55 protein-coding genes (2 of these 55 running past the window's edge) are annotated in these 56,929 nt (G+C 59.7%); 22 read left to right on the forward strand and 33 right to left on the reverse strand.

Annotated features, from left to right (window positions below):
- From KW846_RS06160 to KW846_RS06245, 18 genes are all read right to left on the reverse strand, one after another.
- Window positions 1-122: the 5' end (the start) of a class I SAM-dependent methyltransferase gene (locus KW846_RS06160; protein WP_218481629.1), read on the reverse strand. Its footprint begins 1,105 nt before the window's first position; only the first 122 of its 1,227 coding nucleotides appear in the window; it begins with the start codon at window positions 120-122; its stop codon lies off the left edge, out of view.
- Window positions 119-679, reverse strand: a complete 561-nt coding sequence (locus KW846_RS06165) for a dTDP-4-dehydrorhamnose 3,5-epimerase (RefSeq protein WP_218481630.1) — start codon at window positions 677-679, stop codon at window positions 119-121. The genes KW846_RS06160 and KW846_RS06165 overlap by 4 nt, the downstream gene beginning before the upstream one ends.
- Complete coding sequence (gene rfbG, locus KW846_RS06170) at window positions 676-1,758, reverse strand: CDP-glucose 4,6-dehydratase (RefSeq protein ID WP_218481631.1); 1,083 nt, start codon at window positions 1,756-1,758, stop codon at window positions 676-678. Before rfbG ends, KW846_RS06165 begins: the two co-directional genes overlap by 4 nt.
- Window positions 1,740-2,513, reverse strand: a complete 774-nt coding sequence (rfbF, locus tag KW846_RS06175) for a glucose-1-phosphate cytidylyltransferase (RefSeq protein WP_218481632.1) — start codon at window positions 2,511-2,513, stop codon at window positions 1,740-1,742. The genes rfbG and rfbF overlap by 19 nt, the downstream gene beginning before the upstream one ends.
- A 273-nt stretch (window positions 2,514-2,786) precedes the next feature.
- Window positions 2,787-6,374, reverse strand: coding sequence for a glycosyltransferase (locus KW846_RS06180; protein ID WP_218481633.1), 3,588 nt, complete (start codon window positions 6,372-6,374; stop codon window positions 2,787-2,789).
- A gap of 115 nt (window positions 6,375-6,489) precedes the next feature.
- A complete protein-coding gene (locus KW846_RS06185; RefSeq protein ID WP_218481634.1) occupies window positions 6,490-8,055 on the reverse strand; it encodes a flagellar hook-associated protein 3 in 1,566 nt (521 codons plus the stop codon).
- A 13-nt stretch (window positions 8,056-8,068) separates the two neighbouring features.
- Window positions 8,069-10,114 carry a flagellar hook-associated protein FlgK gene (flgK, locus tag KW846_RS06190; RefSeq protein ID WP_218481635.1) on the reverse strand — a complete coding sequence of 682 codons (2,046 nt, stop codon included), beginning with the start codon at window positions 10,112-10,114 and terminating at the stop codon, window positions 8,069-8,071.
- A 23-nt stretch (window positions 10,115-10,137) separates the two neighbouring features.
- Window positions 10,138-11,424 (reverse strand): flagellar assembly peptidoglycan hydrolase FlgJ, encoded by a 1,287-nt coding sequence (gene flgJ, locus KW846_RS06195; RefSeq protein ID WP_218481636.1) that lies wholly within the window; start codon window positions 11,422-11,424, stop codon window positions 10,138-10,140.
- Window positions 11,425-11,435: 11 nt separating this feature from the next.
- A complete protein-coding gene (locus KW846_RS06200) occupies window positions 11,436-12,545 on the reverse strand; it encodes a flagellar basal body P-ring protein FlgI (RefSeq protein ID WP_007975318.1) in 1,110 nt (369 codons plus the stop codon).
- Between the two features lie 18 nt (window positions 12,546-12,563).
- Entirely contained in the window at window positions 12,564-13,259 is a 696-nt protein-coding gene (gene flgH, locus KW846_RS06205) for a flagellar basal body L-ring protein FlgH (protein ID WP_218481637.1), read from the reverse strand.
- A 52-nt stretch (window positions 13,260-13,311) separates the two neighbouring features.
- On the reverse strand, window positions 13,312-14,097 hold the full coding sequence (gene flgG, locus KW846_RS06210) for a flagellar basal-body rod protein FlgG (RefSeq protein WP_007975316.1): 786 nt from the start codon (window positions 14,095-14,097) through the stop codon (window positions 13,312-13,314).
- A 45-nt stretch (window positions 14,098-14,142) separates the two neighbouring features.
- Entirely contained in the window at window positions 14,143-14,883 is a 741-nt protein-coding gene (locus KW846_RS06215; protein ID WP_015096283.1) for a flagellar basal body rod protein FlgF, read from the reverse strand.
- Between the two features lie 202 nt (window positions 14,884-15,085).
- Window positions 15,086-15,682, reverse strand: a complete 597-nt coding sequence (locus KW846_RS06220) for a cytochrome c3 family protein (RefSeq protein WP_218475391.1) — start codon at window positions 15,680-15,682, stop codon at window positions 15,086-15,088.
- A gap of 9 nt (window positions 15,683-15,691) precedes the next feature.
- Complete coding sequence (locus KW846_RS06225) at window positions 15,692-16,183, reverse strand: nitrate reductase cytochrome c-type subunit (RefSeq protein WP_218475394.1); 492 nt, start codon at window positions 16,181-16,183, stop codon at window positions 15,692-15,694.
- Window positions 16,184-16,194: 11 nt separating this feature from the next.
- The gene (gene napA / locus KW846_RS06230; RefSeq protein ID WP_218475396.1) at window positions 16,195-18,699 is read right to left on the reverse strand and encodes a nitrate reductase catalytic subunit NapA; all 2,505 of its coding nucleotides are present in this window, start codon (window positions 18,697-18,699) and stop codon (window positions 16,195-16,197) included.
- Window positions 18,690-18,956, reverse strand: a complete 267-nt coding sequence (locus tag KW846_RS06235) for a chaperone NapD (RefSeq protein WP_095058996.1) — start codon at window positions 18,954-18,956, stop codon at window positions 18,690-18,692. The genes napA and KW846_RS06235 overlap by 10 nt, the downstream gene beginning before the upstream one ends.
- A 37-nt stretch (window positions 18,957-18,993) precedes the next feature.
- Complete coding sequence (locus KW846_RS06240) at window positions 18,994-19,161, reverse strand: periplasmic nitrate reductase, NapE protein (RefSeq protein ID WP_218475398.1); 168 nt, start codon at window positions 19,159-19,161, stop codon at window positions 18,994-18,996.
- A 147-nt stretch (window positions 19,162-19,308) separates the two neighbouring features.
- Entirely contained in the window at window positions 19,309-20,868 is a 1,560-nt protein-coding gene (locus KW846_RS06245; protein ID WP_095945466.1) for a sigma-54-dependent transcriptional regulator, read from the reverse strand.
- 409 nt (window positions 20,869-21,277) lie between these two features.
- Here KW846_RS06245 and phhA point away from each other — a divergent pair, with 409 nt between their 5' ends.
- From phhA to KW846_RS06270, 6 genes are all read left to right on the forward strand, one after another.
- Complete coding sequence (phhA, locus tag KW846_RS06250; protein WP_007975312.1) at window positions 21,278-22,069, forward strand: phenylalanine 4-monooxygenase; 792 nt, start codon at window positions 21,278-21,280, stop codon at window positions 22,067-22,069.
- 105 nt (window positions 22,070-22,174) lie between these two features.
- Window positions 22,175-22,531, forward strand: coding sequence for a 4a-hydroxytetrahydrobiopterin dehydratase (locus KW846_RS06255; RefSeq protein WP_007975310.1), 357 nt, complete (start codon window positions 22,175-22,177; stop codon window positions 22,529-22,531).
- A complete protein-coding gene (locus tag KW846_RS06260; protein WP_218481638.1) occupies window positions 22,531-23,724 on the forward strand; it encodes an amino acid aminotransferase in 1,194 nt (397 codons plus the stop codon). Before KW846_RS06255 ends, KW846_RS06260 begins: the two co-directional genes overlap by 1 nt.
- A 259-nt stretch (window positions 23,725-23,983) precedes the next feature.
- Window positions 23,984-24,115, forward strand: coding sequence for a hypothetical protein (locus tag KW846_RS29960; RefSeq protein WP_007975308.1), 132 nt, complete (start codon window positions 23,984-23,986; stop codon window positions 24,113-24,115).
- A 74-nt stretch (window positions 24,116-24,189) separates the two neighbouring features.
- Window positions 24,190-24,387 (forward strand): hypothetical protein, encoded by a 198-nt coding sequence (locus KW846_RS06265; protein WP_007975307.1) that lies wholly within the window; start codon window positions 24,190-24,192, stop codon window positions 24,385-24,387.
- A 100-nt stretch (window positions 24,388-24,487) separates the two neighbouring features.
- Complete coding sequence (locus tag KW846_RS06270; RefSeq protein WP_007975306.1) at window positions 24,488-25,687, forward strand: MFS transporter; 1,200 nt, start codon at window positions 24,488-24,490, stop codon at window positions 25,685-25,687.
- Here KW846_RS06270 and arfB read toward each other — a convergent pair.
- The 7 genes from arfB to KW846_RS06305 form a co-directional block, all read right to left on the reverse strand.
- The gene (arfB, locus tag KW846_RS06275; RefSeq protein ID WP_007984117.1) at window positions 25,684-26,097 is read right to left on the reverse strand and encodes an alternative ribosome rescue aminoacyl-tRNA hydrolase ArfB; all 414 of its coding nucleotides are present in this window, start codon (window positions 26,095-26,097) and stop codon (window positions 25,684-25,686) included. The two genes, KW846_RS06270 and arfB, sit on opposite strands and share 4 nt — an antisense overlap.
- Before the next feature lie 215 nt (window positions 26,098-26,312).
- Entirely contained in the window at window positions 26,313-27,725 is a 1,413-nt protein-coding gene (locus KW846_RS06280; RefSeq protein WP_116580333.1) for an amino acid permease, read from the reverse strand.
- Window positions 27,726-28,595: 870 nt separating this feature from the next.
- Window positions 28,596-29,807 (reverse strand): 23S rRNA pseudouridine(2605) synthase RluB, encoded by a 1,212-nt coding sequence (rluB, locus tag KW846_RS06285; protein ID WP_218481639.1) that lies wholly within the window; start codon window positions 29,805-29,807, stop codon window positions 28,596-28,598.
- Window positions 29,808-30,039: 232 nt separating this feature from the next.
- Window positions 30,040-30,990, reverse strand: coding sequence for an SMC-Scp complex subunit ScpB (gene scpB, locus KW846_RS06290; RefSeq protein ID WP_218481640.1), 951 nt, complete (start codon window positions 30,988-30,990; stop codon window positions 30,040-30,042).
- Between the two features lie 11 nt (window positions 30,991-31,001).
- Window positions 31,002-31,760 carry a ScpA family protein gene (locus tag KW846_RS06295; protein ID WP_172435665.1) on the reverse strand — a complete coding sequence of 253 codons (759 nt, stop codon included), beginning with the start codon at window positions 31,758-31,760 and terminating at the stop codon, window positions 31,002-31,004.
- Between the two features lie 60 nt (window positions 31,761-31,820).
- Window positions 31,821-32,450, reverse strand: coding sequence for an L-threonylcarbamoyladenylate synthase (locus KW846_RS06300; RefSeq protein ID WP_033047950.1), 630 nt, complete (start codon window positions 32,448-32,450; stop codon window positions 31,821-31,823).
- Window positions 32,451-32,463: 13 nt separating this feature from the next.
- Window positions 32,464-33,327, reverse strand: a complete 864-nt coding sequence (locus tag KW846_RS06305; RefSeq protein WP_218481641.1) for a PHP domain-containing protein — start codon at window positions 33,325-33,327, stop codon at window positions 32,464-32,466.
- 87 nt (window positions 33,328-33,414) lie between these two features.
- Between KW846_RS06305 and KW846_RS06310 the strand changes: the two genes are divergently transcribed.
- From KW846_RS06310 to KW846_RS06335, 6 genes are all read left to right on the forward strand, one after another.
- Window positions 33,415-34,011, forward strand: a complete 597-nt coding sequence (locus KW846_RS06310) for a septation protein A (RefSeq protein ID WP_007975298.1) — start codon at window positions 33,415-33,417, stop codon at window positions 34,009-34,011.
- A gap of 1 nt (window position 34,012) precedes the next feature.
- The gene (locus KW846_RS06315; RefSeq protein ID WP_218481642.1) at window positions 34,013-34,312 is read left to right on the forward strand and encodes a YciI family protein; all 300 of its coding nucleotides are present in this window, start codon (window positions 34,013-34,015) and stop codon (window positions 34,310-34,312) included.
- Between the two features lie 111 nt (window positions 34,313-34,423).
- The gene (locus KW846_RS06320) at window positions 34,424-34,837 is read left to right on the forward strand and encodes a hypothetical protein (RefSeq protein ID WP_007975296.1); all 414 of its coding nucleotides are present in this window, start codon (window positions 34,424-34,426) and stop codon (window positions 34,835-34,837) included.
- Window positions 34,838-34,844: 7 nt separating this feature from the next.
- Window positions 34,845-35,522, forward strand: coding sequence for a response regulator transcription factor (locus KW846_RS06325; protein ID WP_007975295.1), 678 nt, complete (start codon window positions 34,845-34,847; stop codon window positions 35,520-35,522).
- A gap of 237 nt (window positions 35,523-35,759) precedes the next feature.
- On the forward strand, window positions 35,760-36,209 hold the full coding sequence (locus tag KW846_RS06330; protein WP_218481643.1) for a Spy/CpxP family protein refolding chaperone: 450 nt from the start codon (window positions 35,760-35,762) through the stop codon (window positions 36,207-36,209).
- 187 nt (window positions 36,210-36,396) lie between these two features.
- Complete coding sequence (locus KW846_RS06335; protein ID WP_218481644.1) at window positions 36,397-37,740, forward strand: HAMP domain-containing sensor histidine kinase; 1,344 nt, start codon at window positions 36,397-36,399, stop codon at window positions 37,738-37,740.
- An 80-nt stretch (window positions 37,741-37,820) separates the two neighbouring features.
- Here KW846_RS06335 and KW846_RS06340 read toward each other — a convergent pair whose 3' ends face one another.
- The gene (locus KW846_RS06340; protein ID WP_218481645.1) at window positions 37,821-38,387 is read right to left on the reverse strand and encodes an NAD(P)H nitroreductase; all 567 of its coding nucleotides are present in this window, start codon (window positions 38,385-38,387) and stop codon (window positions 37,821-37,823) included.
- 121 nt (window positions 38,388-38,508) lie between these two features.
- Between KW846_RS06340 and KW846_RS06345 the strand changes: the two genes are divergently transcribed.
- Complete coding sequence (locus KW846_RS06345; RefSeq protein ID WP_218481646.1) at window positions 38,509-39,963, forward strand: TrkH family potassium uptake protein; 1,455 nt, start codon at window positions 38,509-38,511, stop codon at window positions 39,961-39,963.
- Here KW846_RS06345 and KW846_RS06350 read toward each other — a convergent pair.
- Window positions 39,920-40,981, reverse strand: coding sequence for an AraC family transcriptional regulator (locus tag KW846_RS06350; protein ID WP_218481647.1), 1,062 nt, complete (start codon window positions 40,979-40,981; stop codon window positions 39,920-39,922). The two genes, KW846_RS06345 and KW846_RS06350, sit on opposite strands and share 44 nt — an antisense overlap.
- Before the next feature lie 160 nt (window positions 40,982-41,141).
- Between KW846_RS06350 and KW846_RS06355 the strand changes: the two genes are divergently transcribed.
- Both KW846_RS06355 and KW846_RS06360 read left to right on the forward strand, forming a co-directional pair.
- A complete protein-coding gene (locus KW846_RS06355; protein ID WP_116580323.1) occupies window positions 41,142-41,453 on the forward strand; it encodes a DUF962 domain-containing protein in 312 nt (103 codons plus the stop codon).
- 27 nt (window positions 41,454-41,480) lie between these two features.
- The gene (locus KW846_RS06360) at window positions 41,481-42,071 is read left to right on the forward strand and encodes an HD domain-containing protein (RefSeq protein WP_218481648.1); all 591 of its coding nucleotides are present in this window, start codon (window positions 41,481-41,483) and stop codon (window positions 42,069-42,071) included.
- Between the two features lie 162 nt (window positions 42,072-42,233).
- Here the strand turns inward: KW846_RS06360 and KW846_RS06365 are convergent, their stop codons facing one another.
- Window positions 42,234-43,049, reverse strand: coding sequence for a UDP-2,3-diacylglucosamine diphosphatase (locus KW846_RS06365; RefSeq protein WP_218481649.1), 816 nt, complete (start codon window positions 43,047-43,049; stop codon window positions 42,234-42,236).
- A gap of 134 nt (window positions 43,050-43,183) precedes the next feature.
- On the opposite strand from KW846_RS06365, the gene KW846_RS06370 reads away from it, so the two are divergent.
- Both KW846_RS06370 and KW846_RS06375 read left to right on the forward strand, forming a co-directional pair.
- The gene (locus tag KW846_RS06370; protein WP_218481650.1) at window positions 43,184-43,948 is read left to right on the forward strand and encodes an AraC family transcriptional regulator; all 765 of its coding nucleotides are present in this window, start codon (window positions 43,184-43,186) and stop codon (window positions 43,946-43,948) included.
- A 71-nt stretch (window positions 43,949-44,019) separates the two neighbouring features.
- The gene (locus KW846_RS06375) at window positions 44,020-44,913 is read left to right on the forward strand and encodes a DMT family transporter (protein ID WP_218481651.1); all 894 of its coding nucleotides are present in this window, start codon (window positions 44,020-44,022) and stop codon (window positions 44,911-44,913) included.
- Here KW846_RS06375 and KW846_RS06380 read toward each other — a convergent pair.
- The 4 genes from KW846_RS06380 to recQ all read right to left on the reverse strand — a co-directional run bounded on the left by KW846_RS06380 (window position 44,907) and on the right by recQ (window position 49,286).
- Window positions 44,907-45,194 carry a SelT/SelW/SelH family protein gene (locus KW846_RS06380; RefSeq protein ID WP_095963812.1) on the reverse strand — a complete coding sequence of 96 codons (288 nt, stop codon included), beginning with the start codon at window positions 45,192-45,194 and terminating at the stop codon, window positions 44,907-44,909. The genes KW846_RS06375 and KW846_RS06380 overlap by 7 nt on opposite strands.
- Before the next feature lie 33 nt (window positions 45,195-45,227).
- Entirely contained in the window at window positions 45,228-46,478 is a 1,251-nt protein-coding gene (locus KW846_RS06385; protein ID WP_218481652.1) for a hypothetical protein, read from the reverse strand.
- Between the two features lie 127 nt (window positions 46,479-46,605).
- On the reverse strand, window positions 46,606-47,040 hold the full coding sequence (locus tag KW846_RS06390) for a MarR family transcriptional regulator (protein WP_007975279.1): 435 nt from the start codon (window positions 47,038-47,040) through the stop codon (window positions 46,606-46,608).
- A 119-nt stretch (window positions 47,041-47,159) separates the two neighbouring features.
- Window positions 47,160-49,286 carry a DNA helicase RecQ gene (recQ, locus tag KW846_RS06395; protein WP_102699487.1) on the reverse strand — a complete coding sequence of 709 codons (2,127 nt, stop codon included), beginning with the start codon at window positions 49,284-49,286 and terminating at the stop codon, window positions 47,160-47,162.
- A 379-nt stretch (window positions 49,287-49,665) separates the two neighbouring features.
- On the opposite strand from recQ, the gene KW846_RS06400 reads away from it, so the two are divergent.
- The 5 genes from KW846_RS06400 to KW846_RS06420 all read left to right on the forward strand — a co-directional run bounded on the left by KW846_RS06400 (window position 49,666) and on the right by KW846_RS06420 (window position 55,401).
- A complete protein-coding gene (locus tag KW846_RS06400) occupies window positions 49,666-50,253 on the forward strand; it encodes a YecA family protein (RefSeq protein ID WP_007975277.1) in 588 nt (195 codons plus the stop codon).
- Window positions 50,254-50,263: 10 nt separating this feature from the next.
- Window positions 50,264-50,659: a YbaN family protein gene (locus tag KW846_RS06405; protein WP_007975274.1), complete on the forward strand. Its 396-nt coding sequence runs from the start codon at window positions 50,264-50,266 to the stop codon at window positions 50,657-50,659.
- A gap of 223 nt (window positions 50,660-50,882) precedes the next feature.
- Window positions 50,883-51,590, forward strand: a complete 708-nt coding sequence (gene lapG, locus KW846_RS06410) for a cysteine protease LapG (protein ID WP_007975273.1) — start codon at window positions 50,883-50,885, stop codon at window positions 51,588-51,590.
- 22 nt (window positions 51,591-51,612) lie between these two features.
- Complete coding sequence (gene lapD / locus KW846_RS06415) at window positions 51,613-53,553, forward strand: cyclic di-GMP receptor LapD (RefSeq protein WP_218481653.1); 1,941 nt, start codon at window positions 51,613-51,615, stop codon at window positions 53,551-53,553.
- Window positions 53,554-53,763: 210 nt separating this feature from the next.
- On the forward strand, window positions 53,764-55,401 hold the full coding sequence (locus tag KW846_RS06420; RefSeq protein ID WP_218481654.1) for a hypothetical protein: 1,638 nt from the start codon (window positions 53,764-53,766) through the stop codon (window positions 55,399-55,401).
- A gap of 66 nt (window positions 55,402-55,467) precedes the next feature.
- Here the strand turns inward: KW846_RS06420 and KW846_RS06425 are convergent, their stop codons facing one another.
- A protein-coding gene (locus tag KW846_RS06425; protein WP_218481655.1) for a hypothetical protein crosses the window boundary here: on the reverse strand, window positions 55,468-56,929 show its 3' portion. Its footprint extends 26 nt past the window's final position; only the last 1,462 of its 1,488 coding nucleotides appear in the window; the start codon falls outside the window, past its right edge; its stop codon occupies window positions 55,468-55,470.

The following is a 56,929-nucleotide window of genomic DNA, read 5'->3' on the forward strand; positions in this document are numbered from 1 at the left end:
AACGGCACCCATTGCTCGGCTTGTTCCAGTTGATCGGCACGCACATAGGCGTTGGACGGTGGCGAGGTGCCCAGGTCGATCAGCGGCAGGGTCAGCGCAGTCGCGCAACCACGGCAGTTCATAGACGCACTCCGGCGAAATGTTCATCGAGCAAGGGATGGCTGGAGTCTCGTGCCGACAGATTATTGACAGACAGCGGCCAGGCGATTGCCAGCCGTGGATCGTGCACCGACAACCCGCCCTCATGCTCGGGGGTGTAATCGTGACTGTGCAGGTAAAGCAGTTCAGCATCGGCTGTCAGGGTCTGGAAGCCATGGGCGAACCCCGCCGAGATCAACAGGCTGCGACCGTCACCGGCCCGCAGATGCTCAGCGTGCCAGTGCAGGAAGGTTTCGGAGTCGGGACGCAGGTCCACCGCCACATCCCAGACTTCACCGCGCAGGCAGGTGATCAATTTGGCTTCCGGCGCGCTGGCATTCTGGTAATGCAGGCCACGCACGCTGCCGCGTTCGCGGGTGCAGGAGTGATTGATCTGGCGAATGTGAAACGTCTCGCCAAACGCACTCAGGCTGCCCTCGCAAAACAAGCGTGCAAAGTGACCGCGCTCATCCTCGAAGCGCTTGTGCTGCACGCTGAACAATCCACTCAGTGGCAGCGAATTCAACAGAAATTCACTCACAGCGCGCCTCGGTACAGGTTCAACTGGCCCAGCGTAAATGCGCGCATGTCATCGCCGTTCTGCCACGCCAGATGCCAATCCAGGGTCTGGGTCAGGCATTGTTGCAACGACCACCGTGGTTGCCAGCCCAGCAATTGCCGTGCGCGGCTGCTGTCCAGGCGCAACAGACCGGCCTCGTGCAACTCACTGGGTTCGATACGCAGCCCGCGCGATTGTGGCCAGCGACTGGCGAGTAGCTCGACCACTTCGCCAACGCTGCACATGTCCGCTTCACTGGGGCCAAAGTTCCAGGCGCCAGCGAATGTCGGACCCTGTTTGTACAAGCCGGTCGCCAATTGCAGATAACCGGCCAGTGGTTCCAGCGCGTGCTGCCACGGGCGAACAGCTTGTGGATAGCGCAAGGTCACCGGTTCGTCCGCCGACCAGGCCCTGAGCACATCAGGGATCAACCGCTCTGGAGCGAAGTCGCCACCGCCGAGCACGTTGCCAGCGCGGGCTGTGGCCAGGGCTAGACCATGCTCTGAATGTTTTTCCGCCGGGAAGAAAGACGCCGCATAAGACTGCGCCAGCAGCTCGCAGCAAGCCTTACTGCTGCTATAAGGATCGTGGCCACCTAACGGCTCGTTTTCACGGTATGGCCACAGCCACTCCTGATTGGCGTAGACCTTGTCGGTGGTCACCAGCACGCACGCGCGCACACCGCCGACCTGGCGGATCGCTTCGAGCAGGTTGAGGGTGCCCATGACGTTGCTGGAGTAAGTGCCCAACGGGTCGCGATAGCCTTCGCGCACCAGCGGCTGGGCCGCCAGGTGCAGGACAATTTCCGGCTGCGTTTCAGCGATCAGTTCCAGCAATGCGGCGAGGTCACGCAAGTCGCCGCGCTGGTCGTTGATGCCTTCGTGAACACGCGCCAATTCGAACAGACTCGGCTCGGTGGACGGATCAAGGGAAAACCCGCTGACCTCAGCTCCAAGACTTTGCAGCCACAACGTCAGCCAACTGCCCTTGAACCCGGTGTGGCCGGTGACCAGAACCCGCTTGCCACACCAGAATTGCGGACTCAGTCCCACTGCTTCCATGGGGCCTCCCCGCTCTGCCACAAGGACTCCAGGTGATTCTTGTCACGCAGGGTGTCCATCGGATGCCAGAAACCATCGTGCTGGAACGCGTGAAGTTGTTGCTCGCTGGCCAGTTTCGCCAAAGGTTCGGCTTCCCAAGAGGTGTGATCGTCTGCGATGTACGGCAGCACCTTGGGCGACAGAACAAAGAAGCCTCCGTTAATCCAGCCGCCATCGCCGCGAGGCTTCTCGGTGAAACCCAAAACCGTATCGCCACTGCGCTCCAGAGCACCGTAACGTCCTGGTGGCTGCACCGCGGTTACCGTGGCCAACTTGCCGTGGCTCAGGTGGAAATCAACCAGGGCACCGATGTTGAGATCCGAGACGCCATCACCGTAGGTAAAGCAAAATGCCTGTTCGCCTTCCAGATAGCGGGATGCCCGGCGCAGGCGGCCACCGGTCATGGTTTCTTCACCAGTGTCGATCAGCGTGACGCGCCATGGCTCGCTGTAGTTCTGGTGTACGTCCATGCGGTTGTTGCACATGTCGAAGGTGACGTCAGAGGTATGCAGGAAGTAGTTGGCAAAGAAGTCCTTGATGGCGTAGCCCTTGTAGCCTAGGCAAATCACAAAGTCGTGGATGCCGTGGGCGGAGTACTGCTTCATGATGTGCCAGAGAATTGGCTTGCCGCCGATCTCGATCATCGGCTTGGGCTTGAGGTGTGATTCCTCACTGATGCGCGTGCCCAGGCCACCCGCCAAAATAACTGCCTTCATCCCCTTCCCCTCTTGTTCGTCAGAGGTCCAAACCCAGCTATATCAAGCTTTTGTGGGCCATCTGGATAAAACGCTCAACGCCGCTGCGAGCCCTGTCGACCAGGCCGCCAATGCTCGTTTTATGGCGATATAAAGGGGACCTGCAGGAAACGCGCCAGCTCTTTGCGGCGCGCGATGGGTGCGATCCTAGTGATGCAGAGGCCATCGCGATAACACAAAAAAAAACAGGCGACTCAAGAGTCGCCTGTTTTTTAGGGATCACGCATAACGCTATCAGTCACTCAACCAGCCATCTTCCCAATACCGTAAGTTGTCGCCACGCAATACGTAGTCGCGCAACACAACCTCACGCAATTCATCGCCCATACGGTAGCTGGCATCCGGATCGGACAGGTGCATGCGAATCGCTTGCAGCCACTCATCGGTGGTGTTGGTCTTGATCCGGGTGCACGGTAAATAACCGCTATAGGCCTTGGTGTCGGAGCAGATCACCGGAAAACCGCAGGCGCCATACTCGAGCAAACGCAGGTTGCTCTTGCAGTCGTTGAAAATGTGAAATTCCAGCGGCGCCAATGCCAGGTCGAGGTTCAGACTGGCCAGCTTCGCCGGGTAGACATCCAGCCCGATCACACCGTGGAATTCATGCATATACGGACGCAAATCATCCGGGCACATGCCGAAGAACACCCAGTCGACTTCATTGGCCAATTCGCGAACCACATCGGCAATCACCGCCAGATCGCCGTGGTGACTGGTACCGCCACCCCAACCGACCCGCGGCTTTTTCGTGGTCCGACGCTGGCTGCGCATATCGCTCCACAGATGCTTGGCCAGCATGTTCGGGACGACACGAATATCGTTATGCATGCTCGATAGCGCGTCACCCAGTGACTCGGTAGACACCACGACCCGATCGCACATGCCGACCCCACGCCGGACCAGCTTCTCCATGTCCTCCTTGCCCGGCAGGTTGCGCTTGTGCGCATTGCGATGGGGAACATTGATAACATAGTCATCCAGCTCATAGATACGTCGCGCATGGGTATAGGTACGCAGAAGCGGAATTTCTTCGATAAGCCCTTCAGCGTATCGCCCCTGGATGATGACAACGTCAGGCGACTGGCGCTCGATCTCAATGATGGATGGCATGCGATAGTGAATTTTTCCCTGGACTCTACCGGCTGCTTCAAGCTCGATTAACGGCTGAGTCACGCGATAGTGTCCGACGGCGGTAGCATTAGCCGGCAAGGCAAGGATGTTGGGCAATTGCGCTGTAGAAAACGGGGTCCATCCATCAATCAGGCCAGGTTCAAGAATAAAACTGGCCTTGCCCAATCCGTTCAGTGACAAGTTGGCGCTGTACGCCGGGTCACGAGCGACGATCGGCAGCCAACGCTGATAGAACAATTCCTGTTCCTGACTACGCAAAGTCGCATCGGCTTCCTGCACGGGTTGAGCCCCTAACGCCAGTCGAGCATGCGGTGTCCAGACCACCAGGTAGTTGGCCTGTCCGACGCGCAAGCAAAGGTCCACCTCACTCAGGGACTGCGCCAAGCCCTGCTCATCCAGACCACCAACCAAATCAAAAACCGCTTTGCGCACCATCAGGCAATCACCGCCGACAGCGCTCAAATCGTGAGCGACCTGCAATCGGTTCATGTAGCCGGCCGCCTGCAAAGACTCGCCATAAAACGGCGACCCGGCGGGCCCATGCAGACCGAGAATCAGGCCCGCATGCGCCACTCGTCCATCCGGGTCGAACAGCTTGGCGCCGACCACCCCGACTTCCGGGCGTTGTGCATGATTGAGCAGTTCTGCCAACCAGTCATCCTGGGTGACCACCGTGTAAGGATTGAGCATCAGGACATATTCGCCCCGGGCGTGCCTGGCAGCGAAATTGCGTACCGCGGCATCATTGCCCTGCTGCGGATACGCAAGAACGCGGATCCGCTCGGAACCAAGTTGCGCCATACCTTCAAGCCAGAATCGGGCTTCGACGCTCTCGTTGCCGTTATCGACGAGAAGCAACTCGTATTCGCCGTAAGCGGTCTTTTCCAGCAAGCTTTCGACGCAGCGCTGCATGGCGACAGCCTGGTCTTTGCTGACAATGATGATCGACACCAGCGGTCGATTCTCATGCTGGTAATCGACTCGATTGAGCAGAGCAGAGCTGTCGCTGCGAATCTCATGGGCAATGCCCAAACGTTGCAGGTGCGCTTTGAGTAACAGCGGGTTGCCTTCCAGCACCGCAGGCAAGGACAACCACTTGCCGAAGTCGAATGCCGACTCCATCAACACTTCCGCAATGTGACCGACGGCTTGAACACCGTCGCTCTCGACCATGCGCCATAACACGTCGTGAGGCGCCAGCTCCCCGTGCGAGGAGTCCAAACCGCCGAGCGCCAGAAAACGTTGACGCTCAAATGCCAGTGCCCTGCCGACATAGGGATAACCACGCATCAAATCCAGGTTGAAGTCCGGCTTGAACACCGGTTCGGCGGACTCTCCCCGACGCAGTCCACCCTCATCACCATAGAGGCAAGTCATCGTTGGCGAAGCAACAATCCGTTCGGCCATCATGAGCAACGCGGGCGCCACCAGACGATCGCCGGCACGCAGCAAGTAGAACCAGTCAGCACCGGTCAACTGCGCGGACAACTGATTGATTTGCTGCTGCCAATCTGCCTGTAGCGGCAGGCGAAAAACCCGCTCATCCAACACTGCTTCTGTACAGGATGCCGACAAGACCAGCGTCAATTCCGGTGCATAGTCCTGGGAAGCGAGCGCGTTGAGTGTGAGCTCCAGCGCTGAACGACTATCCTGCTCGTCGATGATAATCGGCACGATTTTAGGTGTATGCGACCAGCCCGCCAGCGCCTCCGACAATAATTGCCGTTGACCTTCACTGATGGTCCGGCATGCCAACCACTGCGCATAGAGTTCTGCAAAGTTCTCGCTGAAAATACCCACCTGATGGATCTGTGTCGTCTGCCTGTTGCCCAGGGTCTGACTCAAAGCCAACTCTTCCCAGACCCGTGGCGACTCATCAACGCGGGTCAGCGGCAGATAACGAACCCATCCCGGTGCAGGCGCTTTCTCGCCGCTGCGAGCCTTGAGCATTTGAAACAGCCATTGACGCTCAACCTCAATAGCATCCCTCATCGGTTGCTGATTGCTCAGACGATCCGGATGCAAGCGCTCGACACTGAGTACTTGATTGGACATCGCCAGGTTGCCGCGTCGCAACAGGCACACGTACAACGCGAAATCGAGACTGGCGACAAAACAATGACCCTCTTGGGTCAACGCGGGCAAAAGCTCCAGCACGTCACTACGGCGGAACAGCGCATTACTGAAACCACCGAGAATATTGGCCGGAAACCGGTCGAATATCCCCAGCATGTCATCTCCATGGAACAGGCTGCTCATAGGGGACAGCGGCGTGTTTATCAGGCGCGATGGCAGCAGCGTGTCGTTGGCATCCCAAAGCATGCGTTGAGCCAGCGCCAGGCTCACATCCTCGTTATCGATCAGCAACTGAGCCTGGAATTCTATGCACGAGGCAAACAACTGATCATCGTCACACAGGAACTTGATGAACTCGCCCTGCGCCTCTTCCAGACACCGATGCAGGTTCCCCACCAACCCGAGCGTGCGCGGGTTGCGCACATAACGCACCGCTACCCCCGACTGTTCAACCTGTGCCGCGACAATGCTCTCAATTTCGTTGCCGCGACTGTCGTCACACACAATGATCTCGAGATTGGCGTACCCCTGACTCACGGCACAGTGCAGCGCACGTTCGAAAAAGCGTGAATTGAAGGCGGGAATGACCAGGCTGACAAGCGGGAGTGAATTCACGGTGGGCTCACAGGCGGTGCGAGCCCGCCCAGAAAAGCGAGCCCTTCGAAACCGCAAAAAAGACAATAAATACTGAAGGAACAAGACCATCGGGCGCGAGTACGCCCGACGACTGTCAGATCTTGTTGAACAGGCCCAACTGGGAAATCTTGCTGAACGCCAGCTGTGCGGCCTGCAACATGGTCTGCTGCAAGGTAAGGCGCGTCATGACTTCTGCCGGGTCAGAGTCGCGAATCGACGACTGACTGGTGGTATTGGCCAGAGTCAGGCTCTCGTTGGTCGCGGTTTGATTATCCAGCGACTGGCCTCGAGCACCGATCGAACTGACGGCAGTACCAATCTGATTCACGGCACTGTTCAGGTTGTTCAGGCCCGAATCCATGGCGGCATGAAACTGCTGTTTGATCACCGGATCGGAGTCGACCGGCGAATTCAACGCGGTAATCATCTGCCCCAGGGTATCGAGTACGTTCTGGGTCTGGTGATTGTTACCCTGAATCACAAACTGATCACCGGCAGCCGGTGTGCCACCGATGGCGAAGGTCACGCCAGCGGCCGTTGCATTGCCCGCGGTCATGGTGCCCGACGACACGGGCCTGCTGTCAGCAGTAATCGGTGCAGCGTACAGATCGTAGGCCGTGGCGCTGGTGAATTTGAGGATCGCCCCACCCGCCGGGAAGGCATTGGTGTAGCTTGACGAGTTGGTCACGTTGGAGCCGGTGATTACCGCTGTCGAGGTGTTACCCGGGCTGCGCGAAGTATTGAAAGAATCCGGTTTGGCCGACAACTGGAAGCTATGGCCGGCGATCACGGTGTCCGGTACATCACCCGATTTGAGGTTGATGTTCAGCTTCAAGTCGACACCGCGGAAGTTCACCACCTGGTTGGCACCGCTGGTATTGCTGACCACACCGTTTTGGCTGGCTTCGGCAGTGACGTCGTTGCCCGCCGCATCGGTAATTTTCAGCTGGGTACTGCTGAGGAAGGTGACCTGATAAGGCTGGCCGCTTGCGAACTTGTTGTTGTAAGTCGTGCTCGAGGTGACCTCGCCGCCGGACAATACCACCCGACCATCATCCACTGCCGGAGCGGTCATGGTGGTCTGGGTGCGGCTGGTGTTGATGGTCTGCTGGAAAGCGTCCCAACCGGTGGTATTGGTGGCAATCGACATGCCATCGCCAATGCCCAGGTTGATGCTGCTCTGGTCACCGTTGTAGTTGAAGGTGCCGTCAGCGTTCTGCGAGTACGGTGGCGTATCGGTTTTCGAACCGGAGAACAGGTAGTTGCCCGCCGAGTCCCGGGAGTTCATCAAGCCGAGGACCTGTTGCTGAATCTGCACAAGCTCTGACGCATAAGCTTTGCGATCCGCGTCGGTAGCGATGCCGTTGTTGGCAGCAAGACCGAGTTCCTTGGCGCGCTGCAAGGCGATACCGATGGAGTTGAGCGTCGTTTCCTGCAGGCTCAATGCACTCTTGGTACTTTCGATGTTGGTACCGTACTGATCAAGCATCGCGCTCTGCTGGCCCAGTTGCAGCAACCGACCGGCGCCGATCGGATCATCGGCGGCGGTATTGATGCGGGTCAGGCTGCTGGCTTCATTGCTGGTCGCGATGGCCTTGTTGAAGTTGCGCTGGTAATTGGCAGCGGTGATTTCGTAATACTGGGCGGTGGAAATGCGCATGAATTACGACTCCTTAAAGGCTGTTGATCAGCGTGGTGAAAATTTCCTGCGCAGCCTTGATGATCTGCGAAGACGCGGTGTAGTACTGCTGGTACTTGACCAGGTTGCCGGTTTCTTCGTCCAGGTCTACCCCGGAATTCGAATCCCGCGCCCCTTTTGCATTGGCCAGGATCGCCGTGGTGGCTTCGCTGTCGGACTTGCCCTGGGCTGCCTTGGCGCCGACGTTGGTCACCAGCTTGTTGTAGGCATCGGTCAGGCTGATGCCCTTGCTCGCCGTGCCGGTGTCTACCGTCTGTTTGGTTTGCAATCCGACCAGCGCCTGGGCGTTGCGGTTGTCCGAAGACGCCGCGCCGGTCAGGTTGATGGTGAAGCTTTCACCGCTGGCCGGCGTGGCACCGACCGTGGTCTGCACGGTGAAGGTCTTCTGCACGGCCGGCGTGACACTGGTGTCCATGACCGGAGCACCACTGGCATCGACCATGCCCACTTTCAGGTTCAAGGTGTTGCTCTGGCCGGGAACGATGGTGCCGGTGCCGATCGAGTTACCCTTGGCATCGACCATGTTGTAGGTCTGGCTACCGCCGCTGGCCGCCCCGAACACCAGCTTGACCGGTGTCGAGTACTTGAGCGCGGTCTGCATTTCTGCCTGGGCCGCCGGGTTGTAGATATCGAGGGTGCTGGTCAGCGTCGGCTGGGTGTAGGTGCCGGTGTTGTTGGCACTGGACACGCCGGTCAGGGGTGCTGCGGCCGCGATTTTTTTCGGGTCGGTGAGCACGGTCTGGATACCGGCCGCCGCGCCGCGGGTCGGAGTCACCTTGAACGAGTCGCCGGCGCTCAGCGCACCGCCGTTCAGGTTCAGGCTGAAGCCGTCGATCACCGGAGCCGGGGTCGTGGTGGTGCTGAACGCACCCAGGTCGGTGCCGTCCGAGCGCTTGACGGTGTAGTTGGTCGCGCTGGTGAACGTCACCTGATAGTCGCTGGTGGTCAGCTTGCCAGTGTCCTTGATGGTGACATCCAGGTTGCCGGAGCCGGCACTGTTGCCCGCCGCCGCAATGCTGCGCTGACTGACCAGCGCGGCACTGTTGATGTTGCTGAAGATCGCCGCGCCGAAATCACCGTTCTTGTCGATGCCCTGCGCCTGCTGGCTGTTGATCTGGTCCGCCACCACCAGTGCAACGCGCCCCAGCTCATTGAGCGACGGGTCGAGCACTTCCTTGCGGTAGGTCAGCAGGCCACCGATTTCACCGCCGCTGACCACCGAGGTCACGTCGATGGTGCTGGAGCCACGGTTGAGCTGCAGCGCCATGCGCGATGGGTCATCCTTGCCCGGCACGGTTTGCAGAGTGTTGGTGGTGTTGCCGACCACCAGTGGCTGACCGCTGCCGATGTAGACGTCGTAGCTGTTGCCACGCTCGACCACCTGGGTACCGACCAGCTCGGACAGTTGACGCACGGCTTCGTTGCGCGAGTCCAGCAAGTCGTTGGGCTGGTTAGTGCCGGTGGAGAGTTCGGAAATTTTCTGGTTGAGCGTGGCAATCTTGGTGGACAGCTTGTTCACCTGGTCCGCCATTTCGCCCAGGCTGCCGTTCAGGTTGGTGTTCTGGTCGTTCAACTGCTTGGCAATCGAATTGAAGCGGGCGGACAAGGCCTGCGCACCGGTCAGCACCGACTGGCGGGACGTGTCGTCGGTGGCCGAGGTCGAAACGCCCTGCATCGAGGTGAAGAACTTTTGCAGTACACCGGTCAGCCCGGTGTTGGTATCGGAAAGCGTGGCGTCCAGCGGAGTGGCCTGAGCGTTGTACGACGCCGCTTCACTGTCGAGCGAGGTGGCGGTACGCAGTTGTGAATCGAGATAGGAGTTGTACACGCGGCGCACATCGGCCAGCGTCGTGCCGGTGCCGATGAACACGTTGCCGTACTGAATCGAGCCTTTGGTGCCCTGCACAGTTTGCTGGCGCGAGTACCCGGCGGTGTCGACGTTGGCAATGTTGTTGCCGGTCGTCACCAACGAGTTATGGCCAGCACTCAGCCCCGACATCCCGATATTGAGCAAACTCATGTTTCAGACCTTATACCTTGTGCCTATAAAGGCGTGGTGGAAACGCCCGCCGCAGCGTAGTTCTGGTAACTCGTCATCTGCTTGGCTATCTGCGAAATCTTGCTCGCGTAGTCCGGGTCGGTTGCGTAACCGGCCTTCTGCAACTCGCGTACAAACTGTTCCGGGTTATCGGCCGACTTCACGACATCTTGATAGCGATTATTGGTCTGCAGCAAAGTCACAAGGTCATGAAAACTGTCCTTGTAGGAGTCGTAGGAACGGAACTCGGCCGTCTCCTTGACCATCTGCCCGTTCCGGAATTCGCTGGTGATCGCCCGCGCCGAATTTCCCTGCCAACTGTTGCCGGCCTTGATGCCGAACAGGTTGTGACTGCTGCTGCCGTCCTGAGCACGCATGACCGATTTACCCCAACCGGTTTCCAGGGCCGCCTGGGCCACCAGATAACGCGGATCGACACCAATCCGCGCCGCCGCCTCCTTGGCCATCGGCAACATGGTGTTGACGAACTGATCGGCGGAACTGAAGGCTTTCTTCGGGGGCGCCAACGGAATCTGCGCCATGGCGCGACCGTAGATCTGCATGCCGCCCGAGGAGGATTGCTGCGCAGTCGCCAGCCAGTCGCCGTTGTACAGCGGTCCCGTGCCGGTGCTTGTCGCGCGCTCAGGCAACGGTGTCTTGTTGATCGTCGTGGCAGCGGGCGTCGCCGAAGGCACCAGCCCGGCCAACAGACGATCAGCCAGCTTCGGCGGCAATGCCAGGCGTCGCTGATTGATCAGCGCCATGTCATTGCGATGACCACCCTCACTCGCCTCTTGCGGCGCATGGACCGAGCGCGAAGCCCACAACGGACGCTGGCCATTGACCCGCGACAGCGGTCCTTTGATTGCCACCGTGCCGGCCGCCACCGGCGTTTGCACGGCTGCTTTCGCGGCTTCTTGTTTGGCCAGAGACGCTGCGGCGGCTTCACCCGGCGCCAGCGGTTTGTTCTTCGACATCTGGCGCATCAGCACGTCAGCCAGGCCGATACCACCGCCCTCGCGGGACATGGAAACAGCCAGTTGCTGGTCGTACATTTCCTGATATTGCTTGGCCGCCGGGGTGTTCATCGGATTGTCCTGGCCCAGCGCTTCGGTGGCCGAACGCATGGACTTGAGCATTTCCCCGAGGAACAGCGACTCGAACTCCTGCGCCACCTTGCGCAGGTTGCCGTCGCTGTTCTTGTCGCCGACCTTGAGCTGATTCAGACGATTGAGGTCCGAGTAGGAACCCGAATCGCTGCTGCTGACCAGACCGCTCTTGCGCATATCCACGATGGCCGTCCTCAGATCACGATCAGGTCGGCTTGCAGGGCGCCGGCCTGCTTCAACGCTTCGAGGATGGCCATCAGGTCACCCGGTGCCGCGCCGACCTGATTCACCGCCCGCACGATCTCGTCGAGGGTGGTGCCAGGGCCGAACTTGAACATCGGCTTGGCTTCCTGCTGGGCATTGACCTTCGAACGCGGCACCACCGCCGTCGTGCCATTGGACAGGGGGCCGGGCTGGCTGACGATCGGGTCTTCGGTGATGGTCACGGTCAGGCTGCCGTGGGTCACGGCGGCCGGAGAAACCTTGACGTTCTGGCCGATCACGATGGTGCCGGTGCGGGAGTTGATGATGACTTTCGCCACCGCCTGGCCCGGATCGATCTCGAGGTTTTCCAGGATCGACAGGTAGTCGACCCGCTGACTTGGATCGAGCGGCGCGGTGACGCGAACCGAACCGCCGTCGATGGCCTGGGCCACGCCAGGGCCAAGCATGTTGTTGATCTTGTCGACGATGCGCTTGGCCGTGGTGAAGTCGGAACGGTTGAGGTTCAGCGTCAGGCTGTTGCCCTGGTTGAAACCGCTCGGCACCGCGCGCTCCACCGATGCACCACCGGGGATGCGGCCGGCCGACGGAACGTTGACGGTGATCTTCGAGCCGTCGCGCCCTTCCGCATCGAAACCGCCGACCACCAGGTTGCCCTGGGCCACCGCATAGACGTTGCCGTCGATTCCCTTGAGCGGCGTCAGCAGCAAGGTGCCGCCGCGCAAGCTCTTGGAGTTGCCGATAGACGAAACGGTGATGTCGACCTGCTGCCCCGGCTTGGCGAACGCAGGCAGGTCTGCACTGATCGACACGGCCGCCACGTTCTTCAACTGCACGTTGCCCGAACCCGGCGGCACCTTGATGCCGAACTGCGAGAGCATGTTGTTGAAGGTCTGCAGGGTGAACGGGGTCTGCGTCGTCTGGTCGCCGGTGCCGTTAAGCCCGACCACCAGGCCGTAGCCGATCAACTGGTTGGAACGCACGCCGGAAATGCTGGCGATGTCCTTCAGGCGCTCGGCTTGAGCATTGAAGGCTGCCGACAGCATCAGGGCGGCCACCATAAGGTGTTTGAAGTTCAACATGCTCAACTGGAAAGCCACCTAGAAAGGGAACAGCGGGCTGAGGAAGAAACGGTCGAACCAGCCTGGCTGACTCGCATCGGCAAACGAGCCGGTGCCCGAATAGGTGATGCGCGCATCGGCGACACGGGTCGACGACACGGTGTTGTCGGTCGAGATGTCATCGGCGCGAACCAGGCCGGCGATCCGCACCAGCTCATCGCCGGTGTTGAGCGTCATCCACTTCTCGCCGCGCACCGCGATGATGCCGTTGGGCAACACATCGGCAACGGTCACGGTGATCGAACCGGTCAGGGTGTTGCCCTGCGCCGCCTTGCTGTCGCCCTTGGTCGCGCGGTCACCTTCGTAGCTGGCACTCAGGCTCAGGTCGCCATCGCCGAACGGGTTGTTGGTGGTGGCGCTGCTGCCGAACAGCGAACTCAGGCCGATGTTGGCCTTGCTGTTCTTGCCGATTTGCGAGTTGGCGTTTTTGCTGGCCTGGGTCTTTTCGTTCAGGGTGATGGTGATGATGTCACCGACCCGGAAGGCTTTGCGGTCGCTGTAGAGGTTCTGTTCGAAACCGGCCTGATAGATCGAGCCGTTGTTCGCGGCCGCCGGCAACGGCGTACGCGGCAACACCGGAGCGTAGTAAGGGTCATTGGGCTTGGGCGTCGAAGGCACGCAGCCTGCGAGCGCGGTGATCCCACTCAGTGCCAGAACAGATACATAGCGATTCATGACCCTACCTCACGGTGTTGCAGGCAGCCTCATGGCCGCCCCATAGACTTGATTACAGATTCTGCGTTACGAACGAGAGCATCTGGTCGGCGGTGGAGATCACCTTGGAGTTCATCTCGTAGGCACGCTGGGTGGTGATCATGTTGACCATCTCCTCAACGGTGCTGACGTTGGACGTTTCCAGGGTGTTCTGCAGCGTGGTGCCGAAACCGTTCAGGCCCGGAGTGCCGACTTGCGGCGCGCCACTGGCGGCGGTTTCCAGGAACAGGTTGTTGCCCACTGCCTGCAGGCCGGCCGGGTTGATGAAGTCGGCGGTCTGCAGGTTGCCGATCACCTGGGCAGCCGGATTGCCGGCAACGGTGATGGATACGGTGCCGTCGCGGCCGACGGTGAAGGTCTGCGCGTCGTTCGGAATGACAATCGCCGGCTCCAGGGCAAAGCCGCTGGCGTTGACGATCTGGCCGTTGGAGTCCAGGTGGAAGGTACCGTCACGGGTGTAGGACGTGGTGCCGTCCGGTTGCAGGATCTGGAAGAAACCGCGACCGTCGATGGCCATGTCCAGTGGCTGCTCGGTGGTTTGCAGGCTGCCGGCGGTGAAGTTCTTCTGGGTGCCGACGATGCGCACACCGGTACCCAGTTGCAGACCCGACGGCAGTTCGCTGTCCTGGGTCGACTGGGCGCCAGGCTGACGCTTGATCTGGTAGAGCAGGTCCTGGAACTCGGCGCGGTCACGTTTGAAACCCGTGGTCGACACGTTCGCCAGGTTGTTGGAAATGGTGGTCAGGTTGGTGTCCTGGGCGGACAGACCTGTTTTGGCAACCCATAGAGCCGGAAGCATTCGATTCTCCTCGTGCGCCTGTTTTACGGCGCGACGTTCTGGTGATTAGCTGATCTGCAAGACCCGAGCCATGGCCTGGTCATCGTCTTTGGCGGTGTTCATCATCTTGATGTGCAGCTCGAACTGCTTGGACAAGGCCAGTACCGAGGTCATCTCTTCCACGGCATTGACGTTGCTCGACTCGAGGAACCCGGACACCAGCTTGACGTCGGCATCGGCCTGCGCCGGCTTGCCGTCCTTGGTGTGGATCGAACCATCCAGGCCCTTGGTCATGTTCTTCAGGTCCGGGTTGACCAGCTTTATGCGGTCGACTTCAGCCATCACCCGAGGCCCCTCGCCCATTGCGCGGATGCTGATGGTGCCGTCCTCGCCGACTTCGATCTGCTGTTCCGGCGGCACGGCTATCGGCCCGCCATTGCCCATGACCGGCATGCCGTTGCCGGCACGCAGCACGCCCAGGGCGTCAACGTTCAAGCTGCCGGTGCGCACGTAGCTTTCACCGCCATCGGGATTCTGTACGGCAATCCAGCCGCCGCCTTGCACGGCAACGTCGAGGTCGCGGCCGGTTTCCACCAGTGAGCCAGGGGAGAAATCCGTGGCCGGGCGTTCGGACATGGCAAACGCACGCGCCGGAAAGCTGTCACCGAACACCGGCATCGAACGGGCCTGCTCCAGGTCTTTCTGGAAGCCGTTGGTGGAGATGTTCGCGAGGTTGTTGGCATGCGCCTTTTGCGCCAGTGCATTCTGGCTGGCGCCGGTCATTGCCACATAAAGGTACTTGTCCACACTCTTTCCTCTGCCTGCCGGACGTTTGCCGCCGACTGCTGTGTTGCGCAGGCTGTAGCAATTTGCAGACCAACTTGTGCGCAGCAGCTCCAACCCCCATGAAACCGGGGGCCGGAGGCCAATCAGAAGGGAAACGAACACTGTATCGGAGACGAAAAACCGGCGCGGTTATGCCGCTTGGAGGCAACGCCGTGAAAGCCGGCTACCAGCCTTTCACGCCGCTCATGTCGGGCAATTTGTGGGCAATGCCTTTATGGCAGTCGATGCAGGTTGCCTGTCCGCTGGCCAATGAGGTGGAGTGCATGTTGGCGGCGCGCTTGCCCTGCCGCGTGAAGTCCATGAACTCGAAGTTGTGGCAGTTGCGACACTCCCGGGAATCGTTGGCCTTGAGCCGTGCCCACTCGTGTTCGGCCAGCTCCCGACGCATGCCCAGAAACTTGTCCCGGGTACTGATAGTGCCGAACAGCTTGCCCCAGACCTCCTTGGAGGCCTGCATCTTGCGGGCGATCTTGTGCGTCCACTCGTGGGGGACGTGGCAGTCCGGGCACGTGGCGCGCACGCCCGAGCGATTGGTGTAGTGAATGGTTTCCTGCAACTCGACAAAAACGTTGTCGCGCATTTCATGGCAGGACGTGCAGAACTTCTCGGTGTTGGTCGCTTCCAGCGCGGTGTTGAACCCACCCCAGAAAATCACCCCGGCGATAAATCCGCCGAGGGTCAGGAAGCCCAGGCTATAATGCACGCTGGGCCGACGCAGTACACTCCAATAATCCTTGAGCAAGGCAAGCAAAGATTTCATGGCCTCTCCTCAAGGTTTCGGCTGGCGGTTGATTTCGTCTTGCAGCACCTGGTCGATGTTCTTGAAGCTGTTGTTCACCAGTGGCTTCACATCTTTTTGCGGTACGTGACACTGATTGCAGAAGTACCGGCGCGGCGACACGGCCGCCAATGCCTGGCCGTCACGGTCCATGTAGTGCGTGATGCTGATCATCGGCGCCTGGGTGCGCGCACTGTTGGCGCGACTGTGGCACGTCAGGCACTTGTTGCTGTTCATGTCGATGCCATACCCGCGAATGCTGTGGGGAATGGTGGGCGGTTGCTCGGGATAATTACGTTCACGCTTGAGGTCCTTGTTTTCGTCTTCCGCGATGGGCGGTGCCGGCAGCTCCTGAGTCAAGGTCCCGCCGACACGCCGCCCATCTGGTGCCGGTGCATCCAGTGGGTACCCGGGTTCGGCCGCAAATGCCATGGGCAGCCACACCAGCAGAACGGCAAGCAGGGACAGCACACGATAATTCATGAAAGCGCTCCTTATGCCGTCTTGATCAACTCAATCCTGATCGCGCATTTTTTGTAATCGGTCTGCTTGGAGATGGGGTCCGTCGCATCAAGCGTGACTTTATTGATCAGCCTGTTGGCATCGAAAAACGGCACGAACACCAGGCCTTGAGGCGGCTTGTTGCGCCCTCGGGTTTCAATCCGCGCACGCATCTCGCCGCGTCGACTGATCAGCTTCACTTCACTGCCACGTCGGGCATTCAGGGCCTTGGCGTCGGCCGGGTGCATGTAGACCAACGCATCGGGGACTGCTTTATAGAGTTCTTCGACGCGCTGGGTCATGGTCCCTGTGTGCCAATGTTCAAGCACCCGTCCGGTGCTCAACCAGAACGGAAAGTCCGCGTCCGGGGCTTCCGCAGGCGGCTCGTAAGGCAACGCGAAGATGATCGCTTTCTTGTCGGGGTAGCCGTAGAACTGCACACCACTGCCCTTCTCGACATAGGGGTCGTAACCTTCGCGGAAGCGCCACAGCGTTTCCTTGCCTTCGACGACGGGCCAGCGCAACCCGCGCTCGGAGTGATAACGATCAAAGGGCGCCAGGTCATGACCATGTCCACGGCCGAACTGGGCATATTCTTCGAACAGGCCTTTTTGCAGGTAGAAACCGAAATCCCGGGCCTCGTCGTTCTGATAGCCCTCAGCCAGTTGCTCAGCGGGGAATTGATCGACCTGGCCATTCTTGAACAGCACCTCATACAGGGTCTTGCCCTTGTACTGCGGTGAACTCTCCAATAGTTCTGCCGGCCAGACTTCGTCGGTTGTAAAGCGCTTGGAAAATTCGACCAATTGCCAGAGGTCCGACTTGGCGTCACCCGGTGCCGAGACCAATTGATGCCAGAACTGCGTACGCCGCTCCGCATTGCCGTAAGCCCCCTCTTTTTCGACCCACATGGCCGTGGGCAAGATCAGATCCGCTGCCTGCGCCGAAACGGTGGGATACACATCCGACACCACCACGAAGTTCTCGGGATTACGCCACCCCGGCAACACTTCCTGCATGATATTGGGCCCGGCCTGCATATTGTTGCTGGCCATCGTCCAATACACATTGAGCACGCCATCCTTGAGCATGCGGCTCTGCTGCACGGCGTGGAACCCGACTTTTTCTTTGATGGTGCCCGCTGGCAATTTCCAGATTTTTTCCGCCGTGGCGCGGTGCGCTGGATTGGTCACCACCAGGTCGGCCGGCAAGCGATGGGAGAACGTACCCACTTCTCGCGCCGTGCCGCAGGCCGAAGGCTGGCCCGTCAGGGAGAAAGGACTGTTGCCCGGCTCGCTGATTTTCCCGGTCAGCAGGTGGATGTTGTAGATCAGGTTGTTCGCCCACACACCCCGGGTGTGCTGGTTGAAGCCCATGGTCCAGAACGAAACCACCTTGCGCTTGGGGTCGGCGTACAGTTCAGCCAATGCCTTGAGTCGCTCGGCCGGCACCCCGGTTTCCTTTGCGGTGCGTTCCAGGGTGTAGGGTTTGACGAAAGCGGCGAATTGCTCGAAGTCGATGTCGGTCCAGGTGTTTGCCTTGTCGGCATTCTTGGCCTTCATCTCCAGCGGATTATCGGGACGCAAACCGTAGCCGATGTCATCGGTGCCTTTGGCGAATCGGGTGTGTTTGCTGACGAAGTCTTTGTTGACCGAACCGCTTTCAATGATGTGGTTGGCGATGTAGTTGAGAATGAGCAAGTCAGTCTGCGGCTTGAACACCATCGGAATGTCGGCCAGTTCAAAACTGCGATGTTCAAAAGTGGAAAGTACGGCCACCTTCACATTCGGCTGACTTAAACGGCGATCAGTGACCCGACTCCAAAGAATCGGGTGCATTTCCGCCATGTTTGAACCCCACAGGACGAATGCATCGGTGACTTCGATATCGTCGTAACAGCCCATCGGCTCATCAATACCAAAAGTGCGCATGAACCCCATGACCGCCGAAGCCATGCAATGGCGCGCATTGGGGTCGATGTTGTTCGAACGGAACCCTGCCTTCATCAATTTGTTGGCCGCGTACCCTTCCCAGATCGTCCACTGCCCGGAGCCGAACATGGCGACAGATTCCCCGCCCTTGTTCTTCAGCGCTTCCTTGTACTTCAACTCCATCACATCGAACGCCTGTTTCCAGGACACCGGCTGAAACTCGCCTTGTTTGTCATATTGCCCGTTGGTCATGCGCAACAGCGGCTGCGTCAGGCGATCAACGCCGTACATGATCTTGGATAAAAAGTAGCCTTTGACACAGTTCAACCCGCGATTGACCTCGGCTTTCACATCGCCGTGAGTGGCAACAACCCTGTTGTCCTTGGTCGCCACCATGACGCTGCAACCGGTACCGCAAAAACGACAGGGCGCCTTGTTCCAGTTCAGGGAAACCATGTCTTGTTCGGTAATCAGGTTGCTGGCCGAGGTAAACACCGGGAGCCCCGCAGCCGCAGCCGCGATACCGGCTGCCTGGGCTTTGACAAACTCTCGCCGAGTCATAGGCATGTGCTTTCTCCCGTTACATCGAGAATCTCGTGATAAACCAAAGCGGCATTGAGCACGCCCGGCAAGCGATTGATCTGATCGATTCGCTGAAGAATCTGGCTTTCGTGATCGGTTTCCAGCACAACCACTAACTTGCCGGCGGGGCTTTCCTGATGAAGCTCAACGCCCGTAAGCAAACGCAGGTTGGCTTTGACCGCCTCGAACAAGGCAGGACGGGCATGAACCACCAGACTGGCAATGTGCAGCGTCTTTTCCACGACCCGTACTCCCTGCTGAGTTAGAGATGGATGTCGATCAGTTGGGGGGGCCTGGCGGACCGAGGAGCATTTGCAGAAACCAGACAAAAAAACCGTAACCACCGACTATCGCCACCGATAACAGTGGAAACAGAACAATGATCAGGAAATAGAACAGGCGAGTTTCTTTGCGAACTCGCCGGGTAGAATCATCCACTGATGGCATGGTCATCGCTCCTGCCAAACGTTGAGAAGAGCCTAGATGGCTTGTTCGGCAACTTCCATGATTTAGATCAATGGCAGGGGAATTTAGCGCTTTAAACAGGAACAATAAGCACTGGATAATCATTAACACTTAGAAAATAAAAAGCCCTCAACGTTCAAGTTTGCCTATTTCATATTCACGCAACTTGTTGGCAATCGTTGTGTGAGAGACACCCAGCCGCTTGCCGAGCAATCGGCTGCTGGCATGTTCCGAATAAAGCCGTTCCAGCACCGCTTTTTCAAAGCGCCCGACAATTTCATCCAGCCCGCCTTCGAGCGAAAAGTCGCCCAATGGCTGGCGCACGCCGTAATCCGGCAGACGAATATGCTCTGCCTTGACCGTGCCTCCGTCGCACAGGGAAACCGCCTGGAACAGCACGTTCTCCAGTTGCCGCACGTTGCCCGGCCAGTGGTAGTGGCTGAGTCGCTCCATGGCCGCCGGGGCGAGCTTGGGCAATGGGCAACCGATCTGCCGACTGGCCTGATCTAGGAAGTGCTCCACCAGCGGCGTCAAACCGTCGAGGCATTCGCGCAGTGGAGGGATGTGCAGCGACAACACATTCAAGCGGTGATAGAGGTCCTGGCGGAACTCGCCGCGCGCGCACAATTCGGACAGGTCGACCTGGGTCGCGCAGATCACTCGTACGTCGAGGTAGACCTCCTCGTCGCTGCCCACACGACGGAAGCAGCCATCCTGCAGAAAGCGCAGCAATTTCACCTGCAAGCGCGGGCTCATTTCCCCGACGCCATCAAGAAACAGCGTACCGCCCGCCGTCAGTTCCAACAGCCCGAGCTTGCCTTCGGCCCGCGCCCCTTCAAAGGCACCGGGGCCATAACCGAACAATTCCGTCTCGGCCATGGACTCCGGCAGCCCCGCGCAATTGAGCGCCATCAACGGCGACTGCCCTCGAGGGCTGGCCAAGTGGCAGGCCCGCGCCAGCAACTCTTTGCCGGTGCCGGTTTCGCCCTCTATCAATAGCGGCGCATCCAGCGGCGCCATGCGTCGCGCTTCGCGCACCACCGCGGCCATCACCTTCGAGCTCTGGAAGATGCTGTCAAAGCCACGCAATTCCTGCTTGCGCACGTTGTAGATGCGTTCACCCACCCGGTCGGCGCGGTGCAGCGTCAGCACAGCACCGGCCATGGCCTCGCTGTCGTCGTGCTCAGACTGCAAGGGCGCGATGTCGGCCAGGAACACGTCACCCTTGACCTTGACCCGCAGCCCGTTGATTCGCGATTTGTTGGCGCGCACCAGTTCCGGCAAATCGAAATCTTCGGCGTACCGCGACAGGGGAATACCCGGCACCTCGTCGACCCGCACCCCCAGCAACTGCGCCGCTGCCCGGTTGGCCGCGACGATGGAACCACCCATATCGATCGACAGCACCGGAAACTCCAGCGCACCGAGCAGGGCATTGAGTTCCATGTGCCGACGCTCGCTGGGCATCAGCCCTACACGCTTGACGCCGAAGACCCCGGCAATCGCTTCGAATTTCGGACGCAAGGCCTGGAACTGGATGTTGATCAGGTTCGGGCAATGCAGGTAGATGGCGTTGCCATGCTCCCCCCCCACTTCACCGCGGGCCACGTTGATCCCGTACTCCACCAGCAGGTTGAGAATGTCGCGCAGGATGCCGATGCGGTTCTGGCAGTGGACTTTGATACGCATGAAAAAGGCCTGAAATGCAATGCGGTGAATAAAGTTGGTATCAACGCAATCCCTGTGGGAGCGAGCTTGCTCGCGATAGCAGATTCACATTCAACATCTATGTTGGCTGGTCTACCGCTATCGCGAGCAAGCCCGCTCCCACAGGGGTACAGCGGTGCGCGCTCGATCGCATTTTTCTTTCGAGGCGCTCAGATAGTCGTCAAGATTATGTGACAGACAAAGGGTTTTTCAAACCGGTAAATCTCAATAGCTGCGCGACCACGCACCATTCGTAACGAAAACTTTACGAATATCGGGGGATTTTCCTACGCTTGACGCCGATCACCTGCTGCAACAGTGCAATCCTTGGGGTATTTCTAGGTCCATAGCAGTACATAACAAGAACGAAATCCCCTAGCAGGAGAGCAGTATGAAGCAGACGCAATACGTGGCTCGCGAGCCCGATGCGCAAGGTTTTATCGACTACCCCGCCGAAGAACACGCGGTGTGGAACACGCTGATCACTCGCCAACTCAAAGTGATCGAAGGGCGTGCGTGCCAGGAGTACCTGGACGGTATCGAAAAACTCGGTCTGCCCCACGACCGCATTCCTCAACTCGGCGAAATCAACAAGGTCCTCGGTGAAACCACCGGCTGGCAGGTTGCCCGGGTTCCCGCATTGATTCCCTTCCAGACCTTTTTCGAATTGCTGGCCAGCAAGCAGTTTCCGGTGGCGACCTTTATTCGTACCCGCGAAGAACTGGACTACCTGCAAGAGCCGGACATTTTCCACGAGATCTTTGGTCACTGCCCGCTGCTGACCAACCCCTGGTTCGCCGAATTCACCCACACCTACGGCAAACTTGGCCTCAAGGCTTCCAAGGAAGAACGCGTGTACCTGGCGCGCCTGTACTGGATGACCATCGAGTTCGGCCTGGTCGACACCCCGCAAGGCCAGCGCATCTACGGCGGCGGCATTCTGTCTTCACCGAAGGAAACCGTTTACTGCCTGTCGAACGAGCCTGAACATCAAGCCTTCGACCCGCTGGAATGCATGCGCACGCCGTACCGCATCGATATCCTGCAACCCCTGTATTTCGCGCTGCCGAACCTAAAGCGCCTGTTCGACCTGGCCCACGAAGACATCATGGGCATGGTCAAGCAAGCGATGCAGATGGGTCTGCACACTCCGAAATTTCCGCCAAAACCAAAAGCTGCGTGAACCGCGATTTTTGCTGACAAGTGAGTCTGTCAGTCACCGTCGCTTTGGTTTAGCGTGACGGTACTGTCGACCGATATAAAAACACTCGATTACAGGAAACACACCATGTCCACTTTGAACCAAGCCCATTGCGAAGCCTGCCGCGCCGACGCCCCACAAGTCAGCGACGAAGAACTGCCGATCCTGATCAAGCAGATCCCGGACTGGAACATCGAAGTACGCGACAGCATCATGCAGCTGGAAAAGGTCTTCCTGTTCAAGAACTTCAAACATGCACTGGCCTTCACCAACGCCGTCGGTGAGATCTCCGAGGCTGAAGGCCATCACCCTGGACTGCTGACCGAGTGGGGCAAAGTGACTGTGACCTGGTGGAGCCACTCGATCAAGGGCCTGCACCGCAACGACTTCATCATGGCCGCGCGCACTGACGAAGTGGCCAAGGACGCCGAGGGGCGCAAGTAATGCACTTCGACGCCATCGGCCGAGTGCCCGGCGACCCGATTCTGGGTCTGATGGAGGCCTACGCGCAGGACCCGAACCCGCGCAAGTTCGATCTGGGCGTGGGCGTCTACAAAGACGCCCAGGGCGTGACGCCGATTCTCGAGTCGGTGAAACTTGCCGAGCAGCGCCTGGTGGACGGTCAGTCCACCAAGACTTACATCGGTGGTCACGGCGAACCGGCGTTCGGCAAGGCGATCAATGAGCTGGTGCTGGGCGCCGACTCGAAGCTGATCAGCGCACAACGCGCCGGCGCCACCCAGACTCCGGGCGGCACCGGGGCGTTGCGCCTGAGCGCTGACTTCATCGCCCAGTGCCTGCCGGGGCGCGGCGTCTGGTTGAGCAATCCGACCTGGCCGATCCACGAAAGCATTTTCGCGGCCGCCAAGGTCAAGGTCAGCCATTACCCCTACGTCGGCAGCGACAACCGTCTGGACGTCGACGGCATGCTGGCAGTGCTCAATGAAGCGCCCAAGGGTGACGTGGTGTTGCTGCACGCCTGCTGCCACAACCCGACCGGTTTCGATCTGTCCCACGACGACTGGCACCGGGTGCTGGAGGTAGTACGCAAGCGCGAATTGCTGCCACTGATCGACTTTGCGTATCAAGGATTCGGCGATGGCCTGGAGCAGGATGCCTGGTCGACCCGGCTGTTCGCCGCCGAGTTGCCGGAACTGCTGATCACCAGCTCTTGCTCGAAGAATTTCGGCCTGTACCGCGACCGCACCGGCGCGCTGATTGTCTGTGCGAAAAGCACCGACAAGCTCACCGATATCCGCAGCCAGCTGGCCAACATCGCCCGCAACCTGTGGTCGACACCGCCGGATCACGGTGCGGCCGTGGTCGCGACCATCCTCGGCGACCCAGAGTTGAAAAACCTCTGGGCTGACGAAGTGGAAGGCATGCGCTTGCGTATCGCCCAACTGCGCAGCGGTCTGGTGGAAGCACTGGAGCCTCACGGTTTGCGCGAGCGGTTTGCGCACATTGGCGTGCAACGCGGGATGTTTTCCTACACAGGCCTGTCGCCAGAGCAAGTGAAAAACCTGCGGGATCACCACAGCGTGTACATGGTCAACTCCGGCCGCGCCAACGTGGCAGGGATTGATGCCACGCGCCTTGATCTGCTGGCCGAGGCGATTGCCAAAGTCTGCAAGTAACCCCCCCCGTGGGAGCGGGCTTGCTCGCGAATGCGGTGTGTCAGACGATGCAAATGTCGACTGACACACCGCATTCGCGAGCAAACCCGCTCCCACATTTGCAGTGTGTTGCCCCCTCTAGACCTGTCTTTACAATCCCATCCGTCGAAACAAATGGATATAAAAGTCCGTTTGTCATTTTCAGTGCTGTATCCTGCCCAGGCTTTTTTAAAGCGCGGATCTACCAGATCTATCAACAGACTTAGCGAGGAGCGCGACCATGCACGAGATTCCTAATCTCCCCTTCCCAAGCCTGCACGAACCTGAGCAGACGACCACGCAACAAGCCGGTGCCCAACAGCCCGAGCCGAAAGAAGCCACTGACCGCCGCCAGGCTGACAGCGAAGACTGAAACACCCGCCGTACAGACCGTGTGGAAAGCGCTACCATGCGCTTTCCACACTGCCTGAAACGCGAGCCCGCACCATGACCGATGAACTCAGCGAAACCTTTGATGAAAAGCAGGCCAGCGTCCTGATCGGCACCGCCGAGAAAATGATCGAGATCTGGAATCGCCTCACTCCCGAGAAACAAGCCGCCCTGCTCGCCCGCTTCGGCACCCAGGAAAATGCGCTGGCCGCCCTGGTCACTACGCAACTGGTTGCTCCCGTCAAAGCTGAATGACTCCGCCCGGCAAATAGTTTTACTTTTTCACAACCAACGACCGTCCACACCGCTATCATAAGCAGCCTATCTATCCTGCTTTACCGTGGACCCTTTACCCATGCCTGAAAACCAGCGCCCCTTGGCGGTCACGCTGCAAGTCGTTTCCATCGTCCTTTTCACCTTCATCGGCTACCTGAACATCGGCATCCCCCTGGCCGTATTGCCTGGTTACGTCCACAGCGACCTGGGCTTCGGCGCGGTGGTCGCGGGCCTGGTGATCAGCGTGCAATACCTGGCCACCCTGCTCAGCCGCCCCTATGCCGGGAAGATCATCGACAACAAGGGCAGCAAACTGGCGGTGATGTATGGCCTGGCCGGTTGCGGCCTGAGCGGCGTGTTCATGTTGATCTCGGCCTGGACCCAGAGCCTGCCGACCTTGAGCCTGATCAGCCTGTTGATCGGCCGTCTGGTTCTCGGCAGCGCGGAAAGCCTGGTGGGCTCGGGTTCGATTGGCTGGGGCATCGGCCGGGTCGGCGCGGCGAACACGGCCAAGGTCATTTCCTGGAACGGGATCGCCAGCTACGGCGCACTGGCCGTCGGCGCGCCCTTGGGTGTGTTGATCGTCCATCAACTGGGTTTGTGGAGCATGGGCGTGAGCATTGTGCTGCTGGCCGTGCTCGGCCTGCTGCTGGCCTGGCCGAAAACCGCCGCGCCGATCGTTGCCGGCGAGCGCCTGCCGTTCATGCATGTGCTCGGACGTGTCTTTCCCCACGGCTGCGGCCTGGCTCTGGGCTCCATCGGCTTTGGAACCATCGCCACCTTCATCACCCTGTATTACGCCACGCAACACTGGGACAACGCGGTGCTGTGCCTGAGCCTGTTCGGCGCCAGCTTCATCGGCGCGCGCCTGCTGTTCGGCAACCTGATCAACCGTCTCGGCGGCTTTCGCGTCGCCATTGCCTGCCTGTCGGTGGAAACCCTGGGCTTGCTGTTGCTGTGGCTGGCACCGGATGCACATTGGGCATTGGCGGGTGCGGCGCTGAGCGGCTTCGGCTTTTCGCTGGTGTTTCCGGCGCTCGGCGTGGAAGCGGTCAACCTGGTGCCCGCCTCCAGCCGTGGCGCAGCCGTCGGCGCCTATTCGCTGTTCATCGATTTGTCGCTGGGGATCACCGGGCCGCTGGCCGGGGCGATTGCAGCGGGCTTTGGTTTCGCTTCGATCTTCCTGTTCGCCGCCCTCGCCGCATTGAGCGGATTGATACTCAGCCTTTACTTGTACCGGCAGGCACCGAAGCAACGCGAAGCGCGGGACGCCCGCTAGAAGTCGACCTTGCCGCGCCCGGCCTTGATGTTGCCGCGCTTGCTCTTGGATTCGAGGCGACGGGTTTTCGAGCCGAGGGTCGGCTTGGTCGGACGGCGCTTTTTCTCGACCTTGGTGGCACTCTGGATCAACTCGGTCAGGCGCAACAGCGCATCGGCGCGGTTCTGCTCCTGCGTCCGATATTGCTGGGCCTTGATGATCAACACACCGTCGCTGGTGATGCGGCTGTCGCGCAGCGCCAGCAACCGCTCCTTGTAGAACTCGGGCAAGGACGACGCCGGAATGTCGAAGCGCAGGTGCACCGCGCTCGACACCTTGTTGACGTTCTGCCCGCCCGCGCCCTGGGCGCGAATGGCCGTCAACTCGATCTCGGCATCCGGCAGATGCACGTTGTTGGAAATCACCAGCATGGAAAAGCGTCCGTATTCAGAGCGTGCAGGATACCGCGAATGACGGACTGACTGCCGGTCGAACCCTGTAGGAGCTGCCGAAGGCTGCGATTTTTTGATCCTGATCTTTAAAAGGCAAGATCAAAAGATCGCAGCCTTCGGCAGCTCCTACACAGGGCGGATGCGTAAAAACAACAAACCCGGCACATGGCCGGGTTTGTTGTTTTCGCGCGGAGTTACTTCACTGCCGCCTGCAACGCATGTTGTGCACTGCGCTTGTTCTTGATGCCGTAGCAGACCCACATGAACACGAGCCATACCGGAATCGCGTACACCGATGTCTGGATCCCCGGAATCAACAGCATCACACCGAGAATGAACAACACGAACGCCAGGCAGATGTAGTTGCCGTACGGATACCACAGGGCCTTGAACAGCGGCGTCTGTTTGGTTTTGTTCATGTGCTGGCGGAACTTGAAGTGCGAGTAGCTGATCATCGCCCAGTTGATCACCAGGGTGGCAACGACCAGCGACATCAGCAATTCCAGCGCGTTTTGCGGTATCAGGTAGTTCAGCAGCACCGCGATCAGGGTCACGGCGGCCGAGGCCAGGATCGAACGCACCGGCACGCCGCGCTTGTCGATCTTCGCCAGGCCTTTCGGCGCATCACCCTGTTCGGCCATGCCCAGCAGCATGCGGCTGTTGCAGTAGGTGCCGCTGTTGTACACCGACAACGCCGCAGTCAGGACCACGAAGTTGAGGATGTGTGCCGCGGTGTTGCTGCCCAGCATCGAGAACACTTGCACGAACGGGCTGCCGCTATAGGAATCACCGGAGGCGTTCAGGGTGGTCAGCAAGCTGTCCCAAGGGGTCAACGACAGCAGGATCACCAGGGCACCGATGTAGAAAATCAGGATCCGGTAGATCACCTGGTTGATCGCTTTCGGGATCACGGTTTTCGGCTTGTCGGCTTCGGCGGCGGTGAAACCGAGCATTTCCAGGCCACCGAAGGAAAACATGATGAAAGCCATGGCCATCACCAGACCGCTGATGCCGTTCGGGAAGAAGCCACCGTGGGACCACAGGTTGCTCACCGCCGCTTGCGGGCCGCCATTGCCGCTGACCAGCAGGTAGCTGCCCAGGGCAATCATGCCGACGATCGCCACGACCTTGATGATCGCGAACCAGAACTCGGCCTCGCCAAACACTTTGACGTTGGCCAGGTTGATGGCGTTGATCAGCACGAAGAAGCCCGCTGCGGAGACCCAGGTCGGGATGTCCGGGGCCCAGTAGTGGATGTACTTGCCGACCGCGGTCAGCTCCGACATGCCCACCAGGATGTACAGAATCCAGCAGTTCCAGCCCGACAGGAAACCGGCAAAGCCGCCCCAGTACTTGTGGGCGAAGTGGCTGAAGGAGCCGGCCACCGGATCTTCGACGATCATTTCGCCCAGTTGGCGCATGATCATGAAAGCAATGAAGCCGCAGATGGCGTAGCCGAGGATCATCGACGGGCCGGCGGACTTGAGTACCCCGGCCGAGCCGAGGAACAGACCGGTACCGATCGCGCCACCTAAGGCAATCAATTGAATGTGGCGATTTTTCAGGCCGCGTTTCAGCTCGCCTGATTGCGGGTTTTGTCCACTCATGAAAAGGGTCTCACGCAAGGTTTGATGATGTTCAGTAGACGTTGCTGCTCAAGAAAGGCGTTAAGCGGCACCGATCAAACCCCAGCGCAGGCACCAGGAGTTCAGCGTATTTACAACGGTCATGCGTCACCTGTTTGTTTTTATCTGTGACGAAATCGAACCCGACACGCTCGTGACGCGGCGGAGTGAACAAGGCGGATAGCCTTGAGGGTTGCGCAGATGCGCAGGAGGTCACAGGTAAAACGCGGCGCATTGTACACCTGTAACCCCCTGCTGCCAGACCCGCTGGACAAGCGTGTCTATGGCCGGGATTGCCTGTGTCCGCCCCGAGAGGCTCGGGCGGCTGCAAAAAATGGGTCAGATCCTTGCGGATCATCGACGGGAAAGGCAGGAAAACCGCCTCTCACAGAGAGATGGAGATGGAATACGGCGTTCATTGCGCCTCCTTTTTGTTATGCACCTGCACGATAGGCATGGCGCGCATAACACCCTGCATGGAGCGGTGAAACAAGCAGGCTAGAGCGCGGGGAGAAGGACACAAGGCATTGGCGCGTAAGTATTTTCTTACGACATTCGAGAAATGGCGATTTCACGGGGTTAATCCGTGTATTTCGTCAGCATTTCTTTACAGCGCGTAAACCCGGGTTTCCATATTGGAGTGCTCAGTGCGGCGACTGACGCCATCGCGAGCAAGCTCGCTCCCACAGGGAAATGAGTTTGCTCGGAGAATCGCGATCAAAATGTGGGAGCGAGCTTGCTCGCGATGGCGTCCTCAAAAACGATACGGACATGAATCCAGACGAAAAAAAACGCCAACCCGAAGGTTGGCGTTTTTAACTTGTCGCTTGCAGCTTGAAGCTTACCGCTGCCTCACTCCGGCTTGCGACGACCAAAGCCCGGACGCTGGCCGGAACCGGCCGGTGCGCCACGGCGCTTGCCCGATGGCGTGTCACCGTCGACCAGTTTGATCCCTGGACGCTTCGGCGCCGGCTTGGCCGGGCGCTTGGTGTCGGCCGGGCGATCGGCTACCGGCGTGCCACGACCTTCGCCACGCTCGGTACGGCCATTGGCCGGACGTGGCGTGCGTGGACCGCGTTCGCCGTCCTGGCGCGCAACAGGCTTGCGCCCTGGACGCTCGCCTTCGATCTGCGGCTCGCGGCTGGCACGTGGCGCGGCGGGGGCGGCAGTGGCTGGACGCAGGGTACGCACACGCTCGGTCTTGGCCATCGGACGCGACGACTTGCGCTGCATACGGTCAAGCTTGTCTTTGCTCTTGGCGTTCATTTGCGGCATCGCGACCGGCGTCAGGCCGACCTCGGCACTCAGAATGTCGACTTCGTACTGGCTCATTTCGCGCCAGCGGCCCATCGGCAGGTCGGAGTTGAGGAACACCGGACCGAAACGCACGCGCTTCAGGCGGCTGACCACCAGGCCCTGGGATTCCCACAGGCGACGAACTTCGCGGTTACGACCTTCCATCACCACGCAGTGGTACCAGTGGTTGAAACCTTCACCGCCTGGCGCCTGCTTGATATCGGTGAACTTGGCCGGGCCATCTTCAAGGACAACGCCAGCCTTCAGACGCTCGATCATCTCGTCATCGACTTCGCCACGCACACGTACCGCGTATTCACGGTCCATTTCGTAGGAAGGGTGCATCAGGCGGTTGGCCAGCTCACCGTCGGTAGTGAACATCAGCAGACCGGTGGTGTTGATGTCCAGGCGACCGATGTTGATCCAGCGACCTTCTTTCGGACGCGGCATCTTGTCGAACACGGTCGGGCGGCCTTCCGGATCGACACGGGTGCATATTTCGCCGTCGGGTTTATTGTACATGATCACGCGGCGCACCGATTCGGCGGCTTCTTCGCGCTTGATCACCTTGCCATCGATGGTGATGGCGTCGTGCATGTCGACGCGCTGGCCAAGGGTGGCGTCTTTGCCGTTGACCTTGATACGGCCGTGGCTGATCCAGGCTTCCACGTCACGGCGCGAGCCAACGCCGATACGGGCGAGGACTTTCTGCAGTTTTTCGCCTGCTGGGCCGATTGGCTGGTCGTCTTGCTGGTCTTTGATACTCATCTGGGCACCTCCCGGTGTGGTCTGAAATCTGGGTACTTTGGCGAAGGGATCGCCGAAGGGTCGCGAATCATACGCGCATGCAGCCGTTTGCGCATCACAGACTAGCTCATCTAGGCCAGGTTATTGGTTTTTGCGCCGAACGGTGACGTGGCAAGGTCTAGATCAAAAGATCGCAGCCTGCGGCAGCTACAGGGGAATCGCATACATCTGTAGGCTGCGATCTTTTGACGTTTCAATCCTCGGACTCGCGGCGTTCGGCTTCGATGGCTTCAGCCAGGGCGAGGGCTTCAGCCTCTTCCTCGGACAACTCCGGTTCGGGTTTCGGTGGTTCGAGGGCGGCAACAGCGGCCAGGAGTTTTTCCCGGGCTTCGACCACGCCGAGGATGTCGTCTTCCTGCTCCGGTTCCATTTCCGGCTCAGGTTCAGGCTCGATGTCGGGCTGTTCCGAATCAAACTCAGTCACCGCACCATCACGCAGCAGATCATCGAAGTCGGTCTTGATCCCCTCCTCCATGCTGTCCAGCTCCAGCAACAGCGTGTGGAAACTGGTTTCTTCCTTCGGTTCTTCCGGCTCGGCGCTGGCGTCGGCCAGCTCCTGCAACCCGGCGGGTACGGGGGCGTCGTCGAAATCGAGCACCGGGTCCGGTTCAAGCTCGCGCAGTTCCGCCAGCGGTGGCAAGTCGTCGAGGTTTTTCAGGTTGAAGTGATCGAGAAACGCCTTGGTGGTGGCGAACATCGCCGGTTTGCCGGGTACGTCGCGGTAGCCGACGATGCGGATCCACTCACGCTCCATCAAGGTCTTGACGATGTTGCTGTTGACCGCCACGCCCCGCACGTCTTCGATTTCGCCACGGGTGATCGGCTGGCGGTAGGCGATCAGGGCCATGGTTTCGAGCATGGCGCGGGAGTAACGCTGCGGGCGTTCCTCCCACAAACGCCCGACCCACGGCGCAAATTTCTCGCGAATTTGCAGGCGATACCCCGAGGCCACCTCCTTGAGTTCAAACGCGCGGCCATCACAAGACTTGGCAAGAATCGTCAGGGCCTTCTTGAAGACCGGTGGTTCCGGGCGCTCGCCCTCCTCGAAGAGCTCGAACAGGCTTTCCAGGGATTGCGGCTTTCCCGAGGCCAACAGAAAGGCTTCAAGCAAGGGTGCCAGGTCACGGGGTTCAGTCAGGTTCATGTTTCGACTCGTTATTCGGCTCGGGCTCGCACGTGGATCGCGGCAAATGGCTCATTCTGCACCAGCTCGACCAGGGATTCCTTGACCAGTTCAAGGATCGCCATAAAGGTCACCACCACGCCAAGGCGCCCTTCTTCAGCGGTGAACAGCTCGACAAACGGCACGAAACCGCCGCCCTTGAGCCGCTCCAGCACATCGCTCATGCGCTCGCGGGTAGACAGCGCCTCGCGGCTGACCTGATGGCTTTCGAACATGTCGCCACGGCGCAAAACCTCGGCCATGGACAACAGCAACTCGGACAGGCGCACGTCCGGCAACAACTTGCGTGCCCGGGCTTCCGGGGCGTCGAGTTTGGGCACCACCACATCACGACCGACGCGGCTCAGGCCATCGATGCCTTCGGCGGCGGCCTTGAAACGCTCGTACTCCTGCAAGCGGCGGATCAGTTCGGCGCGCGGGTCATCCTCTTCGTCTTCGATGGTTTCGGCCCGCGGCAGCAGCATCCGCGACTTGATCTCGGCCAGCATCGCGGCCATCACCAGGTACTCGGCGGCCAGTTCCAGGCGCACCGACTGCATCAACTCGACATAGCCCATGTACTGGCGGGTGATTTCCGCCACCGGGATGTCGAGGATGTTGATGTTCTGTTTGCGGATCAGGTACAGCAGCAGGTCGAGGGGGCCTTCGAAGGCTTCGAGGAAGACCTCGAGGGCATCCGGCGGGATGTACAGGTCCAGCGGCATTTCCATGACCGCCTGGCCATAGACCATGGCGAAGGGCAGTTCCTGCTGGGCTCCGGCCTGACTGTCGACGGGTTCTACTGCAGACATCTAGGCCTCGACCATGAACGGCGCAGGGTCGCCGCAACCGACGCGGATGACTTCCGGTTCGCCGTCGGCGAGGTTGATCACGGTGGACGCCTTGATCCCACCAAAGCCGCCATCGATGATCAGGTCGACCTGGTGCTCGAGCAACTGGCGCATTTCATGGGGGTCGTACATCGGGTCGGTTTCACCGGGCATGATCAGACTCACGCTCATCAACGGCTCGCCGAGCTGCTCCAGCAATGCCAGGGCAATCGGATGGCTCGGCACCCGCAGACCAATGGTGCGTTTTTTCGGGTGCAGCAACAGTCGCGGTACTTCGCGGGTGGCGTTGAGAATGAAGGTGTAAGGCCCCGGCAAGTGGGCCTTGAGCAAGCGGAAAGTGCCGGTATCGATCTTGGCGAACAGGCCCAGTTGCGACAGATCACAGCAAATCAGCGCGAAGTTGTGCTTTTCATCCAGGCCGCGCAAACGTCGCACGCGTTCCACAGCCACCTTGTCGCCGATTTGGCAACCAATGGCGTAGGAAGAGTCTGTGGGGTAAATCACCACCCCGCCCTTGCGGATGATCTCAACTGCCTGTTTGATCAGGCGCGCTTGCGGGTTTTCCGGATGAATCTGGAAAAATTGACTCACATTCTCTACCTGTTCAGACGGCGGCAATAACTGGGTCATGTTTGAATCGACACCATAGCGGTGGCAGATCCTCCGGGAGTGGCCGGTATTCACCGATCTCCGACCAGCCTCCGGGGCCATGAAAATCACTGCCGGCGCTGACCAGCAGACCGAACTCGCGGGCCAGAATGGCCAGGCTGCCCACTTGTTCGGCAGGCTGGTAACCATTGACCACTTCGATGGCGTGGCCCCCTGCTTGAATATAGTCGGCAATCAGGCGGCGTCGCTTGCTTCGAGTGAATTCGTAGTGCCAGGGGTGTGCCAGGCTGACCCAGGCCTTGGCCGCGCGCAGGGTTTCGACGGTTTCTTCCAGGGTCGGCCAGTGTTGCTTGACGTCGCCCAGCTTGCCGGCACCCAGCCATTTGCGGAACGCCTCGGCGCGATCCTTGACGAAACCTTCACGCACCATCCAGTCCGCAAAATGCGGGCGGGCCGGCGCGTTTCCGCTGTCGCCCAGCGCCTGCTGGATCTCCCGGGCGCCATCCAGCGCCCCCGGCATGCCCTTGAGCGCCAGTTTGCGGCTGATTTCCTCGGAGCGCAGCCAGCGGCCATCATGCAATCTGGCGATGGCCTCGACCAACGGCGCGGCGTTCACGTCAAAACCGTAGCCCAGCACATGAATGGTCGCGCCGCCCCAGGTGCAGGACAATTCGACGCCGTTGACCAGTTGCATCCCCAGTGCGGAAGCCGCGTGCCGGGCCTCGTCGAGGCCCTCAAGGGTGTCGTGATCGGTCAAGGCCAGGACTCGCACGCCTTTCTCGAACGCCCGCGCCACCAGAACCGCAGGCGCCAGGGCGCCATCGGAGGCCGTGCTATGGCAGTGCAAATCAACATTCACAGGGCTTTGTAACCTCAAATCAGCTGGCGCTATCGCGCGCCCATATGTTTGTTATTATGCCGCCACATCCTGCTTCTGGCTGCCACTGTGAAACAATTCATCGATTTCATCCCGCTCCTGCTGTTTTTCATCGTCTTCAAAATCGATCCACGGGTCGTCGACATCGCCGGCCATGAGGTCACCGTAGGCGGTATCTACAGCGCCACCGCGATGCTGATCGTCAGTTCCCTGGTGGTCTACGGCACGCTGTTCATCAAGCAGCGCAAGCTGGAGAAAAGCCAGTGGCTGACCCTGATCGCCTGCCTGGTCTTCGGCAGCCTGACCCTGGCCTTTCACAGCGAGACGTTCCTCAAGTGGAAAGCCCCGGTGGTCAACTGGCTGTTCGCCCTGGCGTTCATCGGCAGCCACTTCGTCGGTGACAGTCTGCTGATCAAACGCATCATGGGCCACGCGCTGACCCTGCCGGAGCCGGTCTGGACGCGCCTGAACATCGCCTGGATCGCCTTCTTCCTGTTTTGCGGTGCCGCCAACCTGTTTGTCGCGTTCACCTTCCAGAGCTACTGGGTCGACTTCAAGGTCTTCGGCAGCCTGGGCATGACTTTGCTGTTCCTGGTCGGCCAGGGCATTTACCTGTCCCGCCATCTGCACGATGCCGACACCACTACGCCAAAAACCGAGGACTGACATGCTTTACGCAATCATTGCCACAGACGTCGCCAACTCCCTGGAAGCCCGCCTGGCCGCACGGCCTGCGCACCTCGAGCGCCTGCAAGTGCTCAAGAGCGAAGGTCGCATCGTATTGGCCGGCCCACACCCGGCCGTCGACAGCAATGATCCGGGCGCGGCGGGTTTCACCGGCAGCCTGATCGTCGCCGAATTCGATTCCCTGGGCGCCGCCCAGGCCTGGGCCGACGCCGATCCGTACATCGCCGCAGGCGTCTACGCCAACGTTCTGGTCAAGCCGTTCAAGCAAGTCCTGCCGTAACAAATCCCCCACGCGATGAACCTTGTCGGTTCATCGTGTTCTCAATCGCTCATTATTCCTGTTTATCGGCCGACAACTTGCCCAATACTCGTATTGGAATCAGGAGTCGCGATGCGCAAGGGTCCGTTGTGTCTGATGTTGGTCACGTTGTCGATCGTGGCGCCCGCCCACGGTGAAGAATACGCCGAGGGTGGAAACTCGACGCCACTTTCCTTGAGCGCCGGCAGCCAGATCACCGAGTTGCAGCAACGCTTGAAAGAAAGCGAACGGCAACGGGAAGAACTGAGCAAACAATTGCAAACTGCCGATGGCGAACGCGAAAGCCCGCTGCTGGCCCGGTTGCGCCAGGAGAACCAGCGCTTGAAGCTGCAACTCAAGGAAGCCCAGGCCAGCAGTCCGCTGCCGCGCCTGCTGACCGACCAGCAACAATGGTTTGTCGTTGGCGCCGGGGTAGCGCTATTGGCGCTGCTCTGCGGTATCTTCGCCAGTGGAGCAAGTCGAAAACGTCGACAATGGCTAAATTGAGTGAGTCATGAGCGAGCTGTTACTGATTGATGATGACCAGGAGCTGTGTGAGCTCCTGAGCAGTTGGCTGAGCCAGGAAGGGTTTCAGGTACGAGCCTGTCACGACGGCCAGAGCGCTCGCCGTGCGCTGGCCGAAACCGCTCCGGCGGCCGTGGTACTGGATGTGATGCTGCCCGATGGCAGCGGCCTGGAGCTGCTCAAGCAGTTGCGCAGCGATCACCCGGATTTGCCGGTGCTGATGCTCTCGGCCCGGGGCGAGCCCCTGGACCGTATCCTCGGCCTGGAACTGGGCGCCGACGATTACCTGGCCAAACCCTGCGATCCACGGGAACTGACCGCCCGCCTGCGCGCCGTCCTGCGCCGCAGCCACCCGGCTGCGGTGTCCAGCCAGCTGGAACTGGGCGACCTGTGTTTCAGCCCGGTGCGCGGCGTGGTCAGCATCGACGAGCAGGAGTTCACCCTCACCGTTTCCGAAAGCCGCCTGCTGGAAGCCCTGCTCAAGCAGCCCGGCGAACCCCTGGACAAACAGGAACTGGCGCAGATTGCCCTCGGCCGCAAGCTGACCCTGTACGACCGCAGCCTGGACATGCACGTCAGCAACCTGCGCAAGAAGATCGGCCCACACCCCGATGGCCGTCCGCGCATCGTGGCCCTGCGCAGCCGCGGCTACTATTACAGCCTCTGACCCCTGACGACACGCGATCCATGTAGGAGCTGCCGCAGGCTGCGATCTTTTGATCTTGCTTTTTGATCAAAATCAAAAGATCGCAGCCTGCGGCAGCTCCTACAGGTCGGGAGTTTTGTCAGGTCGGCGGGAAACCGTCTTTACCCAAGCTTTACCCTCCGCTGACCGCCGCTGACCTTGATCTGCGTAATCTGCACTCATCCGGAACGTACCGGGAACGAGACAAGGAGATTCACCATGCGCAAGACTCTTATCGCTCTGATGTTCGCTGCTGCCCTGCCGACCGTTGCCATGGCCATGCCTGAAGGCACCGGCCCCATGGATGGGCCGATGGACGGTTCGCGCCACGGCGGTCAGATGCACGGCATGCACGACAAAGGCCCGTACAGTCAACTCGACCTGACCCGCGAACAGCGCGAGCAGATCCGCAAGATCATGGGCGAGCAGATGCACGAGCGTAAGCAACTGGTCGATAAGTACCTGGAGAAACTCTCGCCAGCCGACCAGAAAGCCATGAAAGACGAAATGGCCGCCAAGCACCAGAAAGCCGAAGCCGATGTGCGTGCGGTGCTGAAACCGGATCAACAGAAGAAATTCGACGAGATCCAGAAAAAACAGGCTGAACGTCGCGCCGAGTGGGCCGAATTCAAAGCCTGGAAAGCGCAACAACCGCAAAAAGCGCAATAATGCGTTAACCCCGGACCCGACGGCTCATCACCGTTGGGTCTGATGCTTTTGATCTACTGTAGGAGCGAGCTTGCTCGCGATGGACGTCAACGATAACGCGCGGCATCAGGCAGCCCGTGTTGTCTATGCGTTTTTCGCGAGCAAGCTCGCTCCTACATGGGATTCTGTGTTTGTTCGAGGACTTTCCGTGCGTTCATTGTTCTGGCGTATCCTGGCCAGCTTCTGGCTGGCCATCGCTCTGGTTGCAGGGCTTTCCATCCTGCTCGGACACATGCTCAATCAGGACGCCTGGATTCTCAGTCGCCACCCGGGCCTCAACACGCTGGCCGAACAGTGGACGCAAACATACGAAAGTCAGGGCGAAGACGCCGCCCAGGACATTCTCCAGCAACGCAAACGCCAGTATCACATCGACGTTCAGGTGCTTAACGAGAGCGGCGATCCGGTGGTGCGCGGCACCTTCCCCAGACGTGCGGCGGCCTTTGAGGCTCGTCAGAACAATGATGACCGGCGCCTGCCCTGGCGGCGTCTGACCGATGAGTTCACCAGCGAAAAAACCGGTGACACCTTCCTGTTCATCTACCGCATCCCGCACCCGGAACTGGACGCCTGGCACCGCGAGAGCCTGCTCTGGCCGCTCAGTGCCCTGGGAATCGCCTTGGTGGTGCTGACCCTGTTCAGCCTGCTGGTGACCTTTTCCATCACTCGTCCGCTCAGCCGTCTGCGCGGAGCGGTGCATGACCTGGGACAAACCACGTATCAACAGAACAGCCTGGTCAAGCTGGCCAACCGTCGCGATGAGTTTGGCGTCCTGGCCAACGACTTCAACCGCATGGGTGCGCGCCTGCAGAGTCTGATTGGCAGCCAGCGGCAACTGCTGCGCGATGTCTCCCACGAACTGCGCTCGCCTCTGGCCCGTCTGCGTATCGCGCTGGCGCTCGCCGAACGGGCCGGCCCACAGGAACGGGAACAGCTATGGCCGCGCCTGACCCGCGAGTGCGACCGACTGGAAGCGCTGATCAGCGAAATCCTGGTGCTGGCGCGGGTCGACTCCGATAACGCCAGTGCCGAAGAGGTGGATCTGAATGCCTTGCTCAATACCTTGCAGAAGGATGCTCAACTCGCTTCACCCGAGCAGCTGGTACACCTCGAAGCCGAGTCGCAACTGAATCTGAAGGGCTGGCCGACCATGATCGAACGGGCCGTCGACAACTTGCTGCGCAACGCCCAGCGTTTCAATCCGGTGGGTGGCCTGCCGATCGAAATGCAGGCGCTGCGCCAAGGTGAGCGGATCGTCGTGACCGTGCGCGATCACGGGCCCGGGGTCAGTGCCGAATATTTGAGCCAGCTCGGTGAGCCGTTCTATCGAGCACCGGGGCAGACAGCGGCCGGACACGGCCTGGGCCTGGCCATCGCCCGGCGAGCGGCGGAGCGCCATGGCGGCAGCCTGGTGCTGGCCAATCACCCTGAAGGCGGGTTCATGGCCAGCCTGGAATTGCCGTTGGTGCCGGGGGCTGTCGTACAACCGTAAAAGATCGCAGCCTTCGGCAGCTCCTACAGAGGGCACACATAACCCTGTAGGAGCTGCCGAAGGCTGCGATCTTTTGAGCTTTAGGCCTTGCCTGGCCAGGCGCTGACAAACTCGGCCAGGTCGACCTTCTCGGCCACCCGCGGTTCTTTCTGCGGAGTGCCCAGGTACAGGAAAGCAATCACCTCTTCCCCCTCCGCCAGGCCCAAACCCTTGGCCACATGCGGCGAGTATGCCAGGTCACCGGTACGCCACACCGCACCAATGCCCTGCGCATAGGCCGCCAGCAAGATCCCGTGGGCCGCACAGCCCGCCGCCAGCAACTGCTCGGACTTCGGATACTTGACGTGATCCTGCAATCGCGCAATCACCACCACCACCAACGGCGCCCGCAGCGGATTGTTGCGCGCCTTGTCGATGGCCGCTTCGCTGACTTCGCCGTCCTGCAATTTCGCCGCTTCGACCAGCAGCTCGCCCATTTGCTCGCGTGCCACGCCTTCCACCGTCAGGAAGCGCCAAGGTTGCAAGTGACCGTGATCCGGGGCGCGCATGGCGGCGCCGAACAGCACCTCACGCTGCTCGGCAGTGGGTGCAGGGTCAATCAGTCGCGGAACGGAAACACGGTTGAGCAAAGCGTCGAGAGCCTGCATCGGCCACCTCCTGAAAAATTTGTGCGGCTATTCTAGCTGTAACTGTCGCAGCAGTGCCGGTTTACATGCCCTGCCTCACGGGTAGAATGGCGCCCTTTCCTCTATCAGCCGAGCGGACCTCATGGCGTTGCCGACCTTACGGATCATTGGTTTCATCATCGGCATCTTCCTGATCACGCTGGCGATCTCCATGGTCATACCGATGGCCACACTGGTCATTTTCGAGCGCACCAGCGATCTGCCGTCGTTCCTCTGGGCCAGCATGATCACCTTTGTCGCCGGGTTGGCGCTGGTGATTCCGGGGCGCCCCGAACACATTCACCTGCGCCCCCGGGACATGTACCTGCTGACCGTCAGCAGTTGGCTGGTGGTGTGCATCTTTGCCGCGCTGCCGTTCCTGCTGACCCAAAACATCAGCTACACCGACTCGTTCTTCGAAAGCATGTCCGGCATCACCGCCACTGGCGCGACCGTACTCAGCGGCCTGGACACCATGTCCCCCGGTATTCTGATGTGGCGCTCGTTGCTGCACTGGCTCGGCGGCATTGGCTTCATCGGCATGGCGGTGGCGATTCTGCCGCTGCTGCGCATCGGCGGCATGCGGCTGTTCCAGACCGAATCGTCGGACCGCTCGGAAAAAGTCATGCCCCGCTCGCACATGGTGGCGCGCCTGATCGTGGCGACCTACGTCGGCATTACCATTGTCGGCAGCCTGGCGTTCTGGTGGGCAGGGATGAGCCTGTTCGACGCGATCAACCACGCGATGTCGGCGATTTCCACCGGCGGCTTCTCCACCTCCGACCAGTCTTTGGCCAAGTGGCCGGAGCCTGCGGTGCACTGGGTCGCGATCGTCATCATGATTCTCGGGGCCCTGCCGTTTACCCTGTATGTCGCCACGTTGCGTGGTAACCGTCGGGCGCTGATCAAGGATGAACAGGTTCAAGGCCTGCTCGGCATGCTGCTGGTGACCTGGCTGGTGCTCGGCACATGGTATTGGTGGACGACCCAGCTGCATTGGCTGGAGGCGTTGCGGCATGTGGCGCTGAACGTGACGTCGGTAGTGACCACCACCGGTTTCGCGCTGGGGGACTACAGCCTCTGGGGCAATTTCTCGCTGATGCTGTTTTTCTATCTGGGGTTTGTCGGCGGTTGTTCCGGCTCGACTGCGGGCGGTATCAAGATTTTCCGCTTCCAGGTGGCCTATATCCTGCTCAAGGCCAACCTTAACCAGCTGATTCATCCGCGCGCGGTGATCAAGCAGAAGTACAACGGTCACCGCCTCGACGAAGAAATCGTGCGTTCGATCCTGACCTTTTCGTTCTTCTTTGCGATCACCATCTGCGTGATTGCGCTGCTGCTGTCGCTGCTCGGCGTGGACTGGATGACCGCCCTCACCGGCGCGGCCAGTACCGTGTCCGGTGTCGGCCCGGGACTCGGCGAGACCATCGGCCCGGCCGGTAACTTCGCGACCCTGCCGGATGCCGCCAAGTGGATTCTGTCGTTCGGCATGCTGCTCGGCCGACTGGAGATCATCACTGTGTTTGTGCTGTGTATTCCGGCATTTTGGCGTCATTGACCGCTTCAGGTGCCTGCATCAGCCGCATCCGGTATTCGCCGGGTGTGGCATCGAACCAGCGGCGGAAAGCGCGGAAGAAGTTGCTCGGATCGGCGAACCCCAGCAAGTAAGCGATTTCCAGCAAGGTCATGTTCGGTTGCGCCAGATACTGCTCGGCCAGTTCGCGCCGGGTATCGTCCAGCAGCGCCTGAAAACTCGTGCCCTCTTCCTGCAAACGCCGTTGCAAGGTGCGCTGGGAAAGATGCAGCGTCTGCGCCACGGTATCGCGCTTGGGCTCGCCCTGGGGCAACAGGCGGCACAACACCTGCCGTGCCTTGTGCGTCACGCGGCTTTCGGAAAAGCGCGCCAGATACTCGCCGGCAAAGCGGTCATGCAGCAACGCCATGGCTTCATTGGCCGTCGGCAAGGGCGCTTCCATGTCCGAACGCTCGAAAATCAGCGCATCGTAAGGCGCGTTGAACTCCAGCGGTGCATGGAAGGCTTGTCTGTAGGGTTCCGGATTGGCCGGTTCGGCACCTTGCAGCAACACTTTGCGTGGTTGCAACGTACGCCCGGTCAACCAGCTGCACAACGCCAGGGCGCAGGCCAGTGATGCCTCGGCGCTCTGCCGGGTCGGCGGCAGGTGGTCGCCATGCACCGTCAGAATCAGCGCGTAGCCTTCGTCCAGCAGCTTGAAACTCAGGTCGGCACTTTCGGCGATGATCCGCTGATAGCGCACCAGACGCTGAAAACCTTCGGCCAGTGTCTGGCTGGACATCAAGGCGTAACCGGTCACATGGAACTGCGCCGGTCGCACCACCTTGCCCATGTTCAGGCCGATGGCCGGGTTGCCGGACAGTTCGACCGCGCGTTGCCACAGTCGTGTCATGGAATCTTGCGGGAAGCGTGCATCCGGATCATCCAGTGCCGCGTAGTCGAGCCCCAGCTGCTTGAACAGAACCCGGCAATCCAGGCCGTCCATCTCCAGCGCTTTGACAATCCCCATCGCCCAGCTTGCAGAAGTCGTTCGTTCGCTCATGGCGTTTTCTTACATGGTGAGCCGCTTGCGACGGCTATTGACCGAAGGATATTAAAGTGGCGCCTATTGTCACTGCCTGATGCCATTGATCACTCTAGACTCAAATAAGCTACCCGCAGAACAACTTGCAGCCAGAACAATAACCACAGAGATCGCAGTCGTGGAAAACATCAAGCGCTTCAACAGCTTTGCTGAGTTTTACCCTTACTACCTCAGCGAGCACAGCAACAGTAACTGCCGCCGATTGCATTTTATCGGCACGACGCTGGTTATCTTGATACTGGCGCTGACCGTTGGTCGCGGAGCCTGGATGCTGTTGTGGGCCCTGCCTGTAGCGGGTTACAGCTTTGCCTGGGCCGGTCACTTTTTCTTCGAGAAGAACCGCCCGGCAACGTTCCAACACCCCTTCTATAGCCTGCTCGGCGATTTCGTCATGTACCGGGACATGGTGCTGGGGCGCGTTCCGTTCTAGAGAACATCCGTCACAAGAGAGTTGCCTATGAATGCCAATGCCCGCTTCACCCACATGAAGGACGGCACGCAGGAAGACTGGGCGATCATCGCCGCAGACTTCACTGCCTACGCGCGACAACTGCCGACAAGGATTGTGGCGCACCTGAAGTTACTGGAGGGGGATTTTGGCGGGTTCCCGGTGGATCGCCTGACCCATTCCCTGCAAACCGCCACCCGCGCCTTTCGTGATGGTCGCGACGAAGAATACGTGGTCTGCGCCCTGCTCCATGACATCGGCGACACCCTGGGCTCCTACAACCACCCGGACATCGCCGCAGCGATCCTCAAGCCGTTCGTAAGCGCCGAGAACCTGTGGATGGTGGAAAAGCACGGGATTTTCCAGGGCTACTACTTCTTTCATCACCTGGGCATGGATCGGCATCTGCGCGAACAGTTCCAGGACCATCCGCAATACCAGGCGACCGTCGAGTTCTGCGCCAAATACGATGCGGCGGCGTTTGATCCGGCGTATGACACGCTGCCATTGAGCTTCTTCGAGCCGATGATGGAACGGTTGTTTGCCCGGCCGAGGAACTCGATCTACAAGGCGGCGATGGAAGAGCATTCGCCAGCCTGATGACCTATGGCGACCATTGTGGCGAGGGGGCTTGCCCCCGTTCGGTGGCGAAGCCGCCGTGAACCTATGAGTGCGATCTATCTGGTGTTCTGCGGTGAATGGCTTTAGGGCTGCTGCGCAGCCCAACGGGGGCAAGCCCCCTCGCCACAAAAATCAAATCAATCAAGCCAACTCTGCAACCTTGGCCGCCTTCAACTGCGCCTCCCGCGCCTGGGCATCCGCCAGGCGATACAGCTCGATCGAACCATCCCAATGCTCGATCAGCGCCGTGCACGACTCCACCCAGTCGCCGCAATTGAGGTAATCCACCTCGCCCACCTTGCGAATCTCGGCATGGTGAATGTGCCCGCACACCACGCCGTGCAGCTCGCGCTTGACGCATTCATGGGCGATGGCTTCTTCGAAGTCGCTGATGAAGCTGACCGCGGTTTTCACCTTGTGCTTGAGGTAGGCCGACAGTGACCAGTAGCCGTAGCCATACCGCGCACGCCAATGATTGAGCCAGCGGTTGAGGGTCAGGGTGAACTCGTAGGCCGAGTCACCGAGAAAGGCCAGCCAGCGATGGTAGCGGGTGATCACATCGAACTGGTCGCCATGGATCACCAGCAGATGCCGGCCGTCGGCGGTGACGTGCACCGCTTCGTCCACCAACTGGATATTGCCCAGGATCAGCTTCGAATAGCGGCGCAGGAATTCATCGTGGTTGCCGGTGACGTAGATCACCTCGGTGCCACGTTTGCTCATGGTCAACAGGCGACGGATCACGTTGGTGTGCGCCTGCGGCCAATACATGCCGCCGCGCAGTTTCCAGCCGTCGATGATATCGCCGACCAGGTAGATTCTGTCCGCGTGGTAGCTCTTGAAAAACTGCGACAGGTGTTCAGCCTGGCAATCCCGCGTGCCCAAATGCACGTCGGAAATCCATAACGTCCGTACGCGTTGCTTACGGGTGGGTTTGGCGAGCTCGGCGCTGGTCATGGGCAACCCTCTGGCAAGTTTTGCCAAGTCTGCCGCGGCCCGGTTAATGGTCCATGACAGCGTCAAGTCAGTCCTGTGACAACGCTAGTGGGCCCGCTCGGTGTAGACTGACGCCCTGAACCGGGAGACCCGCGATGAGACCGATCCTCACGCTCCGCCAATACAGCCACGACCTGATCGTCCACAGCCATGAACACGCGCAACTGGTGTTCGGGCTTTCGGGCGCTCTGGATTTCGAGGTCGACGGCCGTGGTAGCCAGGTGGTCCAGCAGAGTTTCGTGGTGGTGCCCTCCGGCGCGCATCACGCGTGTGGCAGCGCCAATGGCAGTCGCTGCCTGGTGTTGGATGTGCCCAGCGAACAATGGGTTTCGCAGTCGTTGGGGGATCACGCCGAGTCCAGCCGACGCTTGCTCGACAACGCCGGCCGCCTGCCCCTGGACGCGGGACAAAGCCAATTGGTCAGTTGGCTGGCGAACAGTCCGGTCGAGGATCCGCTGATCGCACAACAAGGTGCGGTGCTGTTGCTGGCCAGCCTCAACAACGCCAGGCCCGACACCGTCGGCGGTCGCCGCCTGCCCTACGCTGCGCTGAATGCAAACATCGATCAGTACGCGGCGTACCCGCTGCAGGTGGCCGACCTGGCCCGAGTGGCCGGCCTCTCCAGCGCTCGTTTGCATGCGCGGTTCGTGGCTGAATGCGGGCAGACGCCGATGGACTACATCCGCAGCCGACGGCTGCACATCGCGGTGGGCATGCTGCGCAACTCGGCGCTGCCCATCGGCGAGATTGCCAGCCGCGTCGGCTACAGCTCCCAGAGTGCCTTCGCAGCGGCGGTGCTGCGCGAGTTCGGGGCATCGCCCGGGAAACTGCGGCGCGAGGCTGGCGACAAAAAACGCTAGTCTGCCGACAGACTTGAGGGGCCATTACGCGCTTCAATGTGGCCTCTGTTCGTTTGTCATCAAGGATTGCAATGACTCCCCGTACCGCACTTGGCGCCTTGCATATCGGCGCATTGATGTTCGGCCTGACCGGCGTGTTCGGCAAACTGGCTGCCGCATCCCCGGCGATCATCGTGTTCGGCCGTGCGGCTTTTGCCGTGCTCGCGCTGGCGTTTTTTGCACGGTTCGCCAGCCAGACGCGCTGGCAGAAACTCGAGGTCGTGGACTGGCGTCGACTGCTGCTCAGCGGCTTGTTGCTCGCCGGACACTGGGTGAGTTTCTTCATTGCGGTGAAAGTCGCAGGCGTGGCGATTGCAACGCTCGGCTTCGCCAGTTTCCCGGCCTTTACCGTGATCCTCGAAGGGTTGATCTTCCGCGAGCGCATTCGCGCCAATGAGATTGTGCTGGTGCTGCTGGTGAGTGTCGGCCTGGTGCTGGTCACGCCTGATTTTGACCTGGCCAGCGGCGCCACCACCGGCCTGCTGTGGGCCGTGGGTTCCGGCTTGTTGTTCGCCCTGCTGTCGCTGACCAACCGTGCCAGCTCCGGGCGCGTCCCGCCCGTGCAGGCGGCGCTGTGTCAGAACGTGGTGGTTGCCCTGTGCCTGCTGCCGGTGGCGGCGCCTCAATTGAGCGAAGTACGCGCCATCGACTGGCTGTGGATCGGCCTGCTCGGTGTGTTCTGTACCGGTGTCGCCCACAGTCTGTTTGTCGCCAGCCTGGCGGTGATCAAGGCACGCACCGCCGCCGTGGTGTTCGCCCTGGAGCCGGTCTACGGCATCACCGTCGCCTGGCTGCTGTTCAACGAAGACCCGACCCTGCGCATGTTGCTGGGAGGTGCGTTGATCATTGTGGCAATCGTGGTGTCCAGCAGGCTCTCAAGCAGTTCGAGCAAGAAGGCCGTTACCGCCGAGGCGGCGTCTCACTGAGTGCGGTCGTTGTGTCCCAGGTCGCGGTCCGGGTCGATCTGATCGCGGACCCGCTGCTTGAGCACTTTGGCTTCAGGGAAGCCGCCGTCCGCCTTGCGCTCCCAGATCTGCACGGCGTCACAGAACACATGAAAGACCCCGCCGGTGCCCGGCACCAGGGAGACTTTGCCCAGGTCGTCACCAAAGGTGCTGAGCAGTTCCTGGGCCAGCCAGGCCGCACGCAGCAACCACTGGCATTGCGTGCAATAGGTGATGACGATTTCCGGTTTGTGGGCGGTCATGATGGGGCTTGACTCCAGGGTTTGACGATGCCGCTATGATAGCCCGGCCGGTGACTGTCGAGTCGGCTGATCAGGTTGTGCATCCAACTCGAACGCAGGCTCGATCACGGCCAGCGCCACCGGCTGCCTGGTCTCGCCTGGGCTGATCACGTCCCAATTCGACGCCATGGACAGCTCATCCAGGTTGAGCCGGTACTCATCGTCAATGGCAGATTCGCCGGACATCGCCAAACCCGGAGCCGCCACGGCAGCAGCGACCGGGATGATGTGACGATTATCGACCCACTCAAGTTCATCATTGGCTGGCACCCCGTCGCGCTGCGCAGTGGGCGATTGCGTAACGGGTGGCCAGATCACTGGCTCGGTAAAAAACTCAGCCGACGGCTCATGTGGCAACGGCAGAGCCTCTGAATCCGTGGCCTGATGCTGCTGGCGCCGGCGGCGAACAAACCAGCCCAGCGCCAGCAACGCCATCAGCGCTGACACGCCGGCAATCTGCAACCAGCCAACCCCGGGGGTTTCAGCAATGACGGGGGCCGGAGCCACTGCATCAGAAACCATGGGTTGGGCCTTTACCTTCTTGAGTTCAGCCAGTTGGGTTTGCAGCTCGGCCAACTGCTGTTTCTGGCCGTCGATCAGCTCATCCTGACTTTGCAGCTTCGCATTGAGGTCATCGACAGTGGATTGAAGCTGGTGGTTTTGCAGGGTGCTGGCAGCCAGTTTTTCCACGGCGGGATCGACCAAGGAGACATCAGTTGCTGGCGTCGTCCTTGCCACGGGGGACGGCGTTTCGACCGGTTGAACCCTGGGGAACGCGGACGCCGGGGAACGGGAAACCGGTTCATCGGGGGCGGCAACAATGCCTGGCGACCCCGGTGGATCGATCAGCACCGTGTACTCGCGCAATAAGCGCGCGCCGGGTTGATTGAGCTGCACGAGGAAATTCAGGAAGGGTTCACTGACCGGTTTGCTGGATGTCACCTGGATCACGCTACGCTTGCCGCGCAGGACCGGGGTGAATTTCAGATTGTCGAGGAAAAAGACCCGGTCGACCCCGGCACGACTGAACTCGTCTGCCGATGCCAGGCTCACCGACAGCTCGCCCTCCTCCAGGCCAGCCGCATCCACCAGGGCGATATCGGCACGCAGCGGTTGATTCAGCGCCGAATGCAGGGTGATTTCACCCAGGCCCAGCGCCGGAGCCCATGCCGAGTAAGTGATCGCCGCCCCAGCCAGCAACCCCTGTGAACAACCGCGCACAACCAACCGCCAACACTTGAGCATGAGCATCCCTGAGATCTACAAAAATTACCCGTACGCGTTCGTACATCCGTTACGAACACGATATCGCCGAGTAGTTCTTATAGTCTGCGTAATGCGGTCTCTCAAAAGCCTGGCAGTCGGTTATGCCTCAGGATTTTTCAAGGTTGCCCAGGATATGGCCGTGAACTCGCATGCACACCTTCAAATCCGCCTCATCGACGCCTTCGAACAGTTCGTGACGCAGTTGCGTGGCAATGGTTTCAATTTGTTCGATCAGGGGAAGCGCCGGGGCGCAGAGCACGATTTTCTTCGCACGACGGTCTTCCAGCACGGCCTGGCGTTGCACCAGACCCTGGCTTTCCAGACTGTCGAGCAAACGGGCCAGGGTCGGGCCTTCGACGCCAACGCTTTGTGCCAGCTCCCGCTGGGTCGGAGCCTCTTCGAAACGGGCCAGGTGCAGCAGCACCAGCCAGCGCGCCTGGGACAAGCCCATGCCCGCCAGTCGGCGGTCCAGTTCGGCACGCCAGCCACGGGACATCTGGGCCAATTGCATGCCAAAGCGGTGTTGATCGGTTAACGGCATAAAACACTCATGATTAGACTGAAATAAATAAAAACTAATTATTAGTCAGCTAAGCATGAGCCTCGATCCGAGGCAAGGCTTGATCTGTACTGAATCGTTACATCAGCACTACGGATGTCTCAAATCTCGAATTCCGACTGCAAGGCAGCGCGAACACAGTACAAAACCCCTTCCGGTACCCGGCCCGCGAATAGCGCGGCGATCTCGGAAACCGGCGGCAATTCACCTTCGCCGTCGAGGAAGGCGTCCTGGACTTCACCCATCAGGTCTTCAGGCAGATCCAGCGCCTGCTCCAGCGACAACTGCTGCTTGCCGATCGCTTCGGCCAGCATGGTGTAGACGTTCTTTTCCGAGCACTGCAACTGACCGGCGATCTGCACTGGTGTCATACCGGCCCGCGCCAGCGTGATCAGTTCGTGACGTACGTCGGCCACCGGTTTCGGCGCCTCGACCTGGCCGCCGAGGACTTCGAGGAAGGCCTCGCCGTAACGCTCCAGCTTGCGCGCGCCGACGCCGCTGACCGTGGCCATTTCGGCCAGCGAGGTCGGCTGACTGCGCAGCATTTCCAGCAAGGTCGAGTCGGGGAAGATGACATACGGCGGCACGCCATGTTCTTCGGCGAGCTTGCGCCGCAGGGCGCGCAAGGCTTCCCACTGTTCGCGCTCCTCGCCCCGGACCAGTTGGCTCGCCTGGCTCTTGCTGCTTTTCGCCACGGTTTGCGCCTTGAGGTCGCGACGCAGCTCCAGGGTCACTTCACCCTTGAGCAGCGGCCGGCAACTGTCGCTCAGGCGCAAGCCACCGTAGCCTTCGAGGTCGATGTCGGCCAGACCACGGGCCACCAGTTGGCGGAACAACGAGCGCCATTCGCCCTCTGCCATCGCCTTGCCGACACCAAACACCGAAAGATGCTGATGGCCGAAGTTACGGACCTTTTCGTTGTCCTTGCCCAGCAATACATCCACCAGGTGTCCGACACCGTAGCGTTGACCGGTGCGGTAGATCGCCGACAGCGCCTGACGCGCGGGCTCGGTCGCATCCCAGGTCTGCACACCGTCGACGCAGTTGTCGCAATGACCGCAAGGCTGGGGCATGTCCTCGTCGAAGTACGCCAGCAGCGTTTGCCGACGGCAGCGTGTTTCTTCACACAGGGAAAGCATGGCGTCGAGCTTGTGCTGCTCCAGGCGTTTGTGGCGCTCGTCGCCTTCGGAGTTCTGCAGCATCTGCTTGAGCATCACCACGTCCTGCAGGCCGTAGGCCATCCAGGCGTCTGCCGGCAGGCCGTCACGGCCGCCACGACCGGTTTCCTGGTAGTAGGCCTCCAGGGATTTCGGCAAATCGAGGTGCGCGACAAAACGCACGTTGGGCTTGTCGATGCCCATGCCGAACGCCACGGTGGCAACCATGATCAGGCCTTCTTCGTTGAGGAAGCGCTTCTGATGGTAAGCCCGCAAATCGTTGGGCAGGCCAGCGTGGTACGGCAGCGCCGGGAAGCCCTGCTCGCTGAGGAACGCGGCGACTTCCTCGACTTTTTTGCGCGACAGGCAATACACGATGCCGGCATCGCTGCGCCGTTCGGCGAGGAACGCCAGCAACTGCTTGCGTGGCTGCTCCTTGGGCACGATGCGATAAAAGATGTTCGGTCGGTCGAAGCTCGACAGGAAGCGCTCGGCGTCTTGCAGGTGCAGCCGGGTGACGATTTCCTCCCGGGTGCGTTTGTCGGCCGTCGCGGTCAGTGCGATGCGCGGCACGTCGGGGAACATTTCCGCCAACTGGCCCAGTTGCAGGTATTCCGGACGGAAATCATGCCCCCATTGCGACACGCAGTGGGCTTCGTCGATGGCGAACAGGGAAATGTTCAGTCCCTGCAGAAATGACAGCATGCGCGGCTGAACCAGGCGCTCCGGCGCCAGATAGAGCATTTTCACTTCACCCCGGCGGATGCGGGCTGCGAGGTCGCGCTGCTGCTCGGCGCTGAGGGTGGAGTTCAACGCGGCGGCGGCCACGCCCAGCTCTTCGAGGGTGGCGACCTGATCGTCCATCAGGGCGATCAGCGGCGAGACCACCACGGCCAGGCCTTCGCGCAGCAGCGCCGGGACCTGGAAACACAATGACTTGCCGCCACCGGTAGGCATCAGGACCAGGGCATCGCCGCCGCTGGCCACGCGCTCAATGATTGCACCCTGGCGGCCACGGAAACTGTCGTAGCCGAAGATGTCCTTGAGGACGCGTTGAGCCTGTTCGAGCATAGAAACTCCAAAAATCACCGAAACATCCCTGCAAGGCTGGTTCAGAACCCGCGACGCTGCACCGACAAATCGTAAGTGCGCATTGCATGACGCTTCACATTTCAGCTGTGAAGCCAGCAGGGCATCACAAAACGCGCGAGTATACCCGAGCCCCGTCCGGCAAAGGGCACCGTTGATAAGAGGGAATGGACATGATCCTTGTAGGAGCTGCCGAAGGCTGCGATCTTTTGATTTTTCTTTTCAAAGACAAGATCAAAAGATCGCAGCCTTCGGCAGCTCCTACGGGGAGAGACCATAGGCAAATATGCCGTGCGGCTGGCCCAAGTGCTCAAGAAGGCCTAGAATTCCCGCATCGAACATTCCCCAAGGTAGTCCTTTAATGTCCTTCGCTGAGCAACTAACCCGCCTGCAAGTCTTCCTCGACGCTGATGAACTGCATGACGAGGCGCTGGACTACGTGGCCGCCCACGGCTACCTCACTGCGCTGTCGATCTGTTCCGAAGTGGTCCCGGACCGTGAATGGATCGACGCCCTGTTCGCAGAAGAGCCGCATTACAGTGGCGAAGCCCAGCGCGAAGAGATCGAGGCCACGCTGATCGGCCTCAAGGCCCACATCGCCCGCCAACTGGCCTCCGACGAGGAGTTCGAGTTGCCGTGCGACCTGGACCTGGGCGACGACCCGGACGATTCCGAACTGCGCGGCTGGTGCATCGGTTTCATGGAGGGCGTGTTCCTGCGCGAAGAAGCCTGGTTTGAAACCGCCGAAGACGAAGTCAGCGAGATGCTGCTGCCGATCATGGTCGGTTCGGGTCTGTTCGACGAGCAACCGGAGTTCTCCGACATTGCCGCCGACGCCAACCTGATGGACGACATGATCGTGCAGATCCCGGAAGCCCTGACTGCGCTGTACCTGCTGTGCAACGCACCAGACGAAAAACCGGCGATTCTCAAACCCCGTCACCACTAAGGTTCTGCCTATGGACAACCCCATAGGCAACCGCCCCCTGATGTTGCGCTACGTGCTGCTGGCCATCGGCTGGCTGAGCGTAGCGTTGGGGGTCATCGGAATTTTCCTGCCGGTATTGCCCACCACCCCCTTCCTGCTGCTGGCGGCCGCCTGTTTTGCCCGCAGTTCGCCGCGCTTCTATCAATGGCTGGTCGAGCATCCGCGGCTGGGTCCCTGGATTCGCGATTACCTCGACGGCAACGGCATTCCACTCAAGGGCAAGGTCTACGCCATCGGACTGATGTGGGCTAGCATCCTGTTCTCCTGCTATCTGGTGCCGCTGCCTTGGGCACGGGGGTTCATGCTGACCAGTGCGGTGCTGGTGACGATCTACATCCTCAGGCAAAAAACCCTGCGCAAATCCTGAAGTCTTGTGGCGAGGGAGCTTGCTCCCGCTGGGTTGCGAAGCGACCCCCAAACCATTCGATCCAGGCTCCCCTGGTACACCGCGCTCACCTTTTCTGCGACTGCTGCGCAGCCGAGCGGGAGCAAGCTCCCTCGCCACAGGTGCTGTAGGCAACCCGACGACCTGCCCTCCCCCTGCACAATCTCCACCTAAACTCCACGAACCTACACTCGAGCAGCCAGACATGGCCCGCAGTCTGCGTAGTCCAGGATGGCCAGCGCTCCGACTTCGGCTCGGCGGCTGGTTGCTGCTGGCCGCTTTGCTACTGACCATTTTCAGTGGCGTCCGGGCCGACTGGGATTTTGCGCAGATCCTGCAAACCGTGGAAAAACGCTACGGCCCGCTGGGACCGGCACGCAACCGGATCGAGGCGTGGAGTCAGATGCTGCAAAGTGCACGCGGCGCGCCCGAACGTGAGCAGCTCAACGCGGTAAACCGCTTCTTCAATCAGCAGTTGAATTTCCAGGACGACACGCGCATCTGGCAACAGACCGATTACTGGGCCACGCCCGTCGAAGCCCTGATCAAGGGTGCCGCCGATTGCGAGGACTACGCGCTGGCGAAGTATTTCAGCCTGCGCCGACTCGGTTTTCCCAGCGAAAAACTGCGCATCACCTACGTCAAGGCCCTGAGCCAGAACCAGGCGCACATGGTGCTGACGTTCTACAGCACCCCCACGGCCGATCCACTGGTGCTGGACAACCTGATTGGCGATATCCGCCCCGCCTCCCAACGCAAAGACTTGCTGCCGGTGTACGCCTTCAACGCCGAAGGCCTGTACCTGCCGGGCAAGAACGGCGGCCAACGCAGCAGCGACTCGAAGAAGCTGTCGCGCTGGCAGGACGTGTTGAAAAAGATGCAGAGCGAAGGGTTCGACATCGGCGACGGCTAACCGCCATTGCAAGGAGCGAGACATGACACTGCGTAAACAGTTGTTCCTGGCCATCTGCCTGTTCCTGCTGGTGGCGTTCAGCGGCAGTTTTTTTGCCAGCCTCGAAAGTTCCCGCGAGCAAACGCTCAGTCAGCTGCGTGCCCACGCTCAGGACGCGGCCACCGCACTGGGGCTGTCGCTGACGGCACAGGCCGATGACCCGGCAATGATGGAGCTGATGGTCAGTTCGATTTTCGACAGCGGCTATTTCAGCAGCATCCGCGTGATCAGGCTCAAGGATCAGCAACCCCTGGTGGAACGCAGCACACCGACAAAAATCGACGGCGTGCCTGACTGGTTCGTCAACCTGGTCAACCTGCGCCCGGAAGGTGGCGACGCCTTGGTCATGCGCGGCTGGGAACAGCTGGCACGGGTCGAAGTGCTGAGCAATCCGCAATTCGCCCTGGCCAAGCTCTGGGACAGCACCCTCGGCAGCCTGATCTGGTTACTATTGTGCGGGCTGTTCAGTGCGGTGATTGGAGGATGGATGCTGCGCAGGCAGTTCCGCCCGCTCGACAGCATGGTCCGACAAGCCGAAGCCATCAGTAAACGCGAGTTTCTCAGCCTGCCCAACCTGCCACGCACACCGGAGCTGAAACGGGTGGTGCTGGCCATGAACCAGATGGTCGAAAAGCTCAAGGCGCTGTTCGTCGAAGAGGCTGCGCGCAGCGAAAAGCTGCGGGCCGAATCCTATCTGGACAGCCTTACCGGCCTGGCCAACCGGCGCCTGCTCGACGAACAACTGGCCGACCACTTGAGAGTGTGCGAACAGAGCCGCGATGGCCATCTGCTGATGTTGCGGATCAACGACCTGAACGGGCTTAACCAGCGACTGGGCGGCCAACGAACGGACGCACTGATCAGCGCCGCCGGCGAACTGCTCAGACGCCTGACTCAATTGCCGGAACGTCGCACCTGGCTGGCGGCGCGCAATCGCGGTGGGGAGTTCAGCCTGCTGACGCCGGGTCTGGACGCCGACAGCGCCGCGCGCCTGGCCGCCGATGTCAGCATCAGCCTGGAGAACCTGCGCCTGACCGGCGCCAGTGATTGCATGCCGGTCGCCCACCTGGGCGTTGTCGCCTATCGCCCCGGAGAGCCGATCGGCAACGTACTGCTGCGCCTCGATCAGGCATTGACCGAATCCCGGCAGCGTCCCGAGCGACCCTGGGTGTACCTGGGCCACCATGACACCGCGCCGAATCACTCCCAGCACGACTGGCGCACCTGGATCGACGATGCCTTGAGCGAAGGCAAGATGCAATTGTACTTCCAGCCCGTCGTGCAATGCGCCGACACCCGCCAGGTGCTGCATCACAAAGTGCTCGCACGCCTGCTCGACCCACAGGGCGAAGCGATTGCCGCCGGGCATTTCCTGCCATGGATCGAGCGTCTCGGCTGGTCGACACGCTTCGACCTGGCCATGCTCGAAGCCACGCTGGACGACCTGGTGGTCAACCGCAGGCCCTTGGCACTGAGCCTGTACGGGAACACCCTGCGCGATCCGGTGCAATGGCGAACAATCCTCGACCTGCTCGACTCCCTTCCGGAGCTGGCACCGCTACTGACCCTGGAAATCGACGAACACCAGTTGCCCTCCCTCGAAGAACTGCAGCGTTTGAGCCACAGCCTGCTAAACACCGGTTATCGCATCGGCGTGCAACACTTCGGCGGGCGCTTCAGCCAGATCGGCAACCTCACCCAGTTGGGTTTGGCGTACCTGAAAATCGATGGGGCGTACATTCGCGGCATTGACGAACAGCCTGACAAACGGCTGTTTATCGACGCGATCTTTCGCGCGACCCACAGCATTGATTTGCCGCTGATTGCGGAGCAAGTAGAAACCCAAGGGGAGTTGGAGGAGATCAAGGCACTGGGGGTATTCGGGGTGATGGGGCGTTTGATCGGACCGCCGCAGCCGATGTGAAGTATTTGGGGATGCCCAACAGGCGTCCAATGCCTTCGTCAGCTTGAAAAATCAGCCCATTCACATGTCCCAATGACCCCCATGAACATCGGCCGCTTATCGGAAACCAGTGTAAATCTGTTATTTCTGACAGTAGGCAGAGGGTTTACCCAGGTGTCCAATGCAGAGGTACTACTTTCTTCTTGAAACTCTCCTGCAGGAGTTAACGCCATGAACGATCAACTTTCTCCAAACAATGACTCCGACATTGATCCAAGCTCAGATTTTCCTAGATTGAGTATAACCGAGGCCCCCCATGGTTTTTTATGTTTGTCAGAGTTGAATTCCGACGGAGCCACGGTCACGGTTAAGCCGTGGGAGGGGATCGTGCCAGGACAGCGTTTCTGGCTAAGTATAGGAAGATACCCCACGCCACCAGAACAGTCACCCGTACCAATCCTTGATATTTACTCCGGTGAACCTCTAACATCAGATGAAGCAATCAACGGCATCTCCAGAAAAATAACATCCCAACAGCTAGCGAGTTTACCGGAAATTCGAACATTACTTTTAATGCTAAAAATTTCACTCAACGGCAGCGAGAACGAAGAAGACGCAACAATATTCCCACATAGAGACGTCACAGCAATAAAAAAACTCTTTGACAAGACCAACTTCACAGGAAACCTAAACGACTGGAAACAAGGAGCCGATTTCAACGCAGAAGACCTGACACATATAGAAGTCGATTCCAATTATCTTTTGAGATACACACAAACGGACATCGTAGAAAAAGTTGAAAAAACAATCTTATACAAAGATTTCAAAGGACTAATCCCCAATCGTAACTATGCATTAGTTATATGCACTCACGACCTCCCTCCTAACCACACCGGTAATATAGGTGTAAGCACCAACGATGGACCTATTGACTACAAGTCGGTAGCAGGCCACTTCTGGACTGTGCATAAATTCAATAACCTTTCCATTACATCAGCCAGTACTCAAATCAGAATTTCCATACGGACACACACGCATAGTCACACCTCCTTCGACATGGACGACATCACATTATTCATGGAAGAACTCCCCATACCAGAGATCAGCCACACCCAAACCAACCTGCTTTTTCTTAACACCGTAGGTTCGGAAGGAATTACCTTCAACATCGCCCCCTGGGGTAGTTTACCTGGCCAAAAAGTCTGGTTAACCGCTTACCACGACCGAATCCCTTACCCTCTACTGAAGGCCCATCCTTTGACCGATGATGAAGCCGAGAATGGACTGTCGGTTGTATTTCACCCGGAAGACCTGTTATCGCTTTCAAACCACACGCCATTAACCTTCATTCTTGATATTACCGAAGATGGCAGTGTCGCAAAAAATGAGGCCACTACATTCAAAGTATTGACACCCAAACTGATAACCGACTTCGTCAGCAGGACGACATTCACGGCCGGCAACTTGGACCACTGGGTAGTGGAACGACCCGGACCTGATAGTAGTGTAGACATCATAAACGAAGATAACCATTTCTTCGTCCGCACCATAGAAGCGGGGGCCCATGGCGATACCCCGATCCTGTCTAAAAGCTTTACCGGCTTATCACCTCATCATTTGTACAAGCTGGTAGTTCCCATGCGCAGAGTCGATCTGAAAACCAACGCCCCCCGTTTTTCGATTCAATTAAGCACAGGTGAGTTTAAAGAAATTTTTACGCTGACAAACATGGAATGGACTGACTACACCTGTTCACTCAACGTTCCTCAAGCAAACATCAGATTCCAGATCGTCAGCCTTGACACGCGACATGGAGGAAATATTTACGACATTGACGACATCTGCCTGATCAAAGTCGATCCGCTTTGATCCCTACCAACCACATCAAACCAAAGTTTTTGCCTGCCTGTACTACCCAGGCAGGTAAAACTGCAATCAGCTACTTTCATATATAACGCTGACATCAACCAAGGTTACTGACGAGCGTTCGCTATTAGGGTTTTGATCGGAAAAGACTTCGTAGTAAACACGTAATTGCGGATGATTTCCGGCATTGCGAACCGTAATCCAGGGCACCGGTATTGCAACACTGCCCCGGAAAATATCCGCATCGGTAATCACATAGGGGCGTACCGCTGTTCTCGACCAGAAAATGCGAATTTTTTCCCCTTCGTTGGCTGGCTGATAGAGTTGCAGATTGGCGATTGCGTCCTGCTGCTCGTCGTCGATGATCAGCTTGTTGTCAAGTTCCGAGACCTTTCCCCGGACCAGGATACAGGGCAAGTCGGGATTGAGCGGATCCGGTTCATCGGGATTTTCCGGACCGACTTTCGACAAATTCAATTTAACCGGTGGAGCGTCTTGCGCCAGAAAGGGAAGCGAACGGCGCATCAGTTTGTAACTCACCGCCAGATCCTGCTCGCCCCCCTTTTCGAAGTCATACTGCGCCTTGAGCGTTAACCACGGCACATCGATATCCACGGGAAACGCTGGCTGCGAGCCAAGGTAATGCGGGTCAAGCTCGGTCATCCCGACAGTCACAACCACGCGATCCTCGGGTAACGAGTTGTCGAACTCATGGATTCTCACCTGGACGGGGTGAATGGCATCTCTGCGATCGATCAGGCCATCGATGTCCGCCAGCGGTACCGTTGGGGGCGGCAAGGGAATCGGGGACGGCAAGGGTTTCAGGGCTGCTTCCACCGGTTGGCGCACCGACTCGCCGCTTGGATTGCCAGCGCGATCCATCACGAAGTACGTAACGTGGCGCAGGCCCTCGCCACTGTTGCGAATCAAATCGCCGGTAAATGTCAGCTCCACTGGCTGGGTGTAGTTGGCACTGGTCAGAGGTTCGCTGCTGATTTGCTGTGAGGCCCCATCGAGGGGATCCTCCCATTTCCCGACCACCACATCCCCAGGGGCTTGGGCTACATAAGTCGGGACGGTGGCCCGCACTTTGTCGAGACACGCTATCAGATAGTCAGCCGTGACACCGCCTTCAATGACCTCTGCCGGAAAGATCAGCTTGTTGTCGACGAGGTTCAGCACCGGCGCCTTGGAGTCGACAGTGAGCGTGAGAACTTTCGACTCGACCGGCTGGCCGGTGTAAATCCACACCGTGTAGCGAACCTTGTGTTCTCCGTCTTGCAGATAGCTGGCGGGGACCATGATGAACAGATCGGAATCAGGTACCGGTGCGGTCCAGGATTTCGAGTCCACGGGACTGTCATTCCAATAGAGCTCCACCCTTTCCGGCTCGCCGGGTGCCGGATTGGAAATAGGCCACATAGTGAACCCGACCTTGAGCTCCTTGCCCAGGGCGCGGCTGTGCAACAGTCCTGGTTGCCCCCCGGTGATGTCATCAAGGATGTCTTCATTGAAAGGCTCCGGGAGCTCG

This window comes from Pseudomonas sp. PDM32 (genome assembly GCF_019219225.1).
Taxonomy (GTDB): Bacteria; Pseudomonadota; Gammaproteobacteria; order Pseudomonadales; family Pseudomonadaceae; genus Aquipseudomonas; species Aquipseudomonas laurylsulfatiphila.

What these genes read in the sequence shown, in the direction of transcription:
- rfbG (WP_218481631.1), bottom strand. Translation starts at nt 1,758, where the DNA reads ATGGAAGCAGTGGGACTGAGTCCGCAATTCTGGTGTGGCAAGCGGGTT.
- rfbF (WP_218481632.1), bottom strand. Translation starts at nt 2,513, where the DNA reads ATGAAGGCAGTTATTTTGGCGGGTGGCCTGGGCACGCGCATCAGTGAG.
- KW846_RS06185 (WP_218481634.1), bottom strand. Translation starts at nt 8,055, where the DNA reads ATGCGCATTTCCACCGCCCAGTATTACGAAATCACCGCTGCCAATTAC.
- flgK (WP_218481635.1), bottom strand. Translation starts at nt 10,114, where the DNA reads ATGAGTTTGCTCAATATCGGGATGTCGGGGCTGAGTGCTGGCCATAAC.
- KW846_RS06200 (WP_007975318.1), bottom strand. Translation starts at nt 12,545, where the DNA reads ATGTTGAACTTCAAACACCTTATGGTGGCCGCCCTGATGCTGTCGGCA.
- flgH (WP_218481637.1), bottom strand. Translation starts at nt 13,259, where the DNA reads ATGAATCGCTATGTATCTGTTCTGGCACTGAGTGGGATCACCGCGCTC.
- flgG (WP_007975316.1), bottom strand. Translation starts at nt 14,097, where the DNA reads ATGCTTCCGGCTCTATGGGTTGCCAAAACAGGTCTGTCCGCCCAGGAC.
- KW846_RS06220 (WP_218475391.1), bottom strand. Translation starts at nt 15,682, where the DNA reads ATGAAATCTTTGCTTGCCTTGCTCAAGGATTATTGGAGTGTACTGCGT.
- KW846_RS06225 (WP_218475394.1), bottom strand. Translation starts at nt 16,183, where the DNA reads ATGAATTATCGTGTGCTGTCCCTGCTTGCCGTTCTGCTGGTGTGGCTG.
- napA (WP_218475396.1), bottom strand. Translation starts at nt 18,699, where the DNA reads ATGCCTATGACTCGGCGAGAGTTTGTCAAAGCCCAGGCAGCCGGTATC.
- KW846_RS06240 (WP_218475398.1), bottom strand. Translation starts at nt 19,161, where the DNA reads ATGCCATCAGTGGATGATTCTACCCGGCGAGTTCGCAAAGAAACTCGC.
- KW846_RS06245 (WP_095945466.1), bottom strand. Translation starts at nt 20,868, where the DNA reads ATGCGTATCAAAGTCCACTGCCAGAACCGCATCGGCATCCTGCGCGAC.
- phhA (WP_007975312.1), top strand. Translation starts at nt 21,278, where the DNA reads ATGAAGCAGACGCAATACGTGGCTCGCGAGCCCGATGCGCAAGGTTTT.
- KW846_RS06255 (WP_007975310.1), top strand. Translation starts at nt 22,175, where the DNA reads ATGTCCACTTTGAACCAAGCCCATTGCGAAGCCTGCCGCGCCGACGCC.
- KW846_RS06260 (WP_218481638.1), top strand. Translation starts at nt 22,531, where the DNA reads ATGCACTTCGACGCCATCGGCCGAGTGCCCGGCGACCCGATTCTGGGT.
- KW846_RS29960 (WP_007975308.1), top strand. Translation starts at nt 23,984, where the DNA reads ATGCACGAGATTCCTAATCTCCCCTTCCCAAGCCTGCACGAACCTGAG.
- KW846_RS06265 (WP_007975307.1), top strand. Translation starts at nt 24,190, where the DNA reads ATGACCGATGAACTCAGCGAAACCTTTGATGAAAAGCAGGCCAGCGTC.
- KW846_RS06270 (WP_007975306.1), top strand. Translation starts at nt 24,488, where the DNA reads ATGCCTGAAAACCAGCGCCCCTTGGCGGTCACGCTGCAAGTCGTTTCC.
- arfB (WP_007984117.1), bottom strand. Translation starts at nt 26,097, where the DNA reads ATGCTGGTGATTTCCAACAACGTGCATCTGCCGGATGCCGAGATCGAG.
- KW846_RS06280 (WP_116580333.1), bottom strand. Translation starts at nt 27,725, where the DNA reads ATGAGTGGACAAAACCCGCAATCAGGCGAGCTGAAACGCGGCCTGAAA.
- rluB (WP_218481639.1), bottom strand. Translation starts at nt 29,807, where the DNA reads ATGAGTATCAAAGACCAGCAAGACGACCAGCCAATCGGCCCAGCAGGC.
- scpB (WP_218481640.1), bottom strand. Translation starts at nt 30,990, where the DNA reads ATGAACCTGACTGAACCCCGTGACCTGGCACCCTTGCTTGAAGCCTTT.
- KW846_RS06295 (WP_172435665.1), bottom strand. Translation starts at nt 31,760, where the DNA reads ATGGTCTATGGCCAGGCGGTCATGGAAATGCCGCTGGACCTGTACATC.
- KW846_RS06315 (WP_218481642.1), top strand. Translation starts at nt 34,013, where the DNA reads ATGCTTTACGCAATCATTGCCACAGACGTCGCCAACTCCCTGGAAGCC.
- KW846_RS06320 (WP_007975296.1), top strand. Translation starts at nt 34,424, where the DNA reads ATGCGCAAGGGTCCGTTGTGTCTGATGTTGGTCACGTTGTCGATCGTG.
- KW846_RS06325 (WP_007975295.1), top strand. Translation starts at nt 34,845, where the DNA reads ATGAGCGAGCTGTTACTGATTGATGATGACCAGGAGCTGTGTGAGCTC.
- KW846_RS06330 (WP_218481643.1), top strand. Translation starts at nt 35,760, where the DNA reads ATGCGCAAGACTCTTATCGCTCTGATGTTCGCTGCTGCCCTGCCGACC.
- KW846_RS06340 (WP_218481645.1), bottom strand. Translation starts at nt 38,387, where the DNA reads ATGCAGGCTCTCGACGCTTTGCTCAACCGTGTTTCCGTTCCGCGACTG.
- KW846_RS06345 (WP_218481646.1), top strand. Translation starts at nt 38,509, where the DNA reads ATGGCGTTGCCGACCTTACGGATCATTGGTTTCATCATCGGCATCTTC.
- KW846_RS06350 (WP_218481647.1), bottom strand. Translation starts at nt 40,981, where the DNA reads ATGAGCGAACGAACGACTTCTGCAAGCTGGGCGATGGGGATTGTCAAA.
- KW846_RS06360 (WP_218481648.1), top strand. Translation starts at nt 41,481, where the DNA reads ATGAATGCCAATGCCCGCTTCACCCACATGAAGGACGGCACGCAGGAA.
- KW846_RS06365 (WP_218481649.1), bottom strand. Translation starts at nt 43,049, where the DNA reads ATGACCAGCGCCGAGCTCGCCAAACCCACCCGTAAGCAACGCGTACGG.
- KW846_RS06370 (WP_218481650.1), top strand. Translation starts at nt 43,184, where the DNA reads ATGAGACCGATCCTCACGCTCCGCCAATACAGCCACGACCTGATCGTC.
- KW846_RS06375 (WP_218481651.1), top strand. Translation starts at nt 44,020, where the DNA reads ATGACTCCCCGTACCGCACTTGGCGCCTTGCATATCGGCGCATTGATG.
- KW846_RS06380 (WP_095963812.1), bottom strand. Translation starts at nt 45,194, where the DNA reads ATGACCGCCCACAAACCGGAAATCGTCATCACCTATTGCACGCAATGC.
- KW846_RS06385 (WP_218481652.1), bottom strand. Translation starts at nt 46,478, where the DNA reads ATGCTCAAGTGTTGGCGGTTGGTTGTGCGCGGTTGTTCACAGGGGTTG.
- KW846_RS06390 (WP_007975279.1), bottom strand. Translation starts at nt 47,040, where the DNA reads ATGCCGTTAACCGATCAACACCGCTTTGGCATGCAATTGGCCCAGATG.
- recQ (WP_102699487.1), bottom strand. Translation starts at nt 49,286, where the DNA reads ATGCTCGAACAGGCTCAACGCGTCCTCAAGGACATCTTCGGCTACGAC.
- KW846_RS06400 (WP_007975277.1), top strand. Translation starts at nt 49,666, where the DNA reads ATGTCCTTCGCTGAGCAACTAACCCGCCTGCAAGTCTTCCTCGACGCT.
- KW846_RS06405 (WP_007975274.1), top strand. Translation starts at nt 50,264, where the DNA reads ATGGACAACCCCATAGGCAACCGCCCCCTGATGTTGCGCTACGTGCTG.
- lapG (WP_007975273.1), top strand. Translation starts at nt 50,883, where the DNA reads ATGGCCCGCAGTCTGCGTAGTCCAGGATGGCCAGCGCTCCGACTTCGG.
- lapD (WP_218481653.1), top strand. Translation starts at nt 51,613, where the DNA reads ATGACACTGCGTAAACAGTTGTTCCTGGCCATCTGCCTGTTCCTGCTG.
- KW846_RS06420 (WP_218481654.1), top strand. Translation starts at nt 53,764, where the DNA reads ATGAACGATCAACTTTCTCCAAACAATGACTCCGACATTGATCCAAGC.